The sequence below is a fragment of the Denitrificimonas halotolerans genome, assembly GCF_034259425.1.
GTDB classification, from domain to species: domain Bacteria; phylum Pseudomonadota; class Gammaproteobacteria; order Pseudomonadales; family Pseudomonadaceae; genus Denitrificimonas; species Denitrificimonas halotolerans.
Map to the genome: position 1 here is coordinate 1 of NZ_JAXIVU010000011.1, position 57,671 is coordinate 57,671.

The following is a 57,671-nucleotide window of genomic DNA, read 5'->3' on the forward strand; positions in this document are numbered from 1 at the left end:
GCACTACTTAAATGCCCTTTAAGGTATTTTCGTACCGCGTTTATTTTAAAAGCTTTGGTGTGTTTCGGTCTTTTCATTGTGAACCCTTCCAGTTGAAAGTTTAGTCCAACTTTAGGGGTTCACTCCAGATACCGTACTCTTTCAACTCTTTCACAATATCTACAACACGTGTATTGCGTAAATCAGGACAATCTTCCTTAAAGGTTAAGCCCATAACCAAAACCCTCGCACCTTGCACATGGATGCGTCTTTTTAACATGGCTTTGATTAGCTGACTCACCACATACTCCCCCATGCCATCGTTAAGACGACGACCAGAAAGGATGATTTCTGGTTGGTAACCGATACTTTGTGCTTTGTGGGTTAGGTAATAAGGGTCTACACCTATACAATGGCCACCTACTAAGCCCGGACGGAAGGGTAAGAAATTCCACTTAGTGCCTGCCGCTTGTAATACGGCTTCGGTGTCTATGCCCAGTTTGTTGAAGATAATGGCCAGTTCGTTAACTAGAGCGATGTTTACGTCACGCTGGGTGTTTTCAATGACCTTGGCGGCTTCGGCTACTTTAATGCTGCTGGCTTTGTGTGTGCCTACGATGATGATTTCGTTGTATAGGTCATCGACTATGTCGGCAATTTCTGGGGTAGAGCCTGCGGTTACTTTTTTGATGTTGGTAACGCGGTGTTCTTTATCACCGGGGTTAATCCGCTCGGGGCTGTAACCGGCGTAGAAGTCTTGGTTAAATGTTAAGCCTGAAACCCGTTCTAAGACAGGGACGCAGTCGTCTTCGGTGGCACCTGGGTAAACGGTGGATTCATAAATAACGATGTCGCCTTTCTGTAACACTTTACCGATGGTTTCAGAGGCTTTGATAAGCGGTGTTAGGTCCGGCTGTTTGTGTTCGTTGATGGGCGTTGGCACGGTAACTATGTAGACGTTGCAGTCTTTTAAGTCTTCTAGGTTGGCGGTGTAGCTTAGGTATTTTGCTTCGGCGAGTTCTTCGTCGCTTACTTCCAGGGTGGTGTCATGCCCGGCTTTAAGTGCGTCTATACGTGGTTGGTTGATGTCGAAACCTACTACGGAGCGCTTTTTACCAAATTCTACGGCTAGTGGTAGGCCAACGTAACCTAAACCGATAACGGCGAGTTTGATTGCTGAAGGTGTTAGCATGGATTGTCCTGTCTATTTCTTATCGCGACCATAGTCGCTCTTACAAGTAGCCTTTAGTGTATTCAAGCACGCTACCGCCCATGAGTTATGGCTCCCAACATGCCGGTTGCTCTTGAGTTGTGCCGCATGTGCGGTGTTGCTTTGTGCTTCTATGCTGTAGCTGTCTATGGATTGCTTCGCTACGATTCTGCGTGATCGCATCGCGATGAGCAGTGCTAACAATCGCACCCACAGTATCAATGCTCACACTGGCGAGTGTCTTTAAGAGTATTCCTCACTGCGCAGGGCTGTTTCTTCTATTTCGATGCTTTGCTGCTGGCCAAGCATGTCTAAAAATATCAGGCAGCGCTCTTCCCCTTTAGGCATATTGTAAATGGCCTGTAACCCTGCAAAGGGGCCATCGCTGATCTGTACTTTGTCACCGCTCCTAAACAGCGGTTGGGCTTGGTCTTGCTTTTCACTGGTCTGCTCTAGGGCCAAGATGCTATCCATCACCTGCCCTGGGACAGTTGCCGGTATGCCTCCAAAGCGTACAAAGCCATTCACTCCACGGGTGCTACGCAGCGCGTTAAAGTTCGCCGTACTTTTGTCCAGCTGAATAAAAATATAGTTTGGAAATAAAGGCTCAATGCGCTCGATACGCTTGCCTTGAACAATTTTCTGCCGTTTGATTTGCGGCAAACACGTTGTATAGCCTTGGTTTTCTATGTTCTGTTGCGCGCGCTGTTCTTGTCGCGCTTTGCAGTGCAGTAAATACCAAGCGTTCATTGCCTTTCATCCTATTTTATTTTCTCGTGTCGCCCATCAATATGAATAAGCGGTCTGCAAAAACTATAAGGCCTTTTTGCGCGCACGAATTGCGATGCGCACCAAGGCAACGAAGATGCCCAACATACCGCCAAGTACAATACCTACCGCAACAATCATAGTTTTCTTGGGTTTAATTGGGGCGGTCGGCACTTCAGCTGCTTCATCAACCACAACCACAGACGTCTGAGTATCATCAAGCGTATAGGCTTTTAACAACCCAAGATGCGTCTTCAGCTCGCGATACCCTTTAATGAGGGCACATACACTTCATCAAAAAACCTATTGCGTAGCTGTAAAGAGTTAAGGTGTGTTTTAAAAACCCCGTACACATTACCTACAGTAAGCTCTTTTACTCCTGTATTGCGAAACGCCTCCATACGCCCTTCGTTATAACCTTGAATGGCATAAGCTGGCGGGGGTACTAGGGTCGCTTGCGTTTGATAAATAGGCGTGGCCAATAATGCGTAGGCCAAGGCAAGTACAGTAAAAATCGCAGTCATGATGACAACAAGCACTTTTTCTTGCCAAAGAGACTGGATCAATTCAAACAGATCAATCTCATCTGCGTTCACTGTCGAGGCGGGTGTAGGTGTGGTATGCGGACTCACGTTGGCTCCTTAAGTGCTTTTATGCGACCAGGGCGTCGATTGTGCAGCCCTTGTTTCAAATCCTTGGCTCGTACGCGTGCCAAAGCCGACCTATCTTAAGTGCAAGGCCTTTATATTACTAGGATTTATGTGGTTATTGAGTAACAGATCACTCTTTCCAGCGAGGTTGCTCTGCAACATGGTCTTAAACTTAGCCTTCCACCTTCTAGCTAGTTGGAAAGTGAAAGGCTAAAAGTCGGGAAGCTTGCAAAGCGGCTCCCCTTCCCAGTGCGTTGCGCTCTTAACGCAACTGGGGGCCATTAAACCCAGCCCAAATTGCTAAGCGCTCGGCGACGCTGGCACCAAACTTTTTAGCGAAGCGATCAAAGGGGGACTCTTCTAAGGTGAAATCCACTAAGCGCTCATGACCAATGATTTCACGTGCCACATAGCTGCTATTGCCAAGTGCATCCACCAAGCCCAGCTCTAATGCTTGTTCGCCCGACCAAATCAGGCCAGAAAACAGTTCAGGGTGTTCTTTATCTTTTAAACGATCACCGCGGCCTTGTTTCACGCTATCAATGAACTGGCGGTGAGTGGTATTAAGAACAGTTTTCCAAAAAGCGGTTTCTTCGGCATTTTGTGGTTGGAATGGGTCAAGGAAGGCTTTATGTTCGCCCGAGGTATATAAGCGGCGATCAATGCCAAGTTTGTCCATGGCCCCCACAAAACCAAAACCGGCTGCAGTAACGCCAATAGAACCCACTAAACTGGATTTATCTGCATAGATTTCATCAGCGGCACTGGCAATGTAGTACGCACCGGATGCGCCTAAGTCCGTGATCACCGCATATACTTTGGTATCTGGGTGTAGGCTGCGCAAGCGACGGATTTCATCATAAATGTAGCCGGACTGTACTGGGCTACCGCCTGGGCTGTTGATCCGCAATACAATGCCTTTGGTGTTTTTATCTTTAAAGGCTGCACGCAAGGCGCTGACGATGTTATCGGCACTGGCCCGCTCTTGGTCGGCGATCATGCCGCGCACTTCGATCAATGCTGTGTGCGCACCTGTGCTGGTGGTTGCTTTGCTACCGCCAAACGGCGAAAAGAAAAACAGCATGCTGATTAAGTAAGCAAAGCCCAAAATTTTAAAGAAGATGCCCCAACGGCGTTTACGGCGCTGTTCATCGACGTTTGCCAGTACAGCTTTTTCTAACAGTTTCCAGGTTTTTTGATCGATCTGATTATCCGGCACGGTGGTTTCCTTCATCTTTGGCGCTGGTTTTTCTAAATAACTGTCATCGGTCCAAGGATCTTTGCGATGTTCATCGTTGTTGTCGGTCATGCTGAGCCCCTTGCGAGTAAGGTGTTGGGTTGTTGCGCTAACCAAGCGGTCAACTCAGTAAAGTGGTCAATGGCTAAAACAGGCTGTTCTTTCTGTAACACACTCAAAGGTTGCGCCCCATAACTGACCGCCACACTGGGCATCTGCGCATTGCTGGCCATACGTAAATCAAACGGTGAATCGCCCACCATAATGGCCTGCTGCGGTGCCACTGCGCAGTGCTGTAAGATTTCGTGCAGCATCAGTGGGTCAGGTTTGCTGCGTGTTTCATCAGCGCAGCGGGTGATATCAAAATAATCAACCATCTGATGCCCGCTCAACACGCGGTGCAGCCCGCGGCGACTTTTACCGGTGGCAACAGCCAGCTGATAACCGGCGCTGCGATAATTGTCTAACGCATCCAGCACTCCGGGGTAAAACTTCGAGGGCTGTGCTTCTAATTCAATGTAGTGATCGCTGTAGGCTTGGATAAAGCGTTGTTTCAGTTCAGCTGCTTCTGCCTCAGGGTACAACACATCATAAGCCTGCGGCATGGCCAAACCAATAATGGCGCGGATGTTGTCATCGGTGCACCGCGGCACACCACAGCTGTCCGAGGCCATATGCATGGCTTCGATGATGCGTCCAATCGAGTCCACCAAAGTGCCATCCCAATCAAAGATCAATACACTCAGCTTATCCACTCAAATCTCCTGAAAAATAAACAACATGTGCACGCCGCACTATTAGACTGCTATTGATGCGCAACTGATGCGCAACGGCCCCGCAAATTCAGACACCAACAGTTTTTAGGCTGCTCTTTTAGGGGCCAGCACAAATCGACACACCATCAATGCAGCTAAATGCCAACCGCAATGACTCGCCTACGCTTGCTCAAGCTGTGCCACCACAGCCTGCCACTGTTCATCCGGGTCGGCATGCACGGCCAATACTTCGCCGTCGGGCAGGGTCACTTTCAAATCACTAGCATGTAAAAATAAACGCTTACCGCCCAGTTCGCGGATTTCTTTACTGAAGATGTCATCGCCGTATTTGCTATCACCCGCAATGGCATGGCCAGCATATAAGGCATGCACGCGAATTTGGTGAGTGCGACCGGTAATGGGGCTGGCTTCTACTAAGGTGGCGTAATCACCAAAACGGCGCAGTACTTTAAATAGGGTCAGCGCCTCTTTACCTTCTGGGTTCACTTCCACTAAGCGCTCACCAGAACGCAGGTTGCTTCTCTGCAACGGCGCATCCACCTGTTTACGTGTGGCCGGCCAGCGCCCGCGCACCAGTGCCATATAACCTTTGTCCACACCATCACCGCGCAGCGCTTCATGCAGGTAGCGCAACATGCTGCGGCGCTTGGCGATCATCAGTAAACCGGAGGTGTCACGATCTAAACGGTGAACCAGTTCCATTTCTTTGTTCTGTGGGCGTATCTGGCGAAAGGCTTCAATCACGCCATAATTCAAACCGCTGCCCCCATGCACGGCAATGCCTGCAGGCTTATTCAGCACAATCAGGCCCTTATCTTCATACACAATGGCAGCTTCAAGACGCTCCAACAGACCTTTAGCAATGGGCGCGGGTTCATCTGCTTGGGTCATACGTATCGGCGGCACACGCACCACATCACCGGCTTTGATTTTATAATCAGGCTTAATGCGGCCTTTATTCACCCGCACTTCCCCTTTACGCAAAATGCGGTAAATCATGGTCTTTGGCACACCTTTTAAGCGCGCCAATAGAAAGTTATCAATCCGCTGTCCTTCTAACCCTGCTGACACTTCAAGCAGCTGCACACCCATCAAGGCTTGCGAGTCTGGTTTTGTCATAAATCTAAATATCCAAAATAGTTCGGCAACTCAATGCGCGTATGTTAGCAACAATCGACCATCGACACTCAGCAAAATTCATAAACCGCAATCAGCTGCAGCTGTAGAGTTGTCATTTGCCGACACGTTTCAAGCGGTAAGTCCCTCGCTGCACACAGGGTTACTGGCAAGTCGTTATGGGGTGAGCATTCCAGCGCAACAACACCCAGCCACCCCACATACCCGCCTTTACAGTTGACCTGTGGTTTTTCTAGGTGTCGCTCGGTGGCTTTGCTACCGAGATTCTGATTGAAGCAAACAGCGCATGCTGCTATATTCGCACCGCTGCCTTTAGATAGGGAGTCAGAGCAAGAACCAATGCTAAAAGAATCTAAAACAAAACATTGTCATTCTTAATTCTGGTAATAATTTTTGTACAGGTCACAGACCACCTCGCTAAACACTATGAATTTAGCCAAAGCTGTCTTGAAACATAATCCGCGAACGCACAATGCGATCGTATTTTTATAAACCCGCTCACGAACATATCGAGCGGCACCCGATTGATCAGGGACATGTGTAGGGTGGAGATGCACAGTAAGATTGACTTGCGTAGCCATGTGCTTTGATTCAGACGTTTCATCACGTCCGCGGCAATCACTGATTCCTCCTCCTAATACAAGTCAGCTGCACCGTAGTTTTAAGTGTGGCTCGCTGGAGACGCTGTCGCGACTGAGGCTTATGACCTTATGTACGCTAGACACGGTTAAAATTTAACTGCGCGACCCCAACACCGACCCTTATGTCGTGTGTGCCAATGATGTGCTCCGTGAACACGGAATATATTGGTAAACCATGAAAAGAATGCTAATCAACGCAACTCAACCCGAAGAGTTGCGTGTCGCGCTAGTCGATGGACAGAAGCTCTTTGACCTCGACATTGAGTCGGGTGCGCGCGAGCAAAAGAAATCCAACATCTACAAAGGCCGCATCACCCGCGTTGAACCCAGCTTAGAAGCCGCCTTTGTCGACTTCGGCTCCGAGCGCCACGGCTTCCTCCCCCTCAAAGAAATCTCCCGCGAATACTTCAAAAAAACTGGTGAAAACAGCGGTCGCGTCAACATTAAAGACGTGCTCACCGAAGGCCAGGAAGTCATTGTTCAAGTTGAAAAAGAAGAGCGCGGTAACAAAGGCGCAGCCCTGACCACCTTCATCAGTCTGGCTGGCCGCTACATGGTATTGATGCCCAACAACCCACGTGCCGGCGGTATTTCACGCCGCATCGAAGGTGAAGAGCGCAACGAATTACGCGAAGCACTCAATGCCCTCAACTCCCCTGCCGACATGGGCTTAATTGTCCGTACTGCTGGTTTAGGTCGTAGCAGTCAAGAACTGCAGTGGGATTTGGACTACCTCGTCCAACTCTGGACTGCAATCAAAGACGCCGCCGACACGCGCAGCGCGCCGTTTTTGATTTACCAAGAAAGTAACGTCATTATCCGCGCGATTCGCGACTATTTACGTCAAGATATCGGCGAAGTATTGATTGACAGCACCGACGCTCAAGAAGAAGCCTTAAGCTTTATTCGTCAGGTGATGCCGCAGTACGCCGACAAGATCAAGCTGTATCAAGACAGCGTTCCACTGTTTAACCGCTTCCAAATCGAAAGCCAGATCGAAACCGCTTTCCAACGTGAAGTTAAACTACCATCAGGCGGTGCGCTGGTCATCGACCCCACCGAAGCGTTAGTTTCCATCGACATTAACTCGGCGCGCGCCACCCGCGGTAGCGACATTGAAGAGACCGCCCTGCAAACCAACTTAGAAGCGGCTGAAGAAATCGCCCGTCAACTGCGTTTGCGTGATATCGGCGGCCTGATTGTCATCGACTTTATCGATATGACACCAGCCAAAAACCAACGTGCCGTTGAAGACCGCATGCGCGAATGCTTAGGTGCTGACCGTGCCCGTGTTCAAGTGGGTCGTATCTCACGCTTTGGTTTGTTGGAAATGTCCCGTCAGCGTTTACGCCCATCCCTCGGCGAAAGCAGTGGTGTGGTGTGCCCACGCTGTAACGGCCAAGGCATTATCCGTGACGTTGAATCCTTATCTCTAGCCATTCTGCGCTTAATCGAAGAAGAAGCCCTGAAGGATCGCACCGCTGAAGTGCGTGCTCGCGTACCTTTCCAGGTGGCTGCATTCTTGTTAAATGAAAAGCGTAACGCCATTACAAAGATTGAGCTGCGCACCCGCGTACGTATCTTTATCCTGCCAGATGAGCACCTCGAAACACCGCACTTTGAAGTGATTCGTTTACGTGATGACAGCCCAGAAGCGTTATCCGGTCAGTCCAGCTATGAAATGGCGCCAGAAGAAACCGAAGAAGTTCAACCGGTGAGCGCTACGCGTTCTTTGGTACGTGAAGAAGCCGCAGTGAAAACCACCACGGCTGAGCGTTTAGCACCACCGCCGGTACAAGCCGCTCCTACTGCAGCACCAGCTGAAGTGAAGAAAGCACACACAAGCAAGTTCAAAGGCTTGGTAAAATCGCTCGTTGGTTTATTTGCCAGCAACAATGAAGAAAAAGCCAACGCAGATACTGCTCAAGCGGAACCTGCTGAGCGTCCAAACCAGAACAACCGCAACAATGAGCGCCGTAACAACAATGAGCGTTCACAAAACAATCGTCGCAACAACCGCAACACGCGCGATCGCGACCGCGACCGCGATGAAGAGCGCAAGCCACGTGAAAACGGTCGTGACAATGCCGCTGAGCGTGACAGCAACCAACGTGACAACAACCCGCGCGATCATAAGCGTGATAACACGCACAACAAGCGTGAGCAAAACGAGAACCGCCGTGAGCGCCCGCAACGCGACGAACGCCCACAGCGTGAAGAGCGTCAGCAGCGTGACGAACGCCCTGCACGTCAGGAACGTCAGGAGCGCCCAGAGCGTAACGAACGCAATGAGCGTTCTGAGCAGCGCCCAACCCGTGAACTGCGCCCAGCGCTTGATACACCTGAACAGCGTCAACCACGCGGTGCAGCGATTCAAGCCCAAGCTCAGGCTCAGGTACAACAAGCGCAAGAGCAAAACGAGCAACGCCCACAACAGCGCGACAACCAGCAAGCCGATGAGCAGCGCCCAGCCCGTCCAGAACGCCAAGAGCGCGCACCTAAAGCTGTGGATGTCGATGAAACGCCAGACAATAAGGCGCTAGAGTCGCACGACAAGCAAGAGAAGAACGGTCCCGAGGAAGAACGTCCACGTCGCCGTTCACGCGGTCAGCGTCGTCGCAGCAACCGTCGTGAGCGTCAGCAACAAGATACCGCTCACAACAACGATACAGCCACTGAGCACAACACCGCTGAAAGCAATACTGCTGATAAAGCAACGGCAGCGCCAACGCCAGAAAAAGCCGCTGCACCTAAAGCTGACGCAGCAGCAAAAGCTCAGGCTGAAGCCGCTCAAGACGTTGCCCAAGTAGCTGCAACTGTTGCCATCGCAGCAGCTGCCGCTGAGCCGAAAGCAACTGACCTCGCCAGTGATGCTGCAGCCGGCCGTAACGCCGTTGCCACTGTTGACCCGAGCCAAGTGCAAACAGCCGCTGCGCAACCTACGCAATCACTGTTGCAAATCTCGGAGCCAGACTTAGCTAAGGCACCTGCATCAGCGAGCTCGCCTGCGCCAGCAGCAGAGCAAGCAGCTGAACCTGCCGCTCAGCCTAAACCGGCTGAGAAAGCAGAAAAGCCTGCAAACAAAGCACTGTCTGGTCCTGCTCCGCAGAAACGACTTGCAGCGCCTGCCGCTCAAGAAGCCGCACCAGCGCCAGTCAAGGCCAAGCCAGCTAAAGCAGAACAGCCTGCACCTGCCACTCAACACGCAGCAGAAGCAGCCAAGCCAGCGCCTGCGGCTCAGCCTAAAGCCAAAGCAGCAGCGCCAGCAACCACAAAACCACCACGTTTAGTGGGCCGTGCGCCAAATGATCCGCGTGAGCGTCGTCGTTTAGCGCGTGAAGCCGAAGCAGCTAAAAAAGCCGCTGAAGCAAAAGCTGCAGCAACACCTCAAGCACAAGCAGAGTCACAACCGACTCAGCCTGAAGCAACGAAGCAGCCAGCAGCGCCCGCAGCCGCTCCAACCGTAGAAGCAGCACAACCTGCCACTACGACTCACGAAGCTGCACCACAAAATACGCCTGAGGCTGCTCCAACAGCTGAAGCGCAAGTAACAGCAGCACCACAGGAGCCCTCTGCAAAACCAGATAAAGCCCCTGCTGCCGAGCAGAACGAGCCTAAGCCAAACGCCTAGTCTGAATCTGCGCTATAAAAAAGGATGCCCCACCGGCATCCTTTTTTTATGCCTATTCACCATTCGCAAGCCGAGTATGCCGGAACAACAACCGCCGACCTGCCAATCCTCCCCCCTAAAATTGACACCTTCACCGCTCGGCCACCCCATTCCCCTCTCCATACTTGGCCATTTCGCACAGTTCAACACAGCCTTTAAAATCAACGTTGGCTAATCAACAACCATAAAAAAACCGCAGAGATGGCCATCCATCGCTGCGGCTTAAGCACCTTCCGGCGCTCGAACTTTAAAAGAGGTTACTGACTGCGCGTTGGGTAAATATCAAAGTTTTGTAAAGCCACGACCACTTCAGACAGCGGCAAGCCAACCACGGTGGTGTAGCTGCCTGAAATCGCACTGACAAAAACACCGCCTTTACCTTGAATACCATACCCTCCCGCTTTATCTGACTGCTCTCCAGTCTGCCAATACCAATCAATCTCTTTGCTGCTAATGTTTCTAAAGAACACTGTGGTATTGACCCGTTGCACACGAATTTCTTCTGCGGTTTTAATGGCAAAAGCAGTCATGACGACATGGGAGCGACCGGATAAAGCACGCAGCATGCCTTTCGCTGCATCTTCACTGCTCGGTTTACCCAAAATATCGTCTTCTAAAACAACAATGGTGTCAGCAGCCAAAACCACTGCACCCTCCTCGGCTTCTACTGCAGAAAATCCTGCCTCTGCTTTTTCTTTAGCTAAACGCTCAACATAAGCCGTAGGCAATTCATTGGGACGCTGCTGCTCATCGATCGCAATATCCAGCACTGTAAAATCAATGCCGGCCTGTGCAAGCAGTTCGCGCCGCCGAGGCGATGTAGAAGCTAAATACAACGTCATACGTTTTTCAAACCTTTGTGAAAAAAACATTATTTATAAGTGTTATAGCACATCAAACAAACCCAGACATGCGCTACGCATCGTTACCTGATGCAACGCTAGAAGCAAGTGATTCAATCCCTACGAAGAGCATTATGACGCCTTATTTCTTCATCATTCGCAGAATATCGTCCAGTGGGTTCCCGTCGCCGTTCACATCCAGCATCGAGATCAAACCTGACAAGCCCGATTTCTGAGCGCCGGCCGCAGTTGGGCTCTGACCGCCTAATAAGCCGCCTAGCAAACCACCCAAACCACCTTCTGCTGTCTCAGCACTGGCACTTTGCTTACTGATAAAACTGGCCACCATGGCCGCTAACAAAGGCAGCATTTGCTTAAGCTGATGTGCACTTAGGCCTGTTTTCTGTGCTGCATTGTCTGCAACAGTGCGGCTCACCTCTTTAGAGCCAAACACCTGCCCTAAAATATCCTGACCTGAGGCTCTGCCATCACTGCCAGCAAGGTGCCCTAAGGCTTGGCTTAAAAAATCACTGCCACCTAAACTCCCCAGCAAACCACTGATACCCCCAGACGCCTGAGGCTGTGCTTGCATCTGCTTTTGAAAGCCACCTAACAACGCAGGCAATAAAGCCTCAGCTCCTTGCTGTGCTTGATCTTCAGTCAAGCCCAGCTGTTGTGCAAGCGATGACACACCGCCCATTTGTTTGAGTATTTCAGTGGTTTGCATAGAGAAATAACCTCATTGGTTTACTGTAAGTTAAATTTAGTTCAATAGATCATCTGGAATATTGCCACCGTTTTCAGCAATTTTTGCCAATACAGTTTTGTGCAACCACATATTCATCTGTGCTGAATCAGCCATCAGTTCGGCTGGGCAGTTTAACTCTGTGGCCAACTCTTTACGTGCGCTAAAGCTGCTATCCAACTCCAACAACTTCAGTAGGTCAACAATGGACACACGCCAGTTTAACTTTTGTGGGTTGGCTGCAGCACGCGTTTCCAGTTGCGCCACCACATCCACGACACTGACTGCAGCGACACTCGGCTGCTCGGCCGCAGGTGCACTGGCCTCTGGCGTCGCAGCAGCGGGTGCTTCGACTTCAGCTTCCGCTGCTTCTGCTTTACCAATGCCCAATTTAGACAGGATGCTATTGAAAAGTCCCATGTATTTCTCCTCAGTGTTTATGACATCATTGTCAATTCTGTTTGATACACCTGTTTGTAACATACAATCAACAGGTTCTGCTTATATCTATCGATTTATACCGAACGAATTATGGAATAAATCACTAGAGAGGTCATCTTTTAATCGAGATACTCAAACCAACTCTAGATGCTATTGAGCAGCTCTCTCACTGAATAAATGGGGCAAATATGCAATCTGTTGTGATTCTTGTGGATGTGCAAAACATTTACCATACGGTGCGCCAAAGCTATGCCACGGGCTTTGACTACAATGCATTTTGGCGACACGCCACGGATGGACGCAAAGTGGTAAAAGCCATTGCCTATGCAACGGATCGCGGCGATGCTAAACAGCAGCAATTTCAAAACATCCTGCGCGCCATTGGTTTTGAGGTCAAACTCAAACCTTATGTACAGCGCAGTGATGGCAGTCGTAAAGGTGATTGGGATGTAGGGATTACAGTGGATGCCATGGAATTAGCCCCGCTTGCTGATACCCTAGTGCTGGCCTCCGGTGATGGCGACTTTGCTATTTTAGTAGAGCGTTTGCAAGCATTGCATCATCTTGAGGTGGAAGTCTTCGGCGTGCCCGACTTCACGGCCTTTGCTTTGATCCGAGCCGCCACTAAGTTCATTCCTATTGAGGGTCAGCTGCTACTGCAAAAATAAGACCATACCAACCACGTTCGAGGACTGCCCCCTATAGGCACCAGTAACACAGGTGTGAGTAGACCAAGCCCGAAAACACATCGACCGAAACTCAGGCGGTGCGCACATACCTGGAAACCCCATGCGCCAAGGTTGGCATTGCACATGAGGATAGCGGTGCGTCACCCACACATGAGCGCCCCTAGGCAATAACTTGCTCTTACATTCTGCTGAGCACAAAAGAGGATATCCATGCGTAAATCAATTATAAAACCAATTGTAGTCACAGCTTTAAGTGCGCTGCTTGTTTTTGAGCTGACGGCATGCGGTACTGTCATTTATCCTGATCGCCGCGGCCAAACGAAAGGCCCCATCGACCCAACCGTCGTCATTATGAATGGTATCGGCTTGCTGTTCTGGGTTGTCCCTGGTTTGGTAGCCTTTGCCATCGACTTTGCTACGGGTGCGATTTATCTACCATCGGGCCGTTATTCAATTGCTCCAGAAGCGTTAGAGCCGGCAATCAATGCGGATGGTCGAATTGATACCGTGCAATTACAACAGATTATTCAGCAACAAACCGGGCACAAGCTGCCTTTCGATCACCCCAACCTGCAGAAACACGAAGGCTCGGCACAATTGTTAAGCCAGCTCAATATCCTTCCCACTACATGAACTAGCTACCACTTTAGAAGGAGGGAAATTCTGCTCGATCATTGTTAAATCCGGCCAGCCCCTGTATCGCCCCTTGTTGGGCGATACATCAATCAATACGAGGCTTGCTCTACACAACCCGTAATGCTGCAGATGACTCTGTGTCGCTTGGCCGTTCAAAGTCCGCCAACACAACGGCACGCAAACCCTACCGCCCAGCAATAGCAACCCAACAATCGAAATCACCACTGCGCCAATCCTTAACGGTTGATCGGCAGCAGTTGTAAAGGACCTTGAAAAGCTTGTTGAGTTAAACCTTTTTGCCGTTCAGTGTTATGTAGCAGCAATGCCTTGAGGGGGTCGGCGTCCGCCAATTGCTCTGCAAAGCCTTTAAGCGCTGCTAAGTATTCGATTTGTTGTGCCCCTTGCATTGCATCATTGGCACGCTGATACAGGTATTCCACCGTAGGTAACATGATGTGACTGTAGCTGCCGTGCAAAGCAAAACTCAGTCCAGCATGGTCATAATCACCAAAATAAACCAACTTTTTACCTGCTGCGACACAAGCTTCGCGCAAGCCTTTACAACCTTTAGCCTCCAATCCATTACCGCGATAAATCACCAAAGCATTGAATGCATCCTCAGGCAATTGATAACGCCGTGGGTGTAAAGCGAAATACTCATAAAAAGCATCCCGATTCTCTACCATCACCACCCATTCATAAGCTTGTAGGTTCAGGGTTTGCCAATCCAAGTCCATCACCCATTGACTGGGCGCTACAGTGACCCACTCTGGAAAGTAATGACCGCAATTGGCCTGCGCCATCAGTACGCGCCGCTCCATGGGCGCCAGCCCGAGGCTTTTGTTTTCCACATGACTCATATCGGCTTGCTCACGGCGACTTGGTTGAGCCTGCCATTGCTCCAAACTCAACAGGTGCGATTCAGCCAATACTTGCTCAATGGTGCGGATGACATTGCGCTGAAACAACACCCTGTGATCAGCAAACCAACCGTTAGTGTCTAAACCCTGTTGCTCACACCAAGCCAATAAATCCTGCATGGCTGGACTCTGGCTGGCCCGTTGAACCTCCCGTGTTTGCCGTAATGCCTGCTTCACATTACACAACACAGAACGTGCACGATCGGATAAATCGAAACTCATAGTAAGACTCCATCACTGAGCAACTGCAGCTCTACATCGGTGATGATCTGCAATTGATTAAAAGGACCTGCCTCTTCGGTGTCATATTTCAAACGAAATGCACTTTTTTCTAAGCTCGATAACCCTTGGTATTCAGCAATGACCTGATACAACCACATTTCCGGATCCCACTTCAGCTGTGTTTCCACTAAATACGCTAAAGCACTGTGATTGCTCTGTTGATCCAGCACCTGCAAATAGAATGACACCACATCTTCATGCAGTTCACGGCGTCGTGCCAAAACAGTGGCATCATCTTGCCACTCCACTGGCGGAGCTGCGCTCGGCTGATGTTCCGCAGGCCGACTGCGTGCCGGTAGCTGAGTGAGCAGCTGTTGCATAGCGTACTTGTCTTGATGTCGATCCAAAGCAATGGCTGCACTGGGTAGCACAGCACTGGCCTGGTTCACCAAATCCACCACTTGGCTGCGCTGGGCATAATCTGACGGCTGAAAGTTAGGCTTCTGCTCAAAAAATTCCAGCATACCGCGCACCAATACATTGCGCGCTTGCTGTTGACGAAAACGCGCCATCAACTCACTTAAACGCTTTTGTACCTCGCGCAAGCTGCTGAAATGCACACTGACTTGACTCTGCAATTGGCGCACCAACAATTGGCGCAACCCGGCATTGCTACCGGCAAAGTGAATCAGCTCGTTGAAATCAATCAGCTCTAAGCCTTGCAGCCAACGCACCACCTCAGTGTGTGCTTTTTCATTCTCATAAATCTTTTCTTGCACACTGCTAACAAAGGCAAAGTCGGTATTTAAACGGTTCCACAGGCTATCAATACCTGTGGCGATACGACTGTTTAAATCATCCACTTCTTGACTGAGCTTGCTCTGAAAATAAGCACTGCGCTGATAATGGCCTTTGCTTTCTTCTTCGTTAACTTTACCTACCAGCACGCGAATATTGATTAAGAAATCACCAACATCGGCATTCACTTTACGCCGCTGCTCATCAGCAATGAGGTGCACAATCATTTCGCGTACAGGATCCGTCAGCTTTAAGCCTGAGGTCTCACTGGGCCGCCAAAGAATATTCGCGGCCTGCAGTTGATTGATAACCCGTGTGCCCACCTGCAACTCATCAATCGGGCTGCCATAGTAGTTGTGCATCAACACATCGCTGTATTTACCCAGCAGTCTGAGCCGCTCAACGCCAAGCTTGATCGCCTCACTGCTGTAATCCAGAGTACTCATGCCAGCAAATCCTCTTGGCTGGGCACTGACTCTTCTTCGATGGCGATGTTTTCTTCTTCACGAATAAAACGGGTCAAATCAATCAAGTAATCGATCTTACCGGTGACAATATAGTGGTGCCGATCTTTATGCGGTTGATGCAGGTAGCCATGGCTGCGCAAACGATCAAAAACTTGCTTGAGTTGGCCAGCCACATCCTCACTTTGCGACTGAAAAAAACGGGTTTGCACCAAGGCTTGCAGCTGATCACGCAAACTGGGGTTGTTTTCAATGCGGGCCGCCATTTCGTGACGATTTAGAATGTCATTGGCGGTGAGCACATTTTCATGCCCCATGGTTTCTTGCGTCAACTGCAACAGTTTCAACATTGGGATTAAGCTGTCGAGGGTCTCTTTAAACTGCTGTGACAACTGATCACGCAATGCTTGGGTCAGCTCTCGCCAAGCCAAAAACCACACACTGCCTTCCGGATTACAGGCTAAACGGCGATTTAAGGGGCGCAAATACTGATCAATGGCCTCCCGCTTTGCTTCATCTTGCAGGTGACGAAATCCTTGGCTATCACTCACTTCACAAATAAATTCACCGGCCAACAGCTGTTCCAGTAATTTGCTGTATTGCATCATCATTGTGCGGCCTCCTCACGGCGTTGCTGCAGGCGTTGCGCCAATCGGCTGAGCTTGGGTTCAATGCGCTTAAGCTTGCTTTGCCCCGCTTCGCGCTCAATCAAGTAACGGTGTTGAAATAACGTCAACACATCAGACTCAGGATTCGGGAACGCACCGACAATATAAATCTGATTGTTCTCACAGGCTTTAAACAGTTTCTCAACGTTGTGATACGCCAAGGTGCCTATTTCATCAATGGGCCAATGAATGCTGACCTGCGCTTGCCCCCGCAGCAGGCGAGTAAAGGCCAATAAATATTTGCATAAAATTAAATAAGCCATACCGTGACTGGATGACTCCAGCAACTGACGATCATTACGGATCACTAAGTCAGTGCCACCTTCATTAAGCAGCAGCTCAAGGCGTAATAGGCTCTCAAAGGTGAACTCTTGATCACTGCGTAACAAATCAGCTACATCGCTTAATGCTTCTAGGTATGCATCATTGGGTAAACGTTCAAAGTCTTGCTGCCATTGTGCATAGAGTTTGGCAAAGCGTTTCAGCGGCTTCCAGAATCCCAACTCATCAATGGTGGACTGAATTTTCACTTCAGAACGGGTGATGCCTTCCAAAACAAACTCATCACTGACCTCTTCACTTAAACGACGACTTTGCGCACTGATACGGCTGTTTAAATCACTGAAGACGGTAAAGAAATCTTGCAAATCTTTACCAAAGTTACGCCCCGTCGACAGCAGGTTTTGCTGCTGATTTTGCAGAATATGCAGCATGTCCTGATACGCTTTGAGCAAAGCCTGTGCACTGGGATTAACCCCCAAATCGCGCTGTTGAGTGCTCCAAATGTCGGCAAAGTGTACACTGGCATCTTTGAGCAACTCACGCTCAAACAAGTGCAAACTGTTTTTTAAACGACTGTCCAACTGATGCTTATCTTGCAAAGCCTGGCGGGTACGCTCAATGCGTTCAGCAGTATTACCTGTCGGCTGCTGCGTTTGTGCCGCAAGAGCCTCAGTAGGCGCTGGGAACTGCTCCAACTGTTTTAATAGAGGCACGACCTGCTCCAGCAGTGCGCGCTGCCCTTGCAGCTGTTCTTCTTGTGCTTGTAGAGCACGCAGCGCTGTTTTCTTATGTTCAAGGAAGCCGTGTTCCAGCGCTTTTAGCGCATCACTCAAACTCAACTGCTGTTGCTTCAGCTCATGCTCCTGCGCCAACAACTGTGGCTTACGGATCTGCCAATCAACGCGGATAAAATGGCGGTAGTCTTCGAGCTCATCACGACGTGCTTCAGTTTGACTGACCTGCTGACGCATGGTTTTTAAGCGTTGCTCGATCTCTTTCAGTTGTTCCGGATCAATTCCTTGCTCACGCAGCTCGTGCTCCAGCGCCACTTGCAACTCATGCACCTGCTGCTCAACTTCACGGCGCTTAGCGGTAATACTGGCACTGAACTGCTCTATTTTTTCGTGCAATATTTGCACGGCATGTTGCCAATCTGCTTGGTATTCCAACAGCATATTTCGAAAAGCACTGTCACGCTCTTTTAGCGCACTTTGCTGCTGTGCTTGAACCGCGTCCAACTGTTGAGCCAACTGAGCCTGCTGCTCTTGTAAACTTTTTTTCCGTGCGTGTTGCAACTGCTGCTGACGCTCTAATAAGCGTTGCCGAGAATCTTGCGCAAAACCTAAATCAGCGCGATAACGATCACGGGCTTGCTGGGCTTTGTGCAGCGCATCTTGCTGCTGATCACACTGTGCGTTATAGGTTTTCTGGACATCTTCTAGCGCCTGCAAGTTGTCTTCTACGTCATGCAGCTGATCCAAAGCTTTGGCAATGGCGTCCAGCAGTGCCTGTTCATCTTGGGCATAGTCCGGCAGCTCAATGGCGGCCAAGTCTAAGCACATATTAAACAGTTGCTGGGCAGGGTCTGCCTCAGTGCTATTGATGCGGGGGGCTAAATCTGTGCGCTCCAGTAAGTCTTCTCGAATCAACTTACCCACGCTATGTTGCCAACCGGGCATCTGCTGCTGTAAAAACTGACGCAAGCTGCCTTCTTTCGGCGCTTGCTGCAATTTCAACTGCAAATACTGCTGCTCCGCCTGACGCAAAGATTGGCGTTGTATTTTAATTTCATCTAAATGGGCGTCACGCTGCCGCTTGCTCTGCTCACACTCATCGCGTAAGCGCTCAACCTGATCATTTTGATTGGCCAGTTGCAACTGGATCTCTTCGATTCGGGCTTGCTCAGCATCCAGCTCTTGCTGTTCTTCAGGGGTTAAAAAAGACACGCTTAAACGCGCTTTAACCTCGGCTTGTTGCTGATAGAGCAGATTCTGTTGCGTTTGAAACTCAGCCTGTAAAGCCTGCCGTTGCTGCTGATGCGACTGCTCAAGTTGATTTTTTTGCTGTTCTTGTTGCTGCCGTACGGCTTGCTCCTCGTCACGCACTTTTTGCTGTTTTTGGCTGACCTGTTCAACAAACTCATTAAGCTGCTCTGACAGTTCATATTTGCGTGACTCAAAGCGCTGCCTTGAATTCCCTTCCATATCACGCAACATGTGCAAGTGGGTATCCAGCTCATCACGCTGCGCTCGCCAGCTCGGCAATTGATTAACTGCCTGCTCCAAACTGGCCATGTCACGCTGCTCAAAATCGCTGTTGCGTTGCTCAATACTGTCTAAATCTGCCTCAACCTGCTTCAACTCACTGCCGACTTTGCTGAGCTTATCGTTCAGTTCATCACGCGCAGCTTGATATTGCACCTCTTTCTCTTTTTGCGCACGCTGTGCAACCTTAATGTCAGCCTCTTGATCAGCGCACTTGCGTTCTAACTGGCTGGCATCATTGAGCAGTAAGGGTTGCAGTTGCCAGAGTGCTTGCTCCGTCGCATTCAGCTGATCCACCTGCTGACTCAAGCCTGCCATGTCTGCTTGCAAAGTACTCAAACGGCGCGACTGACGCACCTGTTGCACCCATTCTCGCACTTGGGTGCTTTTGATTTTGGTGCTGGGCAGGGCCACCCCTTCATCTTCAAAGATGGCAGCCAGCATGGTTTTTAAGGTGTCCATTTTGCCTTCTTTGGCATGCACCGCTGACACCAGTTTTTCAATGTGACGCAGGCGGTGGGGGTTTTCTGCCAAACTATAGCGCAAAGCGATTTGGCGCAGACGGGTAGACTCCGCGCGCGAACTGCTGGCCAGCAAACGAAAGTCATTTTGAATGACGCTACGATAATCACTGATGGTATCAATCAAGCTCGAATGCTCGATCTTGTGCTGACGCAAATGACTGGTCAACTCGGCATAACTCAGAGTTTCCAATTGACCGGTAGCATTGTGGCGCAAATACAACTCGGGCTGATACGCACTGTTTACAAAACGGTAACTGACACCTTCATCTTTCTTCCGAGTTATGACCACATGACAGAGTTGACCGGCCTCTCTGCGGTACTCATAAATCAAATATGAATCGCTATGCGGTAAGTAGTACTGATCAAACTTTTTCCGTGTTTTTGGCACAACATTATTGGGCCGCTCGCCATAAAAAACGGGAATAAGGCGCTGCAGGGTGGTCTTGCCTGACGCATTGCTTCCACAAATGTTGGTGTGGCCCGTGAGGTCAAGCTCAACAACGCCTCCAAGGTGGCCATTGATCATAATGATGCGGAGTAAGTGGGACATAATGCAGGTGTAGGCTCCGTGCTAAGGCGATGGTTAGATGCGGGTTGCAGGTCTATGTTGACCCACAAAGGTTACATGAGTATTTACAAGCAATCATAGAATGATTTGCAGGATTCGCAGCATGCTTTTACGGCATGAACAACACGCTTCAAGCGACCTGTCATGCACTACTCTGCTCTGCGCGTCACGCCCCAAGCGCAATACAAAGGCTGTCAGCGCGGTTTGAAGCAACGCGAATGAGGCACTGCTGCAGCATTGGGACACAATGCCCGTCAGCAGTGCAACACGCTCCATTAACGCTGAATCGTTTTGATCAGCTCTTCCGGAGTGATATGCCCCACCACGCCAGCATTTGCTTGGCTACTACCCGGCTGAGGCATATTGAATATATGGCTTTTCATTTTACCAATGATGTGCATTTCACAAGGCTTACAATCAAATTTTAGGGTCAGCACTTCATCCCCATGAATCAACTGCATATCCCGTACTTTAGTGCGCACGCCGGTCACACCTTTGGCTTGTTTTGGACACAAATTGAAGGAGAAGCGTAAGCAGTGTTTAGTGATCATCACAGGCACATCACCCGCTTCTTCATGTGCTTCATAGGCAGCGTCAATCAACTGCACACCATAACGGTGATAAAAAGCTCGGGCTTTTTCATTATAGACGTTGGCTAAAAACGTCAGATGCGTCTCGGGGTACACGGGTGCTGGATCACTCACCGCTTTGCGATAACCTTTCGGATGTGCAGCCACACGGGCAGCAGTTAAGGCAGCAATGGCCTCACGGCGCAAGGCTTTCAGCTGTGATCCTGGAATAAACCACGCCTGTTCTGCTTGAATCTCCACACGTTGCGCATGATAAATCGTGGTGCCCAGTTTGGTTAAAGTGTCTTCCAGTTGGGCGGTGGCCTTATCTGGATTACTGGCGACGCTGAAAGGCCCAGCCAAATCAAGACTCACGCTCACCCCTTCCTCACTGGTGGCAGTCAAACGCAGCTGTTGCTCATCCAACTGCACCAACCAATCCACTAATACGCGGCGCTCTGCAGACTTCTTTTGCAGCGCCTGCTGCCAGTTATGATCCAAGTTGCGGTTCAGCGGATACGGCGGGCGTAAGGTTTTGAGCTCAGGGGGCATTTCGTTCGGCACCACTAAGTACTGACGTAACAATTGCCCTTCTTGTTCATACTCACAGAGCTGCTGCACAGTGTTGGCACGAAAACCCACCACCTCACGCTTATGCAGCACGTTAAGGCCGTCACCGTTACTGAGGGGTTCATGGGTCTGTACGGTTATGTCCTGTTTACCCACTCCCAGAATCTCACCCACTGGCAAGCCAACAAATTTAGGTGAATCAAAGGCCCCAATATCGATTTTGCGCTCTGTCACAAAATAATCAGTGCTGCCACGGTGGAAGGTTTTATCGGGATTAGGTACAAAGAAATGCTCTGTAAAACCACTGGAGGACCGAGCCAAATCTGGACGATCCAATAGAATCTCATCCAACTGCTGACGGTAATACGCAGTGATATTTTTCACGTAGGTCATATCTTTGTAACGCCCTTCAATCTTAAAAGAGCGCACTCCGACGTCCACCAAATCGCGCAAATTAGCGCTTTGATTGTTGTCTTTCATCGACAGCAAATGCTTATCGTAGGCTACGACTCGGCCCTCATCATCTTTTAAGGTGTACGGCAGGCGACACGCCTGGGAACAATCCCCTCGGTTGGCACTGCGTCCAGTCTGCGCATGGGAAATGTTGCATTGGCCCGAGAAGGCCACACACAGCGCCCCATGAATAAAAAACTCAATGGCAGAATCTACACTTTGACTGATTTGGCGAATCTCTTGCAGGTTCAGCTCTCGCGCCAATACCAGCTGGGAAAAACCCACTTTAGATAAAAACTGAGCTTTATCTAAAGTGCGGATATCCGTTTGAGTACTGGCATGCAGCTCGATAGGCGGCAGATCCATTTCCATAATGCCCAAGTCCTGCACAATCAAGGCATCCACACCGGCATCATACAGCTGCCAAATTAAGGCGCGGGCAGACTCCAATTCATCATCATGCAAAATGGTATTGATGGTGACGAAGACTTTCGCGTGAAATAGATGGGCAAACGCCACTAAGTCTGCGATATCACTGAGGCTGTTACTGGCATTATGCCTTGCCCCAAAACTCGGCCCACCAATATAAACCGCATCAGCGCCATGCAAAATGGCTTCTTTAGCAATGGTGGCATCGCGGGCAGGACTGAGTAACTCAAGATGGTGCAAGGGTAAGGACATAGTTTTTCAATTCAAATAAATATAGGAGATTAAACATGCAAGGCCGCTGTTTAAGGCGCGACCGGCAATTATTTTTGATCCGCGCAGTTTACCACAGGCCTAAGGGGCAGCGGCAAAGCATCATTGCACGATAGAGAACTGTACAGTGCCGGTTTGTCCCTGCTCGTCCAATACACTGAGTTGATACACGCCAGCCTTGTCAAAACTGTAGTCAAAATTTTGCCCGTTTTCGCTGCGTCCCACCGGAACGCCATTGAGGTACCACCAATGCTGTGCCCCGCCACCTTGCACTGAAAACTGCAGGCGTAATTCGGTCTGACGGCCAGCCGGTGTTTGCAAGCGATCACCGGAATTCACCCCAACAATTTGTAACGCTTCAGTGATCACCCCTACGGCAGGCGGGCACTTAGGATCAATGGGCGCTAAACGAGCAGAGCGGCGTTCTTTTTCAGGCAACCATGGTTCCAGTGCGCTAGGCCACAAAGCAATGCGTTGCGGCTCTGCACCAGGGCAGTGTTGTGCCACACGCAAGCCCTGCTGGTTGAGCCAAACCAAAGGCTGCAAATCACTGCTGAAACTGTCTCCCATGGTCAGCGTGGGCGGCACGGTGCCATTAAGCGTCCAAGCAACGCGCAAACGGCGGCAGTTATCATCGCTGCGCGGTAAGGTTTGTCCTAAAGGCCAGCAAATGGCAGCGACTCCAACTTCAGGCGGTCGAGGATCCGGCGGCGCGACCCTGTTATGCTGACGATCACGGTGTTTTAGGACATCCTGTACTTGCAACAATAAAGGTGTCGCTGAAGCCAAGCCAAACTGGCCCGGCACAGGTGTACCGTCGGGACGGCCGATCCACACTCCAATTAAATAGCGCGCACTGACCCCGACAGCCCATGCATCACGAAAACCATAGCTGGTACCGGTTTTCCATGCTAACGGTGCGGGCTCAAGGCTATCCCGCGTGACATGCCACTGCGGACGCTGTCGATCCGCCAAGATGCGCCGTACAATCCATGCAGCCCCAGGGGACAGTAAAGGCTTTTCCACTAAGGCTTGCTGTGGCTGAAAACGCAATTGCGCCACCTGACCTTGCCGCGCAAAAGCACTGAAGCCACTGACCAAACCTTCTAAATGTGACCCCACGCCGCCTAAAATCAGAGCCAAACTGGGTTCAGCCCCTTGCGGCAAGATCAGCGGTATTCCAGCATTACGTAACTCCCCGGTAAAACGCTTCGGCCCATAGACGTCCAACAGTTGCACCACAGGCAAATTCAGAGAACGGAACAACGCTTGACTGACGGATACAGGTCCACTGAAACCTTCAGAGAAATTCCCCGGACGGTAATCACTGCTGTGGCGCGGTACATCCTGCAATAAAGACTCAGAATGAATCAGCCCTTCATCCAACGCCATAGCATATAAAAACGGTTTTAAAGTGGAGCCCGGTGAGCGTACGGCTTGCACCATATCCACATGGCCAAATCGCTGATCATCGGCAATATCAACCGAGCCCAAATACGCTTGTACCGCCATACTTTCATGTTCAACCACAACAATGGCGGCCGATGTGCGCTCAGGCAATCGTACTCGCCAACCCAAAAGCATGTCTTCTAAGCGGCGCTGTAATTGAACATCAATGGTGGTTTCAATCACGGCCGGACTACCGGCTTGATTTAAGCGTCGTGCTAATAACGGCGCTAAAGCAGGCTGCTCCCGTGGCGCCAACCAGACGGCTTCTTGCAAGGCGTCGTTAACCGCGCTTTGCGGCCACACTTGAAAGGCAGCTAAACGTTGCAAAACTTTATCGCGCGCTGCTTGCGCCCGTTCAGGGTGACGATCAGGACGTAAACGGCTAGGCGCTTGTGGCAACACAGCTAAAAGTGCTGCTTCGGCACGGCCTAAGCTTTGCGGTGATCGCCCTAAATAGGACCAACTGGCGGCAGCCACGCCTTCTAGAGTCCCACCGAAGGGTGCTCGATTGAGATACAGCGTGAGAATATCATCTTTAGATAAATGCCATTCCAACTGTAAAGTACGCCACAGCTGACGCAATTTACCGCGCAATGTGCGTGGATGCGGATCCAATAAACGTGCCACCTGCATTGATAAAGTACTGCCGCCCGACACAATACGGCCTGCCTTTAGGTTTTGCCACGCTGCACGTGCAATGGCGAAAGGGTTTATACCTGGATGCTGATAAAACCACCGGTCTTCGTAAGCTAACAAGGCTTCAATATAGTATGGTGAAACCTGCTCAATCTGCACCGGATAACGCCACACACCCTTAGCATCCGCAAAACGCCACAGCGGAGTACCATCCTGTGCCAGCACCACGCGCGCCATATCATCTTGCGGTAAGGGCAAAGGATCCAAGCGATCCGCCAGCCACACACCTATACAGATCAGCAGCACGCCTAAACTCGCCCAGCCTAAGCCACGCCAGCCTCGGTGTTGCTTTGCTTGCTTCAAGTGTTTCTCCTTGTAATTAAGAACGGTTGGTACCCCAGGCTCACGTCAAAACCAAGCCGTTTAGTGCACATCAGCTCTTGTCTTTAGGCCTCAGAATCCAAGCCATGTTCACAGCTCACAATCACCCGTTCCGAACGATACACACGGCCATATCCGCAGTAATTGTACTGCAAGCACGTAACTTCTCACCGCCCTTGTTTAAGCTGGAAAACATACCAAAGCAATTGATTTCTGCCGCATAAATAAGCTGTTTCAACACACTTCAAGTCTTTAATACCAATCTCAGCCGTGACAAAATAGCGCATCCACTCACAAACAACTGAGATTATCCATGCAAGACATTCCCATTGACTCCTGGTTACAAGAGATCCAAACCAACTGGTTACCTCTCGCTGTCAAGTACGGTGGCCAAGCGATCTTCGCACTGGTGACCCTCGCTGTCGGTTGGTGGCTGATCAACCGCATCACTGCACTACTGGTCAATACACTGCAAAAGCGTCATGCCGACGCCATGCTGACGGGCTTTTTAGGCTCTTTGTGTAATGCATTACTGCGCATCCTACTGCTGTTAAGCGTTGCAGGCATGATTGGCATTGAAACCACGTCTTTTATTGCCCTTATTGGTGCCGCAGGTTTGGCCGTAGGTTTAGCCTTGCAAGGCAGTTTAGCTAACTTTGCTGGTGGTGTTTTAATTCTATTTTTGCGCCCCTTCCGTGCTGGAGACTTCATTGAAGCCCAAGGGATCTCCGGAACAGTGGAAAGCATTTTAATTTTCCACACCCAGCTGCGTACAGCAGATAACAAGGTAATTATTTTACCCAATGGTGCATTATCCAATGGCAGCATTGTCAACTACTCCACCAAACCCACCCGTCGCGTAGATGTCAATGTGAGCATTGACTACAATGACGATATTAAACTTGCACGTAAGGTATTACTGGAGTTAGCCGCAGCCGATGAACGTGTGTTTAAAGACCCTGCAGCCGTGGTGTATATGACCTCTTTAGGCGACAACGCAGTCAATATGTCACTGCGTATGTGGACCAAAAGTGCCGATTACTGGGGTGTGTTCTTTGATATTCAAGAACAAGCAAAAGAAGCCTTTGACCGTGAAGGTCTCAGTTTCCCATTCCCACAGCGCACTGTTCACGTCCATCAAATATCCGAAGCAGATTGACATCCTCCCCGATCTAAAGGAGGGGGATGCCTACTGCTAGACGGCCATGCTCGGCCGCGAGAATGTGACGTGCCGCGTTGATATCGCGATCGTGGGTGACACCACACCCACTGCACGTCCATTCTCTTATTCCAAATCCTGCGATACCTTTCGGCCTCGACTCGGGCAAACTGCCACAACTCGAACAGGTTTGGGTGGTGTATGCCTCGTCAACTTCCTTAAAAACAATGCCTGCGTGAGCGCATTTATAGTCCAGCATTGTTTTTAATTGCCCCCAACCAGCGTCTAGCACTAAAAGTGCGAGGTCTTACGCGATTTTGATAAAGCTGTATCATGCTCAACTATGAGTAACTTTAATCATCAACTTTTGTGATCGAGTGAACCCCATGAATGCCGCTAAGCGTTATGAGATTTTCCGCCGTTTCCAGGAAGACAATCCTAAGCCCGAAACCGAGCTCAACTACAGCTCCCCGTTTGAGTTACTGATCGCTGTCATTTTATCTGCACAAGCCACTGATGTCGGAGTGAACAAAGCCACTGACAAACTGTTTCCCGTAGCCAACACCCCTGAAGCCATTTACGCTCTAGGTTACGAAGGGCTTTGCCAGTACACCAAAACCATTGGTCTGTACCCCACCAAAAGCAAAAATATCATCGAAACGTGCAGAATTTTAATTGAGCAACACAACAGCCAAGTACCAGAAACGCGTAAAGCATTGGAAGCCCTGCCCGGTGTCGGCCGTAAAACTGCAAATGTGGTGCTCAACACTGCTTTTGGCCAAGTGGCTATGGCGGTGGACACCCATATTTTCCGCGTCAGTAACCGCACCAATATTGCCCCTGGGAAAAATGTCTTAGAAGTAGAAAAAAAGTTGCTCAAAGTGGTGCCTAAAGAGTTTTTACTGGATGCTCACCACTGGCTCATTTTGCATGGACGCTATGTGTGCCAAGCGCGGAAACCCCGTTGTGGCAGTTGTCGCATCGAAGATTTATGTGAGTTTAAAGAGAAAACCTCTGACGATTAGTTTTTATTATCAAAATCTATCAAACTCATAAAAAAAATCTTTTTTACCAAGCCTAGGTTTATAGGTTATAAGGTGCGCGAACGGAAACCCCCGTATGCGAGGCATTTATCATGAGCAAAGAAGATTTAGATTTAGATGATGATTTCATCGCAGAAGATGCGGAAGAAATTGAGGAAGAATCGCCAGCAGTGGTTGCAAAAACCGCTTTAGCTAAACGCCGGATGATTGACAATCTACTTGCTGAGCGCCGTTTGCAAAAACAAATGGCCGACTATGATTTCGACCTTGACTGAGCCCCTAACAACGAGTCCCCACAGGACTCGTTGTCTTGCATTGACATCCTCCCCGACCTAAAAGACAGGGATTCCTACTGCTAGACGGCCATGCCCGGCCGCAAGAATATTCCGTACCGCATTAACATCGCGATCGTGAGCGGCACCGCACCCACTATCCATTCTCTTATTCCAAGCCCTGCGGTACCTTTCGGCCTCGACTCGGGCAAACAGCTACAATGCGGAGCGCCTATTGCAGTGATCCGGCAATACATTGAGCAGCAGACAAAACCCCAGCAGGGTTGCATAAGCAACTCTGCTATCCATCCTCGCACTAAAAGTACCAGGTCTTACGCGATTTTGATAAACAACATCCCATTCCCCCACAGTAAGACAATAAAACCAGCAATAGCGATAAAAGGGGCAAAAGCAATGGGCTGACTATAATGATTACCCTGCCAACGCAGTATCAATACCCCAACAATAGAACCCAATGCCGATGAGACTAAAATCGTACCGGGCAGCACCTGCCACCCTCCCCAAGCACCCAGCATGGCCAAGAGTTTAAAATCTCCATACCCCATACCTTCTCGCCCAGTGATCCATTTAAACAGCCAAAACACCGTCCATAAACTCATGTAACCGATCACTGCACCCCAAAATGCTTCGGGTAAACTGACAAACACACCAAAACTGTTAAGAATTAATCCCAACCACAGCATCGGTAGCACTATGACATCAGGCACAATTTGCTGCTGCGCATCAATTAAGCTCATCGTCAGCAGGCTCCAAGTGCACAACAACATGGCGCCCCCTGCAAGACTCACCCCATAGCGCCAAGCAATCAGCGCGGAGAGCAGTCCACAAGCCACCTCTACCAATGGATAGCGCCAGCTAATGGGGGCACGACAAGCACTGCAACGCGCACGTAAGTACAACCAACTGAGCAATGGAATCTTCTCCCAAAACTTAAGTTGGTGACCACAGTTCGGACAACTTGAGTTGGGCCTAGCCAGGTTATAAGGCGTGCTATCTGTCTCCGCGGGTAACTGTAAAATCTCACGAGCTTGTTGACGCCAATCCTGCATCAGCATTTTTGGCAAACGATACACCACCACATTGATAAAACTGCCCACAATAAGCCCAAGCAATCCCACGCTTAAAACAAATATTCCAGCATCGCTGCGCCACAGCTCAATAACCCACATCAACACATCCCAATTTAAAAGACTGCGCCCAATTCAAAAATCGGCAAATACATGGCAATGATTAAACCACCAACTAAAACCCCTAATACTGACAGAATCAGTGGTTCCATAAGTGCGGTTAAACCATCCACCGCCTGCTCCACTTGCTGTTCATAATACACAGCTACTTTATCTAACATGGCATCTAAGCTACCGGACTCCTCACCAATGGCGGTCAATTGTACTGCCATTACTGGAAATACTGCTGTATTACGCATCGCAAAATGCAACTGCATACCATTAGCCACATCACGTTTGACCTGCTGCACAGCTTCCCTAAACACCACGTTAGCCACCGAGCCCGTTACAGATTCTAAAGCATCCAGCAAGGGTACACCGGCTGCAAATGTTGTAGCTAAAGTACGGGCAAAACGTGCCACTGCTGCGTGATAAGCAATATTGCCCACCACCGGTAAGCGCAATACAAAGCGCTCCCAACAACTGCGCAGTCGCGTTGAGCTACGCCACAGACGCTGTACCCCTAAGCCTACGAGCGCAATGAAACCCAACAATACCCCCGCATGATTCTGTAAGTACTCAGATAACGCGATTACCCCAAGGGTAAACAGCGGCAACTGTGCATCAAAACTGATAAATATCTCTTCAAACTGCGGCACCACCTTAACCAATAGCACCCAACTTACAAGCACAGCCACTGCCATTACAGCGAATGGATAACGCAGTGCTTTTTTAATTTTTGCTTTAAGATGTTCGGTTTTTTCTTTGTAGGTGGCAATGCGTTCTAAGAGCAACTCTAACGCTCCGGTTTGTTCGCCCACCGCAACCAAATTGCAGTACAGCTCATCAAAATAAGCAGGATGTTGGCGTAAAGTGCTGGCCAAACGATTACCGGCCGCAATGCCTATTTTCAGCTCATCCAACAATGCGCGCAATGCTGGCTTTTCAATGCCCTCAGCAATAATATCGAGACTTTGCAGCAGAGGCACACCGGCTTTGAGCATGGTGGCCATTTGCCGGGTAAAAACAGCAATATCCAAAGGCCGAATAGCTTGATTCCGTTGCCACGACACCCTTCTTTGCCGACGCACTTGCGTAGGGGTAATGCCTTGCTTACGCAGCATGACCCGTACCGCAACAGCACTTTGCGCTTTAATTTGCCCAGACACTTGAGTGCCTTGTCGATTGCGCCCCACCCACACATACACTTTAGAGGAAGAATGCCGAGCCATGCGTTATTCCTGCGTCACACGGTTGATTTCTGCCAAGCCGGTCACGCCCTGCAGCACTTTAAGCAAACCAGCCTCACGCAAACTAATAAAGCCGTCTTGGCGCATCTGCTTAGCTATATCTAAAGCATTACCACCTTGCATAATGATGTGCTGCAGTGCCGGTGTGATTTTGACCACCTCATAGATCCCCATACGTCCGCGATATCCGCCTTGGCATTGCTCGCAACCCTGCGCCTGATACAAATGACAATTTGCAACCTGTGCCTTACTCAGCCCCTCTTTGATTAAAATGTGTTCCGCTAGCTGCTGCGGCTGCTTACAGTCACATAAGCGACGCACCAAGCGCTGCGCGATGATCAAGCTGACAGATGTGGCAAGATTGAAAGGTGCAATCCCCATATTGCATAAACGAGTCAAGGTTTCGGCCGCACTGTTGGTATGCAAAGTGGACAAGACCAAATGCCCTGTTTGTGCGGCTTTAATAGCAATTTCTGCTGTTTCTAAATCTCGAATCTCTCCCACCATCATGACGTCTGGGTCTTGACGTAAAAATGCCCTGAGCACAGTAGCAAAATCCAAGCCTTGCTTAGGGTTCACATTGACTTGGTTCACCCCATCTAAATTGATCTCCACTGGATCTTCTGCAGTCAAAATATTCAACTCGCCGCTATTAACTTGATGCAAGCCTGCGTACAAAGACACTGTTTTTCCTGACCCCGTAGGACCGGTCACTAAGATCATGCCCTGTGCTTGACTGAGTGCCTCGCTATACAACCGCTGTTGCTGTGCCTCAAAGCCTAAAGCATCAATACTGATTTGTAGGCGTGCGGCATCTAACAAACGCAATACAATCTTTTCACCCCACAACGTCGGTAAGGTATTCACTCGAAAGTCGACTGACTGATGCTCCGACAACTTCAGTTTGATGCGCCCATCTTGCGGTTTACGCCGTTCAGAAATATCCATACTGGCCATGATTTTTAAGCGTGCAGCAATGCGTTCACGCAACTGAATAGGCGGCTTAGCTTTTTCATGCAATACACCATCGGTGCGAAAGCGGACTCGGTAGCGGTTTTCATAAGGTTCAAAATGCACATCTGAAGCCCCTGTATGCACTGCATCCATGAGAATCTTATGTACAAAGCGCACCACCGGTGTTGCTTCACTCTCATCACCGAGCATTAAATCTGCCGGCTCGACCTGTTCCACAGCAAGACGGTTCAATTCTGCTACATCGATGCTATCCAACTCCGAAGCAGACGCTGTGTACAGCTTATCAATGGCATAGCCCAGCTTATCGTCTTCCACCAACAGTGGCTCCACTGCAACACCGGTACTGAATTGAATGTCATTGATCGCTTGCGTATTCCCCGGATCTGACATCGCGATGTACAAGGTGTTGGCTCGCCGGTATAAGGGCAAAATACGGTGCTGACGAGCCAATGTTTCACTGATTAAGTCCTTCTGAGCCTCTTCCAACTGTACTGTATTTAAGTCAATAGCGGTCACCCCAAACTGCTCAGCTGCCAACTCCATCAACACACGGCTATCAACCCATTTGTTTTGCACCAACCAAGTCACCAAAGGAATGCGCTGTTGTTGCGCCTGATGCACAGCTGCATGCACCTTTTGCGCATCCAACAGACCGGACGTCACCAACTGCCGTGCCAACCCCAGCAAATGCATATCAGCCTCCATGCCTACACCTCATGCCATACCAGCCTCGATCAACTTTATATATAGACCACAATCGAACACTCGGCCAATGCGCCTAGGCGATGCACAATTCACGCGTTTTTTACAGCAAGATTTATTTTCTTGACTAACATACAAACTAGAGGCAGTAACCACAGCAGCGCGCTATCCATACTTAATGATCTAGACGAATGCAAAGCTCAGTCACTGCCTCAGAAGCAAGCTAATCAATACATAGTTGCGCAAGCACTGGGAGTTTCACTATGAAAGGACATCTACAACAAGGGTTCACGCTCATCGAGCTGATGATCGTGGTGGCAATTATTGGTATTTTGGCAGCTGTTGCCTTACCGGCCTATCAAAACTACAGCCTACGCGCCAAAATGTCCGAGGTAATTTTAGCTGCTTCTAACTGCCGCATAACGGTGTCTGAAACGGTGCAATTGAGTACTCAACTACCCGGTGCCGGCAATTGGGGATGCGAAAACGGCGATGCAACCACCCCCGTTTCCAAATACGTACAGTCAGTGACAACCGATGCCACAGGTAACATTGTGGTCAAAACCCGTGGTTTTAGCGGTAACTTAGAGGGTAAACAGGTGCAACTTTCACCTTGTATCAATACTGATGAGAACAGCTGTACTCCACTGCAAAACAATACGCTCAATGCCATTGCTCGCTGGGAGTGTGGACCAACGGAAACAGAAGGTGTCGACGTTAAATACTTGCCTGCTTCTTGCCGTTTTAGCACTGCAACAACCGGTAACAGCGGTGGCTAATAACCTGAGCTAAAACAGCCATTGCAAATACTAACAGCCGTGCGCGACAAACGGGTCTGTCAGCGCACATCCGCGAGTTTGCCACGTAAACGACTCACAGCTTGGCTGTGTAACTGGCTGACTCGCGACTCGCTGACGCCTAAAACCGCGCCAATTTCTTTCAGGTTAAGCTCTTCTTGGTAATACAAAGCCATCAACAACTTCTCACGTTCAGGTAGAGCCGCAATTGCTTCAATCAGCCGCTCTCGGCGCTCTCCGTCTAAGGCGACTTTTAGTGGTGAAGCACGCTCTTGATCATCAACGATCACATCCCCTTGCTCATCAACCAGTTCTTCATAGGCCAGCAACTGACCACTGTTGGTATCGGCTAACAATTGCTGATAGTCCGACAAACTCATGCCCAGTTCAGCTGCAATTTCACGCTCTTCCGGCGGGCGACCTAAACGCTGCTCCAATTCATGTATACACGCGTCCATGGCCCGTGCACTGCGTCGCACGCTACGCGGCAACCAATCACGGGTACGTAATTCATCCATCATCGCGCCACGAATGCGTAAGCTCGCAAAAGTTGCAAACGTCGCACCTGTACTGCTGTCATACCGACCCCAAGCGTCTAACAATCCCACCATGCCGGCTTGAATTAAATCATCAAGTTCAACACTCGCCGGTAAGCGCACCAACAATGCCAAAGCTTGACGTCGCACCAAGGGGTAATACTGTTCAAGCAAAACCTCCTGATTGATCTTTCCTTGCGCTGTATACATATAACCACCTCAAGGCTGACAAAATGCGTGGGGCTCATCGTCGCTCCCTCAGCAAATGACAGAGCTCTTCAACAACCTATTCTGCAACCGCTGCTCACCAGCAAGGCTGTGCTTCTATTGTTCATTTTACTGATAGTTCACAATGAGTTGTAGCTGCTCAACGATCACAGCTCGTCGCTCATTGTCTGGCAACTGAAAACGGAAATACCAAGGCATTGTTGGATCCCCTAAGCTATCCGTCTGCCCGCTTTCAGCCACGAGCATGCACTGCTGTTGCTGACACAGCCAAGCGTGCACCACGCGCCCAGCAGGCACACGATATGACCAACGCACGCTACGCGTGCGCTGCCCCTTGAGTAACTCAGGTTGGGGACTTTGTAAAGCTTGTGACTGATAGATACGTCCTGCAACAGCCACCCTCACGGCCGGTGCACTGGCCACCCAACTGCCAGGCGCAGCCATACTATAGTTTGCAGCACCACCGAGCAATACTAAGAATAAACTGATCTGTAATACTCGCATCATGGTTGCAATACCAAAAGCTCAATGCCAAACAATTCTTCTGCAGCCTGCTGCACATTACTCAATAAGCCACGACTTGATTGTACAGGAGGGTGCATCGCTAACAGGCGTTTTGGCCCTGAACGCAAACCCAGCTGCTGTAGTACGCGATAAGCTTTACGAAAACCATCCTTATCGATATCAATCCACAGTGCCCAACGGCTCTGCTGACTCGCAAGGAGCTCAAGGTGCTCACTGTTAACATCGAGTGCCACTACTCGCCAATGATCGGGGTTGCCAACCCAGCGTTTACCGGCTGCCGCCCACGCCTCTAATACGGCTGTCACCCGTGCAACCTGTGCCGCAGACTCATCAGGCAAGCCAACCACCATCAAGGTGATTTTCTCTGATGACACAGGTTCAGCAACGCTTGATGCATCCTGTTGGCCACGTGCTTGTACCCAGCGCCGCAATCCTGCTGCTTGGTCTTCTCCATTCATTTTGTTGTCACCAATAAGTGCACTACAGCATCCAATAACACCGATGCGTTATATGAGCGGCGCCCCAACACATGCGCTAAATGAGTGCGCAGATCAATTGCCCAACGTGTCTGCATATAATCTAAATAACAAGCCAAAGCTGCGATGCTAGTAGATAAAAAACGCAGTAATTCGTTGTCTTGTGCGACCAAGCCCGATGCTTCAAGCAAACTCCACGCCTGCCGTGTTAAGCCTGGTAATTCATCATGACGCAGCTGTTCAAAAATCAAACGAATACAATCGCCCATCTCAGCGTAGTCTGGTGCTAGCCAATAATAACGATCCACCACCAACTCGCTATTAGGCACACTTAAAGTGGCACACCATGCTTGTGTCTGAGTACTATCACTTTTCATTTGTACCGGCCAGTGCTGTAAAACCACCTGCACCGACTGCCCGCGATAACGCAAATCACCTTGATAAGCAGCAAGTTGCTCACTGGGCAATTGCACCAGCTTGCAACGTGCATCTTGAAAATGCACAAACGTATTGCCATGCACTACAGCAATCCATGGCATTTCCCGTTCTGCAAGCCACTGCCACACTGGAGCTTCGGGCAGCCCTGGCAATATATGGGAAGCCACTCCTAAAGTATCGCTCGCCCACGCAATGTGGCTGACCAGATCTGCATTGTCTTGCCGTGCCAATAATAAAGGCAATCCTGCGTCACTGAGGGCTAAATCGGGCATCAGCCAAGCGCAACCAAACAAAGGTTTTTGCCGAGCCCAGAGCACCGCAGAGCAATCCCGCTGCGGGATCAATGAATACAACTCCGATAAGCGTTGCGCTTGCAAACTCACAGGCAAGCCGATCAACGCCCAAGCCTGCTGTAAGACGTTAAAGTCCGGCACATGCTGCTCTAAAACAGCAAAGAGCCCAGCAGCGGTGCGGCCTGTTTTACTGACTACAGCAGACTGAGACTCTACTGCAGTTGACGTTACCACGGTTTTTTCTAAAACCTTGGGCGTTTCTTGCGCAGTATTTGTATGGGCGATGGCCAGTGCTTCACGCACCAATAACTGCCGATCCACCGGCACTAGGTCTTCCGGCACCCGCTGCCCACAAGACAACCAGTGCAAACGTAGTTTTTTATAAATAATGGTATCGAGCAATGGACCTAAGCGCGCGGCCTCATCACTTTTTGTAAGAATACAGTCTTGCAGTTGAACGCCCGCCGCAGTCGCTGCTGCTTTATACGTATCAACCACTTCAGCCAAGGTTTCCCGTTGGCTAGCAGCATTCAATAACAACAACAAGCGCACCGGCAAATCACCGTTACACAATTGCCCCACCTGTTCCACCAAGCGTTGATCACGTTGACTCATACCCATGGTATCAACCAACACCAAGTGTTTATCTGTGAGTTTGTTCAGCAAATCTTTCAACGACACCTCTTCAGACAGGGCATACATATCCACGCCTAAAATATCGGCATAAATGGCCAACTGTTCTTTTGCACCGACACGGTAGCTATCGGTGCTGATCAAAGCTAAACCTTGATTGCCGTGATGCAACACATAATGACTGGCCAGCTTCGCAGTGGTGGTAGTCTTACCCACCCCAGTGGGACCAATTAACGCTACCACCCCACCGGCATTGAGCAACTCCAGTTCACTGTCCGGCACCAAAATACGTGCACTCAACTGTTGGTACAGCCAATCTGCCGCATTGCCCTGTTCCACCAGCAAAACAGGCGGCAACTCAGACAGTAACTCTTCAACCAATTGCTGACTAAAGCCGGCATCCAATACACAACGCTGCACCCATGCTTGTAAGCTGTGGTCCACTTCAGTATCTGTGTGTGTAGGTTGCCGACTGAGCATTTCGCGCATCTCTTGCATCTCACTGAGCAAGCGTGAACTTAAGGCAGCAAAATCAGTATCCGGTGACGCTGCTGGCGTTGGTGTAACCGCTGCGCTCTTAACCTGAGGGGCTTCCGCTGCAACAGCGCCTTGTGTCATCACCCCTAAATCATCCTCAGCGATGGCTAGAATCTCAACGCCTTCGGGCACTTCACGGGAAGCTAGAATCAGTGCCTCGGGGCCTAAGGTAAGACGCACTTGGCGCATTACATCACGTGTCGTAGCACCGACAAATCGTTTAACGCTCAATTACTGGCCCCCCACTAAATTGATCACCTTCAGGGTACGATCATCCGGAATTTCAGCTTGAGACATCACTACTAAATATTTCAAGCGCCGACGTAAAAAGCGCGATAATAACGCCCGTACACTATGCTGTACGACCAGTACCGGCGCTTCCCCGGCAGCCTCTTGCCGTTCTAATGCCGCTTGTGCCTGCGCCATCAAGGTTTCAGCTAAACCTGGTTCTAACCCCCCACCATTGTGTAAGGCTTGCAGCAAAACTTGCTCTAAATTCACATCCAAGCCCATGACCCGCAACTCATCTTCACCACCGAACCATTGTTGAGTAATGGCACGCCCTAAAGCCACCCGCACCACTTCTGTTAACTCCAACACATCGGTTTGTTGCGTTGCATGCTCGGCTAAAGTATCTAAGATGGTGCGCATGTCACGAATTGAGACCTCTTCATGCAGCAGGTTTTGTAATAAGCGCTGCAACAGCGTCAAACTGACCAGTTTCGGCACCACGTCATCCACCAAGGATTTATTATCCCCCGCCAGTTTATCCAACAAATGCTGTACTTCTTGTCGACCGAGCATTTCAGCAGCATGCTGATGCAATAAGTGGTTTAAATGGGTAGCCACCACAGTGCTAGCATCCACGACCGTATAACCATACACTTGGGCATACTCACGCTGGTTGGCTTCAATCCAAACCGCAGGCAGACCAAAGGCTGGGTCCTGCGTGGGAGTACCGTCCAATTGGCCTGTCACCTGGCCGGGATCAATCGCCAGCCATTTGCCTGGATACACTTCAGCTCGCCCCACTTCTGCACCTTTTAAAGTGATCACGTACAGGTTAGGTCCCAACTCTAAGTTGTCACGGATATGCACCACCGGCGGGAGAAAACCAATATCTTGTGCAAATTTTTTCCGCACACTTTTGATCCGCCCGAGTAACTCGCCCTGCTGACGCTGATCAACCATAGGGATCAAGCGGTGCCCCACTTCCATGCCTAAAGTATCCACCAACTGTACATCATCCCAACTGGCTTCCGGTGCTTCTTGCACAGGGGGTGGCGTGTTCACCACAGCATCCACCAGTTTTGCTTCATTACGGCGCATGGTCCACCACGCTAACGCAGCTAGCATGGCGGTAAAAAGCAAAAACACAAAGTTGGGCATGCCCGGCACTAACCCCAGCAATCCCATCACACCGGCTGCTAAAATCATCACCTTAGGACTGACAAACAACTGGGTAAGCATCTGTTGGCCCACATCTTGCTCGGTGTTGACCCGCGACACCGTAACCCCAGCTGCAGTAGAAATCACCAGCGCTGGAATCTGAGCCACCAATCCGTCACCAATGGCTAGCAGCACATAGGTTTGCGCTGCATCAGCAAAATTCAAACCGTGCTGCAGCATGCCGATCAGTAAACCACCAATGATATTGACTGCCATAATGATCAAGCCAGCCACAGCATCACCGCGCACAAACTTACTGGCACCGTCCATCGAACCATAGAAGTCAGCTTCTTGAGACACTTCTGCACGACGACGACGCGCTTCATCCTCCGCAATCAAGCCAGCATTTAAATCTGCATCAATGGCCATCTGCTTACCAGGCATCGCATCTAAGGTAAAACGTGCACCCACTTCAGCAATGCGCCCCGCACCTTTGGTGATGACCATAAAGTTGATGATCACTAAAATCAGGAACACCACCAAGCCGACAGCAAAGTTCCCGCCTACCAGAAACTGGCCAAACGCTTCAATCACTTTCCCAGCAGCAGCCCCCCCTTGATGGCCTTCCATCAACACCACTCGGGTTGACGCCACGTTCAACGACAAGCGCAACAAGGTTGTAAACAGCAGTACCGCGGGAAAAGCAGCAAAATCTAAAGGTTTTTCAGTGAACATACTGACCAGCAACACCATAATGGCCAGTGCAATGTTAAAGGTGAAAAACAGGTCAAGGGCAAAAGGCGGTAACGGCAAAATCATCATGGACAAAATCATGATGATCAGCAGTGGGCCGGCCAAGACTTTCATCTGGCCTTTGTATTGCGTATTAAAGCGCGCCAAGTACTGGCTCAGCCCATTCATTCAGATTCCTCTTGTGCTTGGGTGCGACCTTTAGGTTCAGTCATTTCAGTTGGAACGGGTAAATCCTGTGGCACCGTGGGTGCTTCACCGCCTTCAGCTTGTACGCGACGCAACTGAAACGCCCACGCCAACACTTCCGCTACTGCGGTATAGAGTTCCATGGGGATTTCTTGCTCTAAATCCACATGATGGTACAAGGCACGGGTTAAGGGCGGTGCCGACAATATAGGCACAGCATGCTCTTGCCCTAGCTCGCGAATCCGTGCAGCGACCACTCCCGCACCTTTTGCCACAACAATGGGCGCGGCCATTTTACCGTCTTGATAATTTAAGGCCACTGCATAATGTGTTGGGTTGGTAATAATAACATCGGCCTCAGGTACTTTACTCATCATACGGTTACGTGCCATTGCTTGTTGTTGTGAACGGATACGCGCTTTAATGTGTGGATCGCCATCGGACTCTTTATGTTCACGTTTAATTTCTTCTTTAGTCATGCGCAACTTTTTAGCGTGACTCCACAATTGATAAGGCACATCAATCAACACCACGACTATTAAAGTCAGCACCATCAAACCGCAGGCTTGGGCAATGAGTTTTAAAGCATTGGTTAAGGCTTGCGTTAAAGGCTGATCCATCAGCGACATCAGCTCGCCAAGCTTCGCAATCAAAAAGAAGATGGCAACGCTACCCACCAGAACCGATTTTGCAATGGCCTTACCCAATTCGGCCAAGGCTTGCGTCGAAAAAATCCGCTTCACCCCTTTAATTGGGTTCAATTTAGAGAGCTTCGGCACTAAAGACTTGGCAGAAACCAACCAGCCTCCTAAAGCAGCTGGTGCCACCAACGCAACCACCACCAACAGCAAAAACAACGGCACCAACGTCAACAGGGTGTCTTTACCTAGCATCAGCACGTGCATTAACATCACTTTGCCGTCAAACGCTTGTTGGCGTTCGAAGGTAAAAGAGCGCTCCATCACTAAGCCCAGTTGCGCATAGAGCACATCTCCCATGCTCCACAACCCGATCAGCCCTGCCAGCAGCATCAGAAAAGTGGTCAACTCGCGAGAGCGCGCCACCTGACCTTCCTCTCGCGCCTTTTCTATGCGTCGGGGCGTTGCGGCTTCGGTTTTTTCCTCATCACTGGATTCTTCAGACATAGCACTCAAGTCTACAGGTGGGCAAATCGATGGTTAATAAGCGGTCACCGTTAAATTTTCAAACACAAACCGGTCAGCCGTGCGTCACACATAGGATGCTTAAAAACCCAAATCATCGAGCAATGCATCCACTTGATCCTGTCCACTCACCACATCAGATGCTTCTTTATTCACTTGCGGGCCGTTTAATAAAGAAGGCTCCTGCTGCGTTTTGCTGACAGTGTTTTTTTGTGCAAGCTGGGCACGGATTTTATCACCATCCTTCACATCCTCCTGCACACTATCGAGCAATACCTGCACCAGTTGATGCTCAATTTCTCGAATCACATCCATCATCTTTTTGATGACTTGCCCAGTCAGATCTTGAAAGTCTTGCGCCATCATGATGTCTAGCAACTCAGCATTAGTGGCCTGAGTTTTCTGCGGCACAGAACGCAAATAGCTGCGGGTTTGCTCCACCAAATCACGCGCCTGCTCCAACTCAATGGGGTTCGCAAACCACTCATCCCAACGCTGATCCAATGCCTGCGCCCCAGCTTCCAGCTCATCCTGCAACGGCTTAGCTTTATCAATGGCATTCAATGCCCGCTCAGCGGCTTGTTCAGTCATGCTAGCCACATAACTGAGGCGGTCTCGAGCATCCGGAATCGACTCAGTGGCTTTCATGATGTCTTTATCCAACCCCAGCTCCAGCATGCTGTCTCTGAGCATGCGGGTGAGCTGACCAATACGGGTAAGCAAATCATCAACCTTAGCTGGATCAGGAGCATGCGGCTGCTCATATGTACCTGTCATAACTACCTCTCTTGACTAAGCTTGTATCCTTAGTTTGATGCACTTACCTGTTACTTGCCTAGTTTTTCGAAGATCTTATTCAACTTTTCTTCTAATGTAGCTGCAGTAAAAGGTTTCACCACATAGCCACTGGCACCCGCTTGCGCTGCAGCAATGATGTTATCTTTTTTCGCTTCAGCGGTGACCATCAATACCGGCAAGTGTTTTAAAGCTTCATCGGCGCGGATAGCTTTTAATAATTCAAGGCCATCCATATTCGGCATGTTCCAATCCGACACCACCAACTCAAACGCCCCGCTATTGAGTTTATTCAACGCATCACGACCATCTTCGGCTTCTTCAACGTTATTAAAGCCCAGCTCTTTTAAAAGTCCACGGATAATACGGCGCATGGTTGGAAAATCATCCACCACCAGTACATTCATATCTTTATTAGCCATGTTTCTTCCTCATCGAGTGTAAATTATTTAAGCGCCAGCACAATGCCAGCCTAAAGTTAAAATATTGCCCAGTCGCCATGCTGACTCTGTTCCACCGGTGTCTGCAGAGCGCACGAAATGTCTGAGTTGGATGCCCGCTGCAGTCTATTAAGACTGTACTGTTACTGCTCAGCCCCCGCACCTAAACGAAACTCAGACACTGCCCCCTCCAAACGTCCGGCTTGTGCCTCTAAAGCGGCGGCTGCGGACACCGCTTCTTGCACCAAAGATGCGTTTTGCTGAGTGACTTCATCCATTTGTCCCACCGCAATATTGACCTGCCCGATGCCATCGCTTTGCTCCTGAGAGGCAGCAGAAATCTCATCCATAATATCTGTGACACGCTTCACGGCCACTTCAACCTCCTCGATGGTGGCACCGGCTTGATTCACCAATTTAGAGCCGGTTTGAACCTGCTCCACCGAGCTATCAATTAAAGTTCGAATTTCTCGTGCTGCATCGGCACTGCGGCCAGCTAAATTACGCACCTCACCAGCCACCACAGCAAAACCACGCCCCTGCTCACCAGCACGAGCCGCTTCTACGGAGGCATTCAGTGCCAAAATATTGGTTTGAAAAGCGATGGAATCAATTAAACCAGTAATATCCGAAATTTTCTGTGAGCTCTCAGCAATCAAAGCCATCGTACTCACCACTTGATCCACCACATCCCCGCCACGGGTGGCGGTATTTGAAGCATCTAACGCTAAACCACTTGCTTGACGAGCATTGTCTGCGTTCTGTTTCACCGTAGCGGTTAACTGCTCCATACTGGCGGCGGTTTCTTGCAAAGAGGCGGCCTGTTGCTCAAGACGTGAAGATAAATCTGCATTACCCATGGCAATGTCTTGCGCCCCTGCATAAATACTATGACTACTGCTACGTACTGTACCCACCGTTTTTTGCAGCCCTACCTGCATCTCACGCATAGCGGTAAAAAGCTGACCAATTTCGTTTTTACTCTGAACCGCAATGGGATGGGACAAGTCCAAATTGGCGATGTGCTGCAAATTCGTCACCGCTGTGCGTAATGGCCGAGTTACAATAGAGCGCAAGCCCAAATACACAGCAATCATCACCAATACCGTCAAAGCTAAAACCAAAATACCAACCCATGTAAACTGAGCCACTTGCTGCTCATAAGCACTCATCAGTCCATTACCACGGCTTTCTGCAAAGTTTTTAAAGTCGGCTGTACTGCTCTCTAACTTACGATGCGCCTCACTCAACGGTTCTCGAAGCCGGCGAGCTTGAGCTATTTGGGCCTGCGCCAAAGCAAGCAACTGCTCATCCATCAGTGCAAACATAGTGTGATAATCACGCGCTAATACCGCTGCTAATTCTGCCCCGCGCGGTGCCTTATCAGTCGACACAAACAATTCCAGCCCTTGCCGAGCCTGCGCCAATAAAGTACGTGCCTGTGCTTGCGCCTGCTCACTGTGAACATGACGCTCTGCCTGCAACTCAGTGTGCGCTATTTCTAATTGCAAACCTGCCTGCAGCATATGGATTTCGACCTGACTGATGTGCCCCACATTCACACGGCTGAGCGACTGAATGGCATTGTCAGCCACACGACTGGCACTGAAGCCTAGCACCGCAATGATGCTAATGAACACGACAAATGCGGCCACGGCACTGTTGATTGCCGAGTTGATACTGATGTTGCGCAATAATTGATTCATAACCCACTTCCTGGCTGAAGGGAAAAATAACCTGTCACATCAACTGACGAATGTACTTAAACGCGCTGCGCTCGACCGGACTTAGACAGCTGTGCTAACAGCCAAGGTGCTATTTTATCCAGACTGAGCACCTCAACAGCAGCGTTTAACGCAATGGCTTCACGGGGCATACCAAACACTACACTGCTGGCTTCATCTTGCGCCGCCGTTTGTGCTCCGGCTTGACGCATCGCCAATAAACCAGCGGCACCATCCTTCCCCATACCGGTCAAAATCACTCCTAAGGCATTGCGCCCAGCATACTGCGCCACAGATTCAAACAGCACGTCTACTGAGGGGCGATGACGATTGACTGGCTCACCATGATCCAAACGCACCACATAGTTAGCCCCGCTACGGATCAGCTTGAGGTGTGCCTCTCCCGGCGCAATGTAAGCATGGCCAGGCAAGATGCGCTCACCATCTTCAGCCTCTTTAACTCGCATACGGCACAATCGATCCAACCGCTCAGCAAAAGAACGTGTAAACCCTCCAGGCATGTGTTGTGTAATTAAGATTCCTGGGCCGTTCGCCGGCAAGCCCTGCAACACCTCACGAATGGCTTCAGTACCGCCGGTTGAAGCACCTATTGCCACCAGCTTTTCGCTGCTGATTAAAGGCGCGCGCGGGGCACTTTTCGGTGCACTTGGCTGCACAGCAGCTGGGTTTCGATGCGGTCGTACTAATAAGGATTGACGGGGTTTAGAATGCGCTGCTGCACGAATCTTTTCTGCAATCAACTCAGCATATTCCAGCATACCGCCGCGGATACCCAAGGTTGGCTTGGCAATAAAATCCAATGCTCCTAACTCCAAAGCACGCAAAGTGACCTCAGAGCCCGCTTGAGTCAAAGACGAAACCATCAACACAGGCATCGGCCGTAAGCGCATCAAACGTTCTAAAAAATCCAACCCATCCATGCGTGGCATTTCCACATCCAAAGTCAGAACATCTGGATTATGGATTTTAATGAGATCACGCGCGACCAATGGATCCGGCGCAACGGCCACCACTTCCATATCATCGTTGGCATTAATGATCTCACGCAACAGATCGCGAATCAGTGCTGAGTCATCCACACAAAGCACCTTGATCTTAGCTGCACTCAAGACAATTCTCCTTGGTAATATAAGGTTTCACAGTAACCCGGCACGCGTATTCGGCTCAGCGATCAGAAACCAACTCATAAATCGTCTGCCCACGTAAACGAAACGTCTTAGTGATGTAAGTAAAGTTTTCCGAATGACCGGTAAACAGTAAGCCATCAGGCTTTAACAAAGGTGCAAAGCGCTTCAAAATTTGGGCCTGGGTTTTCTTGTCAAAATAGATCATCACATTGCGACAGAAAATAGCGTCAAACTGCCCACTCACCGGCCAACTCGGGGCCAGCAAGTTCAACGGTTGAAACTCTACAATACGAGCCAACTCGGGCTTCACTTTAGCCAATCCAGTATTGCGCCCTGTACCACGCATAAAAAACCGTTTGGTACGCTCAGTACCCAGTTTTTTAACCTGCTCGACAGGGTAAATACCACTGCGAGCGATGCTCAAAGCATCGGTATCAATATCGGTACCCACCACCTGAATATTTCCGTGACTGCTCCCTAGAGTTTCCAATAACGTCATAGCAATAGAGTAAGGCTCTTCACCGGTAGAGGCCGCTGCACTCCAGACTCGAACCGGCCCAGTGCGCCCTGCCACATGCTGCGCCAACAAAGGAAAATGATGGGCTTCTCGGAAAAATGCGGTCAGGTTAGTGGTTAGCGCATTCGTAAAAGCCTCCCATTCACCGCCTCCAGAACTGCTTTGCTCTAGCAAAGTCAAATACTGACTGAACTGTAAGAAACCATGCTCTCGCACACGCTTAGCCAAACGGCTGTACACCATGTTGCGCTTGTTATCCGCCAGCACAATGCCCGCATGTTGGTAAATTAAGCGAGCAATCTTCTGAAAGTCGGCATCGGTCATCACCAGATCCCGCTCATACATTTGCCCAGTTGCAGGGCGTTGTGTCCCTATCACGCTAGAACGACTCAAAATGTTTCCCATTCATCCTGTTCCTCCACTTGTTGACGCGAAGGTAAGCGGTAGCCGCTTGCTCGCTCCGGATTGCTGCCTGCATGGGCTTGCAACGCGGTACCGCTCTGCGGTGCACTCGACCATGCCGTATCTGCCATTTTTTCTTCCGTTCCCTGCACACGGAAGGCGGCAATAGAGTGCGCTAAATGCACAATTTGCTCTTCAAGCTCGCTGGCGGCATGCGCTGAAGCCTGAACTAAAGCGGCGTTTTGTTGAGTGACCTCATCCATCTGAGTGACGGCCTGATTAATTTGCCCGATGCCATCACTTTGCTCTTCAGAAGCTGCAGAGATTTCACCCATAATGTCATTAACACGAGTTACCGACTCCACTACTTTTTCAATGGATTGCTCAGCACGGCGCACCAAATCTGCACCGCTTTCAATCTCACTGGAAGAACTATTAATCAACAACCGGATTTCTTTGGCTGCATCAGCAGAACGCCCCGCCAAGTTACGCACTTCACTGGCCACTACAGCAAAACCACGGCCTTGCTCTCCAGCACGGGCAGCTTCCACTGAGGCATTTAATGCCAGAATATTGGTCTGGAAAGCAATGGAGTCGATCACGTTAATGATGTCGGTCATTCTGTGAGAACTGTCCGTAATGCGCTCCATGGTTTCCACCACTTGCCCCATCACCGCACCGCTCTCACCTACAGTGTGAACGGCCTCTTCCGCTAAACTACTGACTTGACGGGCGTTATCCGCGTTTTGCTTAACCGTTGCTGTGATCTGCTCCATACTAGCGGCTGTCTCCTGCAGTGAGGCCGCTTGTTGCTCAGTACGAGAAGACAAGTCCTCATTACCATTGGTAATGTCTTGCGCTGCTGGGGTTACGACACTGATACCTTGGTTAATGTCCACAGCCATACTGGCCAAACTTTTACGCATGATGTCTAAAGCTTGGAAAACTTGCCCACCTTCATCATTGGTTTGTTTAAAGTGCGCTACACCTAAGTTACCCGCAGCAATTTGCAGAGTAAAAGTGACAGCATCACGTAGCGGCTGCAAGAAACGGCGTACAACCACAAGGGCAACCCCACATAACAACACGCCGAGCAACACAACAATGCCTTGATACATTAAAGTACGCTGCTGCTCTTGCTGCGCTTGAGCAATGAGTTCATACGCCAACTGACGCTTGGCCTGTAACGTGCGCTGCAACTGTTCAGACAATTCACGCCCCTGCTGCTGCAGCCGAGTTTGCAGCGCTACACCTGCATCAGCCTGAGCAGCCGCCGCGGCCAATAATGCATGTTGGTACTGCTCCAACTGAGCACCCAATTGCGTTGTGCGTTCATCTTGATTGTCTGCTTTAGCAGCGTAACTGCTCCAAACTTCTTGCTGCGTCGCATTGAGCTGTTGCAAGTATTGGGTCAAGGATTCTCGCCCGCGAGTTTGGCTCTCCAACAGCTGCTCACGCCCTTGAACACTCAGGCGATCCAAATATTGCAGCTGTGCCACATCATCCAATCCAGTTTCAGTCAATGCTTGTAAGTGTTGCGCCGTGTGCTGTTGATTCAGAACACCTAAGCCAGCCATGATCAACAAAAACAGCGCAGCCATACCCAATAAAGCGCTGAAACGCACTTGCATAGAGCTGAAATTAATCCCTTGCCACCAGCCTCTCAGGCCCTTATTGCGTAACTGGCCTTGGTGCAAAGTCAAACTTTTACCACGCCCACTGCGGATTTCTGCGTATGCTTTTTCTGCCGCAGCGATATCTTCCCGTGAGGCTTGAATACGTAATGAGGCATAGCCTTTAACTTGGCCATTCTCAATAATCGGTGATACCGAAGCATTCACCCAATAATAGTCACCGTTCTTACGGCGATTTTTCACCAAACCACGCCAAGTTTTTCCAGATTGAACCGTGCTCCATAGATTAGCAAAAGCCTCTCGCGGCATATCAGGGTGGCGCACCACGTTATGGTGCTCGCCAACTAACTCTTCACGCGCAAAACCACTGACTTTAACAAAACTGGGGTTAACGTAAGTGATATCACCTTTGAGGTCCGTGCGTGAGACCAGTAAGTCTTCCTCATTGAGTTCATATTCCCGATTTGTAACCGGCTGATTATTTCGCATAGCATGATTCCTCTAGAGCATCCCACCCCAAGTGCGGAGCATATACTCTGTCCTTTAATTTAGTGCTGAGCTCCCGTTCACAAACGGACGCTGTTCTTGAATGTTGAACATGATGCATGAATCAATAATGCCCCGCCTCAGTGCGCGAATCTTGATCCAGCTTAAACTGCACTACGCCACTGCGCAGCTGAGCCGCTTCCTGTTGTAAGGACGCTGCGGCACTGGCCGCTTGCTCCACTAAAGTCGCGTTTTGCTGAGTAACCTGATCCATTTGACTGATGGCCTGATTCACCTGACTGATACCATGGCTTTGCTCACGTGATGCCGAGGCAATCTCTTCCATGATGTCCGTCACTTGCTGCACCGCAGTTACGATGTCTCCCATGGTTTGCCCTGCTTCATCCACCAACACAGTGCCAGCCTCAACCCGCAATAATGATGCTTCAATTAAAGCTCGAATCTCTTGGGCTGCATCTGCACTGCGTTTAGCTAAGTTATGCACTTCACCGGCCACCACCGCAAACCCACGACCCTGTTCACCAGCTCGCGCCGCTTCCACCGAGGCGTTCAAAGCCAACATGTTGGTTTGAAACGCAATAGCATCAATAGCCTCAATGATGTCGGTGATTTTATGGGCACTTTGATTAATATCACGCATGGTACCCACCACGTTATTCACTACAGCACCGCCACGTTGCGCAGTGCCTGTAGCTGTTACAGCCAAGCTACTGGCATAACGTGCATTTTCCGCATTTTGTGCCACAGTCGCCGTCAGCTCCTCCATACTGGCTGAGGTTTGCTGCAATGCAGCAGCCTGCTGTTCGGTACGCGCCGACAAATGTTCATTGCCCGCTGCAATATCTTGCGAACTTTGCTGAATCGACTGACTGCAACCACGCATTTGTCCCACCATGTGTGCCAAGCTGCGTTGCATATGGGCCACGGAGCTGTATAACTGACCGATCTCATTGCTGCTGATCTGCTCAACGGGCTGAGATAAGTCACCAGCGGCAATACGGCTAAAATGTGTGACAATGTGCTCTAAAGGCCGGATCACATTCACTGTCACCCCCCAAAACACCACCAACACAATACCTGCAGTAGCCAACACCACAGCAACAATCACGCCTTTTAATACACCTGCCAATGCATTGAACTGCGCTGTATGTGAGGGGTTCTCAACCAAGGTGACGGCCGCACTGGCCTCATTCAAGGCATACCAAGCCAACCCAGCCATTACCAACACCAAGCTGCTGAATACGGCCAGCACCAGTATCCAGCTCAAACGTACAGTCATATTCTTAATAAAACTCACCTTGACTCCCTAGCCAGTGCCTGGCGTGTTCGAACACATACGTCCCGCACGCTCACAAGGTTAAACCCTAACTTATCTGGTATAGACATCATTCAGCTGCGTGCTCAACCAGTGCCATTTCTTCACTGTTCAACAATTTATCAATGTCCACGAGCACCAACATACGTTCATCAACACTGCCCAAACCGCTGAGGTAATTTGAGGACAACACCATGCCAAACTCTGGCGCGGGTTTAATTTGCTCCGGTGTTAAGGTCATCACATCAGACACACTGTCCACAACAATACCGACCACACGCTCCCCCACATTCACTACGATCACAACGGTCTGTACACCATACTCAACAGACTCCAAGTTGAACTTAATACGTAGATCAACAATGGGTACGATCACCCCACGCAGGTTAGTCACACCCTTAATAAAATCCGGCACATTAGCGATGCGCGTGACATTTTCGTAACTGCGAATCTCCTGCACCTTCAAAATATCAATGGCATATTCTTCGGAACCCAGAGAGAACACTAAAAACTCACGATTATGCGCCTCACCTGCCGCGGCATCTGCAGTACTTGAATAACTCATGGGGATACGCTCTCCTGTAAAAGCTTGGATTCGACTGCTGTAGCCGAATGGCCCGCTTGTTTTTTAAATTGGTTTAACCGGTGCATATCGGCAATATCAAGAATCAACGCCACTCGCCCATCACCTAAAATAGTGGCTGCTGACACACCGGGCACTTTGCGATAATTGGTCTCTAGATTTTTCACCACCACTTGTTGCTGGCCTAGCAAATCATCCACTAGCAAGGCGTAGCGGCGCCCTTCACCTTGCACCACAACGGCAATGCTTTGCGTGGGCTGCGTTTGCGCATCGGCGACATCCAACACTTGATGCACGGCAATCACTGACAGGTACTCATCGCGCACTTTCAGCAACACATCATCACCCATCGCGCTGTACAGATTGGCCGCGGTGGGTTGTAAAGACTCAATCACCGCATTCAACGGTAAAATAAAAACTTCTTCGCCCACTTTAATCAACATGCCATCAAGAATGGCCAAAGTCAGAGGTAACACGATACGTGTCGTAGTGCCTTCACTGAGCTTCGACTGCAGCTCTACATGGCCACCCATCGTTTGAATGTTACGTTTGACGACATCAAGACCCACGCCACGACCGGACACGTCACTGACTTCTTTTGCAGTAGAAAAGCCAGGGGCAAAAATCAGCTGCCAGACTTCCTCATCACTGATATTGTCTGCCACGGCCAAGCCATTACTGCGCGCTTTGGCCAAAATCTTCTCGCGATTCAAGCCGGCGCCATCATCTTTAACTTCAATTAGAATATTGCCGCCCTGATGCTGTGCCGATAAGGTCAAGCGACCCGTACGTGGTTTACCGGCAGCTTCGCGCTCATCCGGCCCTTCAATACCGTGATCTAGACTGTTACGCACCAAGTGAGTCAACGGATCAATGATGCGCTCAGTCAAACTCTTATCCAGTTCAGTTGAGGCGCCTAAAGTCACCAGTTCCACATCTTTATTGAGCTTACTGGTTAAGTCGCGCACCAAACGTGGAAAGCGGCTGAACACATAATCCATCTGCACCATACGAATGGACATCACCGCCTCTTGCAGATCTCGTGCATTGCGTTGTAATAAGTTCATACCATTGAACAAAGCATTGTGAGTTGCACTATCCAGTTCACTCACAGTCTGCACAATCATCGACTGCGTAATGATCAGTTCTCCTACTAGATTGATCACCTGATCCACTTTATCTACAGGTACGCGAATCGAGCCGCCTCCTTCCGTGCTTTTACTCGCCCCCGCACGCGGCGACGACGCAGCTTTTTGTTTGGGTGCAGCAGAAGATGAGCTGGCTTGGGTTTGTGCACTTGATGTCGAAGTTGCTACGGGTTGAACCTCGGCCTCAGGCGCTGCAGCATTGGCAGTTTTAGCGGCAGATTGGTGAGCCTCAAACTCAGCTTCAAGCGCCATGGCTTGGGCCATAGCATCCAACTCAGACCCCGTTTCTGAGCTGCTTTCAAGTTCAAGCGTGGTTTCACCAGCAGATTGAGAAGCAGGCGCGGACGCCTCACTGTCCAGCACTTGAATGCTCAGCTGTTCAGGCTCCACAATGAAATACATCACTGCTTCAATATCATCCATACTGGCAGTGCTATGCAATACAATCTCATAGCGCCCGTCTAGGGCACGGCTGTCCACCACTTCGCCAAATAAAGCCAGTTCTTCTTCCAGCAATTTGGCATCTTTTTCTGTGACCCCAGTGAGCACCACCAAAAGTGGCATGCTCGCCTCACTTTCCGCAACCTCACCTTCAGCAGTGGCTGCATCACCTTGTTGCTGATTGATTTCATCTTCAGCCAACTGTTGCAGTACTTGGCAGATACGCGCATAGGCCTCAGGATCAGGTTCACTGCCTTGACGATACGCATCCAACTGCTCCTGCAGCATATCTTTGGCCTCTAAAAAGGTGTCAACGATATCTCGGCGCAGCTGTAGCTCGCCATGCCGAGTCGAATCCAACAAGTTTTCCAGCAAGTGCGTGGTATTTTGCAACGCCGTAAAACCAAAGGTGCCGGCCCCGCCTTTAATCGAGTGTGCCGCACGGAAAATTGCATTCAATTGCTCTGCATCGGGCTGATCCACATCCAGCTCTAGCAGGTGCTGTTCCATATCTGCGAGCAACTCTCCGGCCTCTTCGAAGAACGTATCGTAGAACTCTGTAATCGGCATGCTGGTCCACACTTTCCTTTTAAACAGCTATTAATCTTGGCTCTGTATTTGTTCAGGCGCACCACTTATCTCACCCTGAACCTCTGCAGTCACAGCCTCCACCACTGAGGGCAATTCATGCTCTGCTTGACCTTCACGTTTGAGTAACTTAGGTGAGCGAATACTGTCGGCAGTTTCTTCATACAGCACCGTCAAAGTAATACGTCGGTTGATGGGATCCATCGGGTTATCTGGATTTAAAGGCATACGATCAGCCATGCCAGAAACGCGTAATAACTTACCCTGATCAAAGCCCGCCGCGGCTAACTCACGGCGCGACGCATTGGCACGCCCAACAGCCAACTCCCAGTTACTGTAACTGTGGTATCCACCTGCATAAGCTAAGCTGTCGGTGTGACCTGTAATTTCGAGCTCATTGGGCAATTCGTTCAACAAAGGCGCAATGGTACGCAACAAATCCCGCATATAAGGCGCAATCTGCTCACTGCCCACGGCAAACATCGGCCGATGCTCGGTATCCACCAACTGAATACGCAAACCATCATTGGTGATTTCCAAACGCACCTGCGGACTCAGCTCACGTAATTCAGGATCATTTTCCACAACCCGTTTAATTTGATTGCGCAAGCGCCTTAAACTTTTTTGGCTGTCATCTGCCCGTACCGGCACAGGGATTTCAATGCGTATCCGCTCGCCTTCAGCATGAATCGGATCGGCACCGCCTCCTGGAATGGCACTGCTGCTAGCTGCATTTTTATTACCCCCCGCCAAAGCAGTCACTAAAGGTGTACGGAAATACTCACCGACACTGGCTTTCTGCTCTTTACTGGAACTGGACAACACCCACATCACTAAAAATAGCGCCATCAGCGCTGTCATAAAGTCAGCGAAGGCGATTTTCCAACTACCACCGTGGTGGCCTTTAACAACTTTTTTACGACGAATGATGATGGGACGGCGATCTTGGCTCATTCGCTCTCCTGCCTCGGCTCACTCGCACTGCGCACATACTCCTCCAGCTCCGCGAACGAAGGACGCTCTGTACTACTCAATGCTTTACGCCCAAACTCCACCGCCAACTGCGGTACCGAGCCATTTAAACTAGCCAATAAAGTTACGCGAATACACTGCAACACCTTGACCGCCTCATCCGCTTGTCGCTCAAGACGGCTAGCCAATGGCCCAACAAAGCCATAGCCCATTAAAATCCCAAGGAAAGTCCCCACCAAAGCATGGGCAATCATCTCGCCCATTAAGTCAGGGCTGATATCACTGGCGCTAAGGGCTTTCACCACCCCCATCACCGCAGCAACAATACCGAAAGCTGGCAAACCTTCAGCTACTTTATTTAAAGCATCGACAGGAATATGGGCCTCTTGCTCAAAGGTCTCTATTTCGTGCAACATCAGCTCATCAAGCTCAAAAGGGTCTGTGCTACCGCTGACCATCAAACGCAAATAATCCGTTAGAAAACCCATCATCATCGGGTCTTCCATAATAATGGGGTGCTCACTGAAAATTGGACTTTCTTGCGGGTTCTCAATGTCGCGCTCAACCCCCATCATGCCGTCACGACGGATTTTATTGAGCAACTTGTACTGCACTGCCATCAATTCCAAGTACACAGTTTGATTGTATTTACTGGTGCGCTTCAGGCGTCCAAAAGTACTGATTGTGGCTTTAATGGCCTTACCATTATTACTGGCAACAAAGCCTCCAAGGGCAGCGCCACCAATCATCACAAACTCAAACGGTTGCAGCAGAGGCCCTAAGTAGCCGCCCGACATCACATAACCGCCGAACACCGAAAAAATGACAATCGCGAATCCAAGAAGTATTAACACTCATAGTTTCCTTAACAATGGTATAGCCTCTACAGTTTTATCAGCCGCTCAGCCACTTTAAGCGTCCACCTAAAAAAGCGCTGACTATACCAGTCGAATAGTAATAATGCTTTAGTATAATCTCTGCGTATCATTATACCGCAGCAACACCTGTCAATGGACACTCTAAATCTGAAAAAAACTGCTATAAGTCAATGCTTTAGCAATGAGTTAAAGTATTTTTGAAGAAAAGTAAAGCTCGAAAAACCAAATGCCGTCAGAGCACATTCAATGTTTAAGACTGTTGCTTATCAACCTGCAGCTCATGCACCCAAACCAACAACTCAGCAATCACTTGGTAGAGCTGAACTGGAATTTGCTCATCAAGATCTAACCCCATCAACAAGTTCAGCAACTCAGGCGCATCGTGCACAAAAATACCGTGTTGCTGCGCCTGTTCAATGATGCGCTCAGCCACATCGCCATAACCGCGCGCTACCACATAAGGGGCTGCAACATTTTCGTTATAAGCAAGCGCCACAGCTTCACGTCGCCGCTCACTGGGCTTACGTTCACTACTCATGATTTTGCTCCTCAGCAGTCAATGGCCGCACTTGCACCAATACCTCCGTGAAACCACACACCTTTTGTAAGCGCTGCCGTAAAGATTCAACCCCAGCTTCTAAACGTGGCACCACGGTGTCAGCGGCGGCACTTAAAGTGAGTGCCAACCGAGTTTTTTGCAAATTCAACTGTGCCTTAATATCACCTAAAGCAGCGTGACGTAGCGTCAGCTCTGAGCGCCAGCCCTGCTCCTGCTCAGAAGTCTGCTGCTCAGCCTCCTCACCGTGCTCCTGCGCCTGACGCTGCACAGCTTCGGGCAATTGAATCACCAATGCCATAAACAGCCCTGTCCACACATCACCTTCCCAGCGCAATACTGGATTGACCAACAACTCCAATTGATGCCGCACAATATTTTGCAACCCCTCTTCCATAGCAGCATGGGTCACCGCTCGCGTTTTGGCTAAGTCAGTATCTAAATGCCCCATGGCTTCAGCCGTAGCCGCAGCTTGCCCTTGCGCAGCAGTGGGCGCTGTCGTGTGCCCAGCAGGCGCTGCAGCGGAACTGGCACGGCCAGCCAACACTTGCGTTGCGGTTTCAGTTGTCAGCCCACGCCCCGCTGCATTCAAACGCATTTGCGGCTCACGTTGCAGCTGCGCTAAAGGCAGCTCACCACGAAACCAGCGCGCCAGGTGCGCCTCATAAAACAGGCCGCTATCTTTAATACTGCTCGCTAAACGACTGGCCACCTCTGCGGTCGAAGCCCCCCCCTGCTCAGACGTAACCGGCACTAAAGGTTGCACCGTACGCACAACAGAAGGTGGCGCTGGAAACTGACCGAGCACATCGGCAATGGTACGGGCTGCAGGACTGAAATGCGTACTGATCGACGCTTCAGCGCGAACTGTAGGCGCTAGGGGCAAAGCTGCGCCTTGCGATGAGCGCTGCCCTTGAGCTTCCACTAACGCAGGCCGCCCCTCTAAACGCGGATCTAAACGAGAGTCACTGTGCACTGCGCGAGTCGCTTCACTGGGCAGTAATGGCTTCACAGGTTCAGTTTGAGTACGACCCTCTGGGGCATCCATGCGTTTGCCCAACACCTGGTGCAGTAACGTATCCAACAACGGCGTCACTCCACTCACAGCACACCCCTCTTAAATAACGGCATCAACGGCGTTCTGTGGTGCCGTAAGCCTGATTCAACTTGCGCTGACGCTGCGACACTTCGAGCAATTCGCCCAACTCATCACGACGTGCAATTAAGTTGGCCTGAATTTCTTGATCATGTATCAACAATTGCTGCAATAATGCCAGCTTGCGCGCCTGCTGAGCTGAACTCAACGCCACACCCTGCTCACGTTTTTTCAGCTGCCCTACCAACGCCACATACTGAGCATGAGTTTCACTTAAGGCCTGCCAATCTTGCTCGCGACTGTGCAATAGCAAACGTGCTGAGACCTCCAGCAAACGTTGATAGCCTGCCATGATCTGCTCTGAGCTGTTGCACTGCAGCACCGTCATTTTATGCTCCTAAGGACTGCTCGCCCATTTCGCGCCAAGCCGAACCGATGCTTTCTAATAAGCGCTCAGCTTCTTCTAAGCGGGCCACATCATTTTGCAAATTGGCCTGCAACAGCAAGGTGTTCACGTACTCGTAAAGAGAGGCTAAGTTCTCTGCCACCTCACCGCCTTGCTCACGATCCAGCGCTGCTAGCAAACCATTATTAACAATATCCAGCACCTTAGAGATAGCAGCGCCTTTTTCGGCCATTTGACCCTTTTCCAAATGCAACTTGGCCGTACGCAGGTTCGTCTGCGCACCATCAAACAACATCATAATCAACTGATGCGGCGTAGCCGACATCACATTACTTTCCACTCCAACGCGGGCATAAGCGCCAGCACCACGACCGTAAGCGGCACGTCTGTGCACTGTATTCATTCTTTAACCTCGTTCAATTGGCTTGATTATCCCTGCAATCACTTACGCCCTAATTGGGCATTCATGGCATCAAATTGTTGCGTTAAATAGCTGCTGGTGGAGTTCATCCCCGCAATCAAACTGTCCATTTGCGCAAACTGCGCACGATAGCGGGCAATAGTGGCATCAATGCTGCGCTCCATACGCTCAAAACGCTGATCTAAACGCTCAATACTTTTATTCAGCCCAGTAGTGGCATTACTCAGCGCACCACGATCATCCAGCATACGCTCTAAGGTTTGGCTTAACTGCCCTGCCATACCAGCGCTTTTACTGTCGGCCGCAAAGAAATCGGCCAAACCGTGCAGGTTATCGCTCAGCACGCGATCAAGCTTTTCCTCATCCAGCTTGAGCTTGCCGCCCAACTCCATACTCACTCCCACATCACTGAGCATATTGAATTCGCCACTACTGACGCCTGTACTCAGCGCACTGCGCAACTGCGACTCAATGCCACGCAAGGTGTTATCCCCGAGCAAGATACCAGCCGACCCTGGTACGCCACCGTAACCGCTTAATTCGCCCATGGTGCTTTTCAAGCCGTTATAAGCGTCGACAAATCCTTTCACTGCCTTTTTGATACTGTCATTGTCCCGCTCAACATTTAAACTACTGCTACCCGTTTCCGTGACATCCAAAGTAACCCCTTGGATAGCACCTTCAACGCGATTGCTTTGGCTGCTGATATTGATACCGTTAACTTTAATTTGGGCGTTTTGCGCAGCAAGCTTAGTTTCATCATCCTGCATTAAGCCCACACCGCCAAAATCAATATTTTCAATGGCTGCATCAGTACCGGTGGCGGTAGAGGAAAACACTAAGCGGTGCGGCGAACCACTGCCATCATTAATAATAGAAGCGCTGACGCCAGCGTTCTTGCTGTTAATGGCATCACGAATGCTTTCCAGCGAGCTATCGCCTTGCGCTATTTCCACAGCAAGGGTTTCATTATTCCCAAACGTAAAGGTAAGAGTGCCAGCGCCCAGCTCGGCGTTTTTATCCGCCACCCCCATTGTCGCTACACTAGATGCTTGAGCCAGCTGCACAACTTCGACCTGATAACGCCCCACCGCAGCCTCGACTCCTGCTGCGGCCGTGATACCCGTACCATTGACCTTGCTAGTCACGCTTTGATACAAATCTCGATCATTGAGCCGTTCGGCCGCCACTTGAAACTGCGACAGCGCTCCTTCCAATTTACCGTAAGCTGAAATTTTGGCTTGATAGCTGCCTTTTTGCTGCACAATCGGCACTAATTTCTGTCGTTCAGCGCCTTCGAGCTGGTCAAGCAAACCGTTCAAGTCAAGCCCTGAACCAATACCTAATGCTGATATACCCGCCATTATCTTGTTCCTTTATCAGTACTGCGCTGCTGTTCTACTCAGTGCAATAGGCACCATAGCGCACAGATTCGTTCTATTACTTTAGTTTATCGGCGCTGCGTACAAAAACTTTAATGGGTTTTAGAGCCCGCGCTGCAGCTCAACTGCTTTTACCAGCACACCCAGATTCAGCACCTTAGCCACCCTCAAATCAACTCCACGAAACTGCACACAAACGCTGCAAAATCAAAATTATGCTTATTTTGTCACTTTCTTTATAAATAATCCTAAAGTTTTAATTTGCATTGCCGATAACTTGTATAGCGAGGGGCAAAAGGGAAAACAATCCAAAGGCTGATAAAAAAGTTTTTTGTAAATAGCCCTAAAGTTTTCCCAGTACCGCCCGATAACAGAATTAATTGCCCAGCAACCCAAGGCAACTGGAACACAGTTAAGGGTTGATCAGGCACAGCAAAGTAACCATCGAGCCAGAGGCTCTTTACACTAAAGAAGGACATCAATATGTCAGTGATCAACACCAACATTACTTCCATGATTGGCCAATCTAACCTGAGCAAATCACAAAGTGCTCTGCAAACCAGCATGGAGCGCCTATCTTCTGGATTGCGTATTAACAGCGCTAAAGACGACGCCGCTGGCCAGGCCATTGCTAACCGCATGACTGCCCAAATCACTGGCCTTGCACAAGCACAGCGTAACGCTAACGATGGTATTTCCATCGCACAAACCGCTGAAGGTGCGTTAAACCAAGTGAACGACAACTTGCAGCGCATTCGTGAGCTGAGCGTACAGGCCGCCAACGGCAGTAACTCACAGAAAGACTTGAACTCTATTCAAGAAGAGATTACTCAGCGCCTAACTGAGATCGATCGTATTTCTGAACAAACCGACTTCAACGGCGTGAAAGTACTGAAGCAAAACAGCGGCCTAGATGTTCAGGTAGGTGCTAATGACGGTGAAAAAATCACTGTTAATCTTAAAGAAATCAACTCAAGCACTTTAGGCCTCCAAGGATTTAATGTGAGCGGACTATCCGCCCCTATCACAGAAATTGTCACAGATGATGGTGCAGGCACCATTACTAGAAAACCTATTGATTTAAGTGGTATCAATAATGGTCCTGGTGGAGAAATAACACTACACGGCTATGGTGAGTTTACTTCTTCGACAGGTCTTTTTCAGAATTACGCCATTAAAGATGCCGACGGCAATATGTACAAGCTTGATGCTGACTCGGTTGATGCTGATGACGGCACAGTAACGATGGATTTTACTGATGCAAACGGCTTAACCACAGCGCAAGAAG

50 protein-coding genes (1 of these 50 running past the window's edge) are annotated in these 57,671 nt (G+C 49.9%); 8 read left to right on the top strand and 42 right to left on the bottom strand.

Features of this window, described 5'->3' with window-relative positions:
• Positions 1-100: 100 nt before the first annotated feature.
• The 7 genes from tviB to rluC form a co-directional block, all read right to left on the bottom strand.
• Positions 101-1,171 (bottom strand): Vi polysaccharide biosynthesis UDP-N-acetylglucosamine C-6 dehydrogenase TviB, encoded by a 1,071-nt coding sequence (gene tviB / locus TOI97_RS08630; RefSeq protein WP_321553718.1) that lies wholly within the window; start codon positions 1,169-1,171, stop codon positions 101-103.
• A 261-nt stretch (positions 1,172-1,432) separates the two neighbouring features.
• Positions 1,433-1,939, bottom strand: coding sequence for a transcription/translation regulatory transformer protein RfaH (gene rfaH / locus TOI97_RS08635; RefSeq protein WP_321553719.1), 507 nt, complete (start codon positions 1,937-1,939; stop codon positions 1,433-1,435).
• Between the two features lie 63 nt (positions 1,940-2,002).
• Positions 2,003-2,197, bottom strand: a complete 195-nt coding sequence (locus TOI97_RS08640) for a GNVR domain-containing protein (protein WP_321553720.1) — start codon at positions 2,195-2,197, stop codon at positions 2,003-2,005.
• Between the two features lie 14 nt (positions 2,198-2,211).
• The gene (locus tag TOI97_RS08645; protein ID WP_321553721.1) at positions 2,212-2,589 is read right to left on the bottom strand and encodes a Wzz/FepE/Etk N-terminal domain-containing protein; all 378 of its coding nucleotides are present in this window, start codon (positions 2,587-2,589) and stop codon (positions 2,212-2,214) included.
• A 280-nt stretch (positions 2,590-2,869) separates the two neighbouring features.
• On the bottom strand, positions 2,870-3,841 hold the full coding sequence (locus tag TOI97_RS08650; protein WP_321553791.1) for a S49 family peptidase: 972 nt from the start codon (positions 3,839-3,841) through the stop codon (positions 2,870-2,872).
• 71 nt (positions 3,842-3,912) lie between these two features.
• Entirely contained in the window at positions 3,913-4,599 is a 687-nt protein-coding gene (locus TOI97_RS08655) for an HAD-IA family hydrolase (RefSeq protein ID WP_321553722.1), read from the bottom strand.
• Positions 4,600-4,779: 180 nt separating this feature from the next.
• Positions 4,780-5,739, bottom strand: a complete 960-nt coding sequence (gene rluC / locus TOI97_RS08660; RefSeq protein WP_321553723.1) for a 23S rRNA pseudouridine(955/2504/2580) synthase RluC — start codon at positions 5,737-5,739, stop codon at positions 4,780-4,782.
• A gap of 834 nt (positions 5,740-6,573) precedes the next feature.
• Between rluC and rne the strand changes: the two genes are divergently transcribed.
• Entirely contained in the window at positions 6,574-10,029 is a 3,456-nt protein-coding gene (gene rne, locus TOI97_RS08665; protein WP_321553724.1) for a ribonuclease E, read from the top strand.
• A gap of 296 nt (positions 10,030-10,325) precedes the next feature.
• On the opposite strand, the gene TOI97_RS08670 is transcribed toward rne, so the two are convergent.
• The 3 genes from TOI97_RS08670 to TOI97_RS08680 all read right to left on the bottom strand — a co-directional run bounded on the left by TOI97_RS08670 (position 10,326) and on the right by TOI97_RS08680 (position 12,075).
• Positions 10,326-10,910 (bottom strand): Maf family protein, encoded by a 585-nt coding sequence (locus tag TOI97_RS08670; protein WP_321553725.1) that lies wholly within the window; start codon positions 10,908-10,910, stop codon positions 10,326-10,328.
• Positions 10,911-11,052: 142 nt separating this feature from the next.
• The gene (locus tag TOI97_RS08675; RefSeq protein ID WP_321553726.1) at positions 11,053-11,637 is read right to left on the bottom strand and encodes a DUF937 domain-containing protein; all 585 of its coding nucleotides are present in this window, start codon (positions 11,635-11,637) and stop codon (positions 11,053-11,055) included.
• Between the two features lie 36 nt (positions 11,638-11,673).
• Positions 11,674-12,075: a DUF3597 domain-containing protein gene (locus tag TOI97_RS08680; RefSeq protein WP_321553727.1), complete on the bottom strand. Its 402-nt coding sequence runs from the start codon at positions 12,073-12,075 to the stop codon at positions 11,674-11,676.
• Positions 12,076-12,284: 209 nt separating this feature from the next.
• On the opposite strand from TOI97_RS08680, the gene TOI97_RS08685 reads away from it, so the two are divergent.
• Together TOI97_RS08685 and TOI97_RS08690 are read left to right on the top strand one after the other, a co-directional pair.
• Positions 12,285-12,764 (top strand): LabA-like NYN domain-containing protein, encoded by a 480-nt coding sequence (locus tag TOI97_RS08685; protein ID WP_321553728.1) that lies wholly within the window; start codon positions 12,285-12,287, stop codon positions 12,762-12,764.
• A 231-nt stretch (positions 12,765-12,995) separates the two neighbouring features.
• A complete protein-coding gene (locus TOI97_RS08690; RefSeq protein ID WP_321553729.1) occupies positions 12,996-13,418 on the top strand; it encodes a polyribonucleotide nucleotidyltransferase in 423 nt (140 codons plus the stop codon).
• A 239-nt stretch (positions 13,419-13,657) separates the two neighbouring features.
• Here the strand turns inward: TOI97_RS08690 and TOI97_RS08695 are convergent, their stop codons facing one another.
• The 6 genes from TOI97_RS08695 to pbpC all read right to left on the bottom strand — a co-directional run bounded on the left by TOI97_RS08695 (position 13,658) and on the right by pbpC (position 24,870).
• On the bottom strand, positions 13,658-14,563 hold the full coding sequence (locus TOI97_RS08695) for a DUF7281 domain-containing protein (RefSeq protein ID WP_321553730.1): 906 nt from the start codon (positions 14,561-14,563) through the stop codon (positions 13,658-13,660).
• Positions 14,560-15,807 carry a hypothetical protein gene (locus TOI97_RS08700; RefSeq protein WP_321553731.1) on the bottom strand — a complete coding sequence of 416 codons (1,248 nt, stop codon included), beginning with the start codon at positions 15,805-15,807 and terminating at the stop codon, positions 14,560-14,562. The genes TOI97_RS08695 and TOI97_RS08700 overlap by 4 nt, the downstream gene beginning before the upstream one ends.
• Positions 15,804-16,436, bottom strand: coding sequence for a condensin complex protein MksE (locus tag TOI97_RS08705; RefSeq protein WP_321553732.1), 633 nt, complete (start codon positions 16,434-16,436; stop codon positions 15,804-15,806). The genes TOI97_RS08700 and TOI97_RS08705 overlap by 4 nt, the downstream gene beginning before the upstream one ends.
• On the bottom strand, positions 16,433-20,113 hold the full coding sequence (locus TOI97_RS08710; protein ID WP_321553733.1) for an ATP-binding protein: 3,681 nt from the start codon (positions 20,111-20,113) through the stop codon (positions 16,433-16,435). The genes TOI97_RS08705 and TOI97_RS08710 overlap by 4 nt, the downstream gene beginning before the upstream one ends.
• Positions 20,114-20,406: 293 nt before the next feature.
• Positions 20,407-22,404, bottom strand: a complete 1,998-nt coding sequence (locus TOI97_RS08715; RefSeq protein WP_321553734.1) for a peptidase U32 family protein — start codon at positions 22,402-22,404, stop codon at positions 20,407-20,409.
• A 120-nt stretch (positions 22,405-22,524) separates the two neighbouring features.
• Positions 22,525-24,870, bottom strand: a complete 2,346-nt coding sequence (pbpC, locus tag TOI97_RS08720; protein ID WP_321553735.1) for a peptidoglycan glycosyltransferase PbpC — start codon at positions 24,868-24,870, stop codon at positions 22,525-22,527.
• Between the two features lie 331 nt (positions 24,871-25,201).
• Here pbpC and TOI97_RS08725 point away from each other — a divergent pair, with 331 nt between their 5' ends.
• On the top strand, positions 25,202-26,047 hold the full coding sequence (locus tag TOI97_RS08725; protein WP_321553736.1) for a mechanosensitive ion channel family protein: 846 nt from the start codon (positions 25,202-25,204) through the stop codon (positions 26,045-26,047).
• Positions 26,048-26,060: 13 nt separating this feature from the next.
• On the opposite strand, the gene TOI97_RS08730 is transcribed toward TOI97_RS08725, so the two are convergent.
• Positions 26,061-26,339: a transposase gene (locus TOI97_RS08730; RefSeq protein ID WP_321553737.1), complete on the bottom strand. Its 279-nt coding sequence runs from the start codon at positions 26,337-26,339 to the stop codon at positions 26,061-26,063.
• 94 nt (positions 26,340-26,433) lie between these two features.
• On the opposite strand from TOI97_RS08730, the gene nth reads away from it, so the two are divergent.
• Both nth and TOI97_RS08740 read left to right on the top strand, forming a co-directional pair.
• On the top strand, positions 26,434-27,072 hold the full coding sequence (nth, locus tag TOI97_RS08735) for an endonuclease III (RefSeq protein ID WP_321553738.1): 639 nt from the start codon (positions 26,434-26,436) through the stop codon (positions 27,070-27,072).
• 110 nt (positions 27,073-27,182) lie between these two features.
• Entirely contained in the window at positions 27,183-27,365 is a 183-nt protein-coding gene (locus tag TOI97_RS08740) for a PA3496 family putative envelope integrity protein (protein ID WP_321553739.1), read from the top strand.
• Between the two features lie 329 nt (positions 27,366-27,694).
• On the opposite strand, the gene TOI97_RS08745 is transcribed toward TOI97_RS08740, so the two are convergent.
• The 3 genes from TOI97_RS08745 to pilB are packed head-to-tail and all read right to left on the bottom strand — an operon-like array spanning position 27,695 to position 31,479.
• A complete protein-coding gene (locus tag TOI97_RS08745) occupies positions 27,695-28,552 on the bottom strand; it encodes a prepilin peptidase (protein WP_321553740.1) in 858 nt (285 codons plus the stop codon).
• Between the two features lie 14 nt (positions 28,553-28,566).
• Complete coding sequence (locus tag TOI97_RS08750) at positions 28,567-29,781, bottom strand: type II secretion system F family protein (RefSeq protein ID WP_321553741.1); 1,215 nt, start codon at positions 29,779-29,781, stop codon at positions 28,567-28,569.
• A gap of 3 nt (positions 29,782-29,784) precedes the next feature.
• Positions 29,785-31,479, bottom strand: coding sequence for a type IV-A pilus assembly ATPase PilB (pilB, locus tag TOI97_RS08755; RefSeq protein WP_321553742.1), 1,695 nt, complete (start codon positions 31,477-31,479; stop codon positions 29,785-29,787).
• A gap of 260 nt (positions 31,480-31,739) precedes the next feature.
• Between pilB and TOI97_RS08760 the strand changes: the two genes are divergently transcribed.
• Positions 31,740-32,255, top strand: coding sequence for a pilin (locus TOI97_RS08760; RefSeq protein WP_321553743.1), 516 nt, complete (start codon positions 31,740-31,742; stop codon positions 32,253-32,255).
• A 59-nt stretch (positions 32,256-32,314) separates the two neighbouring features.
• On the opposite strand, the gene TOI97_RS08765 is transcribed toward TOI97_RS08760, so the two are convergent.
• The 22 genes from TOI97_RS08765 to fliD all read right to left on the bottom strand — a co-directional run bounded on the left by TOI97_RS08765 (position 32,315) and on the right by fliD (position 56,365).
• Complete coding sequence (locus TOI97_RS08765; protein WP_321553744.1) at positions 32,315-33,019, bottom strand: RNA polymerase sigma factor FliA; 705 nt, start codon at positions 33,017-33,019, stop codon at positions 32,315-32,317.
• A gap of 126 nt (positions 33,020-33,145) precedes the next feature.
• Positions 33,146-33,544, bottom strand: coding sequence for a flagellar protein FlhE (locus tag TOI97_RS08770; RefSeq protein WP_321553745.1), 399 nt, complete (start codon positions 33,542-33,544; stop codon positions 33,146-33,148).
• Positions 33,541-34,020 (bottom strand): hypothetical protein, encoded by a 480-nt coding sequence (locus TOI97_RS08775; protein WP_321553746.1) that lies wholly within the window; start codon positions 34,018-34,020, stop codon positions 33,541-33,543. The genes TOI97_RS08770 and TOI97_RS08775 overlap by 4 nt, the downstream gene beginning before the upstream one ends.
• Positions 34,017-36,170, bottom strand: a complete 2,154-nt coding sequence (gene flhF / locus TOI97_RS08780) for a flagellar biosynthesis protein FlhF (RefSeq protein ID WP_321553747.1) — start codon at positions 36,168-36,170, stop codon at positions 34,017-34,019. The genes TOI97_RS08775 and flhF overlap by 4 nt, the downstream gene beginning before the upstream one ends.
• Entirely contained in the window at positions 36,171-38,195 is a 2,025-nt protein-coding gene (gene flhA, locus TOI97_RS08785) for a flagellar biosynthesis protein FlhA (protein WP_373332738.1), read from the bottom strand.
• Between the two features lie 50 nt (positions 38,196-38,245).
• Positions 38,246-39,412 carry a flagellar biosynthesis protein FlhB gene (gene flhB / locus TOI97_RS08790; protein ID WP_321553749.1) on the bottom strand — a complete coding sequence of 389 codons (1,167 nt, stop codon included), beginning with the start codon at positions 39,410-39,412 and terminating at the stop codon, positions 38,246-38,248.
• Between the two features lie 99 nt (positions 39,413-39,511).
• A complete protein-coding gene (gene cheZ / locus TOI97_RS08795) occupies positions 39,512-40,207 on the bottom strand; it encodes a protein phosphatase CheZ (RefSeq protein ID WP_321553750.1) in 696 nt (231 codons plus the stop codon).
• Positions 40,208-40,257: 50 nt separating this feature from the next.
• Positions 40,258-40,647: a chemotaxis response regulator CheY gene (gene cheY, locus TOI97_RS08800; protein ID WP_321553751.1), complete on the bottom strand. Its 390-nt coding sequence runs from the start codon at positions 40,645-40,647 to the stop codon at positions 40,258-40,260.
• A gap of 161 nt (positions 40,648-40,808) precedes the next feature.
• Entirely contained in the window at positions 40,809-42,371 is a 1,563-nt protein-coding gene (locus TOI97_RS08805; protein ID WP_321553752.1) for a methyl-accepting chemotaxis protein, read from the bottom strand.
• A 56-nt stretch (positions 42,372-42,427) separates the two neighbouring features.
• Positions 42,428-43,519 (bottom strand): protein-glutamate methylesterase/protein-glutamine glutaminase, encoded by a 1,092-nt coding sequence (locus TOI97_RS08810; RefSeq protein ID WP_321553753.1) that lies wholly within the window; start codon positions 43,517-43,519, stop codon positions 42,428-42,430.
• 55 nt (positions 43,520-43,574) lie between these two features.
• A complete protein-coding gene (locus TOI97_RS08815; protein WP_321553792.1) occupies positions 43,575-44,399 on the bottom strand; it encodes a CheR family methyltransferase in 825 nt (274 codons plus the stop codon).
• Positions 44,400-44,443: 44 nt separating this feature from the next.
• Positions 44,444-46,579 (bottom strand): methyl-accepting chemotaxis protein, encoded by a 2,136-nt coding sequence (locus TOI97_RS08820; protein WP_321553754.1) that lies wholly within the window; start codon positions 46,577-46,579, stop codon positions 44,444-44,446.
• A 121-nt stretch (positions 46,580-46,700) separates the two neighbouring features.
• Positions 46,701-47,894: a methyl-accepting chemotaxis protein gene (locus tag TOI97_RS08825; protein WP_321553755.1), complete on the bottom strand. Its 1,194-nt coding sequence runs from the start codon at positions 47,892-47,894 to the stop codon at positions 46,701-46,703.
• A gap of 88 nt (positions 47,895-47,982) precedes the next feature.
• Positions 47,983-48,477, bottom strand: a complete 495-nt coding sequence (locus TOI97_RS08830; protein ID WP_321553756.1) for a chemotaxis protein CheW — start codon at positions 48,475-48,477, stop codon at positions 47,983-47,985.
• On the bottom strand, positions 48,474-50,654 hold the full coding sequence (cheA, locus tag TOI97_RS08835) for a chemotaxis protein CheA (RefSeq protein ID WP_321553757.1): 2,181 nt from the start codon (positions 50,652-50,654) through the stop codon (positions 48,474-48,476). The genes TOI97_RS08830 and cheA overlap by 4 nt, the downstream gene beginning before the upstream one ends.
• Positions 50,655-50,684: 30 nt before the next feature.
• Positions 50,685-51,626 (bottom strand): flagellar motor protein MotB, encoded by a 942-nt coding sequence (motB, locus tag TOI97_RS08840; RefSeq protein WP_321553758.1) that lies wholly within the window; start codon positions 51,624-51,626, stop codon positions 50,685-50,687.
• On the bottom strand, positions 51,623-52,498 hold the full coding sequence (gene motA, locus TOI97_RS08845; RefSeq protein WP_321553759.1) for a flagellar motor stator protein MotA: 876 nt from the start codon (positions 52,496-52,498) through the stop codon (positions 51,623-51,625). Before motA ends, motB begins: the two co-directional genes overlap by 4 nt.
• A gap of 274 nt (positions 52,499-52,772) precedes the next feature.
• Positions 52,773-53,060, bottom strand: a complete 288-nt coding sequence (locus TOI97_RS08850; RefSeq protein WP_321553760.1) for an EscU/YscU/HrcU family type III secretion system export apparatus switch protein — start codon at positions 53,058-53,060, stop codon at positions 52,773-52,775.
• A complete protein-coding gene (fliK, locus tag TOI97_RS08855) occupies positions 53,053-54,183 on the bottom strand; it encodes a flagellar hook-length control protein FliK (RefSeq protein ID WP_321553761.1) in 1,131 nt (376 codons plus the stop codon). Before fliK ends, TOI97_RS08850 begins: the two co-directional genes overlap by 8 nt.
• Positions 54,184-54,208: 25 nt before the next feature.
• The gene (locus TOI97_RS08860; RefSeq protein ID WP_321553762.1) at positions 54,209-54,562 is read right to left on the bottom strand and encodes a flagellar protein FliT; all 354 of its coding nucleotides are present in this window, start codon (positions 54,560-54,562) and stop codon (positions 54,209-54,211) included.
• Between the two features lies 1 nt (position 54,563).
• The gene (gene fliS, locus TOI97_RS08865; protein ID WP_321553763.1) at positions 54,564-54,983 is read right to left on the bottom strand and encodes a flagellar export chaperone FliS; all 420 of its coding nucleotides are present in this window, start codon (positions 54,981-54,983) and stop codon (positions 54,564-54,566) included.
• 38 nt (positions 54,984-55,021) lie between these two features.
• Positions 55,022-56,365, bottom strand: coding sequence for a flagellar filament capping protein FliD (gene fliD / locus TOI97_RS08870; protein WP_321553764.1), 1,344 nt, complete (start codon positions 56,363-56,365; stop codon positions 55,022-55,024).
• Between the two features lie 501 nt (positions 56,366-56,866).
• Between fliD and TOI97_RS08875 the strand changes: the two genes are divergently transcribed.
• Positions 56,867-57,671, top strand: partial view of a FliC/FljB family flagellin gene (locus TOI97_RS08875; protein ID WP_321553765.1) — the 5' portion only. Its footprint extends 311 nt past the window's final position; the window shows 805 of its 1,116 coding nt (coding positions 1-805); the start codon lies at positions 56,867-56,869; its stop codon lies beyond the right edge, outside the window.

Excerpts from the sequence above, each read along its gene's own strand:
- tviB (WP_321553718.1), bottom strand. The coding sequence starts at position 1,171 with ATGCTAACACCTTCAGCAATCAAACTCGCCGTTATCGGTTTAGGTTAC.
- TOI97_RS08690 (WP_321553729.1), top strand. The coding sequence starts at position 12,996 with ATGCGTAAATCAATTATAAAACCAATTGTAGTCACAGCTTTAAGTGCG.
- rfaH (WP_321553719.1), bottom strand. The coding sequence starts at position 1,939 with ATGAACGCTTGGTATTTACTGCACTGCAAAGCGCGACAAGAACAGCGC.
- TOI97_RS08710 (WP_321553733.1), bottom strand. The coding sequence starts at position 20,113 with ATGTCCCACTTACTCCGCATCATTATGATCAATGGCCACCTTGGAGGC.
- TOI97_RS08700 (WP_321553731.1), bottom strand. The coding sequence starts at position 15,807 with ATGAGTACTCTGGATTACAGCAGTGAGGCGATCAAGCTTGGCGTTGAG.
- rne (WP_321553724.1), top strand. The coding sequence starts at position 6,574 with ATGAAAAGAATGCTAATCAACGCAACTCAACCCGAAGAGTTGCGTGTC.
- motB (WP_321553758.1), bottom strand. The coding sequence starts at position 51,626 with ATGAGCCAAGATCGCCGTCCCATCATCATTCGTCGTAAAAAAGTTGTT.
- cheZ (WP_321553750.1), bottom strand. The coding sequence starts at position 40,207 with ATGACAGGTACATATGAGCAGCCGCATGCTCCTGATCCAGCTAAGGTT.
- TOI97_RS08705 (WP_321553732.1), bottom strand. The coding sequence starts at position 16,436 with ATGATGATGCAATACAGCAAATTACTGGAACAGCTGTTGGCCGGTGAA.
- TOI97_RS08675 (WP_321553726.1), bottom strand. The coding sequence starts at position 11,637 with ATGCAAACCACTGAAATACTCAAACAAATGGGCGGTGTGTCATCGCTT.
- flhA (WP_373332738.1), bottom strand. The coding sequence starts at position 38,195 with ATGAAAGTCTTGGCCGGCCCACTGCTGATCATCATGATTTTGTCCATG.
- TOI97_RS08740 (WP_321553739.1), top strand. The coding sequence starts at position 27,183 with ATGAGCAAAGAAGATTTAGATTTAGATGATGATTTCATCGCAGAAGAT.
- TOI97_RS08750 (WP_321553741.1), bottom strand. The coding sequence starts at position 29,781 with ATGGCTCGGCATTCTTCCTCTAAAGTGTATGTGTGGGTGGGGCGCAAT.
- TOI97_RS08680 (WP_321553727.1), bottom strand. The coding sequence starts at position 12,075 with ATGGGACTTTTCAATAGCATCCTGTCTAAATTGGGCATTGGTAAAGCA.
- TOI97_RS08715 (WP_321553734.1), bottom strand. The coding sequence starts at position 22,404 with ATGTCCTTACCCTTGCACCATCTTGAGTTACTCAGTCCTGCCCGCGAT.
- TOI97_RS08860 (WP_321553762.1), bottom strand. The coding sequence starts at position 54,562 with ATGACGGTGCTGCAGTGCAACAGCTCAGAGCAGATCATGGCAGGCTAT.
- TOI97_RS08760 (WP_321553743.1), top strand. The coding sequence starts at position 31,740 with ATGAAAGGACATCTACAACAAGGGTTCACGCTCATCGAGCTGATGATC.
- TOI97_RS08670 (WP_321553725.1), bottom strand. The coding sequence starts at position 10,910 with ATGACGTTGTATTTAGCTTCTACATCGCCTCGGCGGCGCGAACTGCTT.
- TOI97_RS08765 (WP_321553744.1), bottom strand. The coding sequence starts at position 33,019 with ATGTATACAGCGCAAGGAAAGATCAATCAGGAGGTTTTGCTTGAACAG.
- TOI97_RS08805 (WP_321553752.1), bottom strand. The coding sequence starts at position 42,371 with ATGAATCAATTATTGCGCAACATCAGTATCAACTCGGCAATCAACAGT.
- fliS (WP_321553763.1), bottom strand. The coding sequence starts at position 54,983 with ATGAATACAGTGCACAGACGTGCCGCTTACGGTCGTGGTGCTGGCGCT.
- TOI97_RS08725 (WP_321553736.1), top strand. The coding sequence starts at position 25,202 with ATGCAAGACATTCCCATTGACTCCTGGTTACAAGAGATCCAAACCAAC.
- TOI97_RS08815 (WP_321553792.1), bottom strand. The coding sequence starts at position 44,399 with ATGTATGAGCGGGATCTGGTGATGACCGATGCCGACTTTCAGAAGATT.
- TOI97_RS08685 (WP_321553728.1), top strand. The coding sequence starts at position 12,285 with ATGCAATCTGTTGTGATTCTTGTGGATGTGCAAAACATTTACCATACG.
- TOI97_RS08650 (WP_321553791.1), bottom strand. The coding sequence starts at position 3,841 with ATGAAGGAAACCACCGTGCCGGATAATCAGATCGATCAAAAAACCTGG.
- TOI97_RS08820 (WP_321553754.1), bottom strand. The coding sequence starts at position 46,579 with ATGCGAAATAATCAGCCGGTTACAAATCGGGAATATGAACTCAATGAG.
- fliD (WP_321553764.1), bottom strand. The coding sequence starts at position 56,365 with ATGGCGGGTATATCAGCATTAGGTATTGGTTCAGGGCTTGACTTGAAC.
- cheA (WP_321553757.1), bottom strand. The coding sequence starts at position 50,654 with ATGCCGATTACAGAGTTCTACGATACGTTCTTCGAAGAGGCCGGAGAG.
- TOI97_RS08850 (WP_321553760.1), bottom strand. The coding sequence starts at position 53,060 with ATGAGTAGTGAACGTAAGCCCAGTGAGCGGCGACGTGAAGCTGTGGCG.
- nth (WP_321553738.1), top strand. The coding sequence starts at position 26,434 with ATGAATGCCGCTAAGCGTTATGAGATTTTCCGCCGTTTCCAGGAAGAC.
- TOI97_RS08745 (WP_321553740.1), bottom strand. The coding sequence starts at position 28,552 with ATGTGGGTTATTGAGCTGTGGCGCAGCGATGCTGGAATATTTGTTTTA.
- TOI97_RS08770 (WP_321553745.1), bottom strand. The coding sequence starts at position 33,544 with ATGATGCGAGTATTACAGATCAGTTTATTCTTAGTATTGCTCGGTGGT.
- flhB (WP_321553749.1), bottom strand. The coding sequence starts at position 39,412 with ATGTCTGAAGAATCCAGTGATGAGGAAAAAACCGAAGCCGCAACGCCC.
- TOI97_RS08695 (WP_321553730.1), bottom strand. The coding sequence starts at position 14,563 with ATGAGTTTCGATTTATCCGATCGTGCACGTTCTGTGTTGTGTAATGTG.
- TOI97_RS08830 (WP_321553756.1), bottom strand. The coding sequence starts at position 48,477 with ATGAGTTATTCAAGTACTGCAGATGCCGCGGCAGGTGAGGCGCATAAT.
- pilB (WP_321553742.1), bottom strand. The coding sequence starts at position 31,479 with ATGGAGGCTGATATGCATTTGCTGGGGTTGGCACGGCAGTTGGTGACG.
- TOI97_RS08775 (WP_321553746.1), bottom strand. The coding sequence starts at position 34,020 with ATGAATGGAGAAGACCAAGCAGCAGGATTGCGGCGCTGGGTACAAGCA.
- cheY (WP_321553751.1), bottom strand. The coding sequence starts at position 40,647 with ATGGCTAATAAAGATATGAATGTACTGGTGGTGGATGATTTTCCAACC.
- rluC (WP_321553723.1), bottom strand. The coding sequence starts at position 5,739 with ATGACAAAACCAGACTCGCAAGCCTTGATGGGTGTGCAGCTGCTTGAA.